The 55,388-nt window shown below is 69.9% G+C and carries 50 protein-coding genes, 2 tRNA genes and 1 pseudogene (2 of these 53 cut by a window edge); 21 read left to right on the top strand and 32 right to left on the bottom strand.

What is annotated here, in order from left to right:
* The 9 genes from ACYVJJ_RS10275 to cmk all read right to left on the bottom strand — a co-directional run.
* On the bottom strand, positions 1-234 hold the 5' portion of the coding sequence (locus tag ACYVJJ_RS10275; RefSeq protein ID WP_460833259.1) for a tRNA-binding protein. The gene continues 102 nt to the left of window position 1, outside the view; only the first 234 of its 336 coding nucleotides appear in the window; its start codon is at positions 232-234; its stop codon lies off the left edge, out of view.
* Positions 231-1,526, bottom strand: a complete 1,296-nt coding sequence (locus ACYVJJ_RS10270; RefSeq protein ID WP_460833257.1) for an NAD(P)/FAD-dependent oxidoreductase — start codon at positions 1,524-1,526, stop codon at positions 231-233. Before ACYVJJ_RS10270 ends, ACYVJJ_RS10275 begins: the two co-directional genes overlap by 4 nt.
* A 39-nt stretch (positions 1,527-1,565) precedes the next feature.
* Complete coding sequence (gene galU / locus ACYVJJ_RS10265; protein ID WP_460833256.1) at positions 1,566-2,477, bottom strand: UTP--glucose-1-phosphate uridylyltransferase GalU; 912 nt, start codon at positions 2,475-2,477, stop codon at positions 1,566-1,568.
* Between the two features lie 26 nt (positions 2,478-2,503).
* Complete coding sequence (locus tag ACYVJJ_RS10260; protein WP_460833254.1) at positions 2,504-4,408, bottom strand: polysaccharide biosynthesis protein; 1,905 nt, start codon at positions 4,406-4,408, stop codon at positions 2,504-2,506.
* Positions 4,405-5,379 (bottom strand): MraY family glycosyltransferase, encoded by a 975-nt coding sequence (locus ACYVJJ_RS10255; protein WP_460833253.1) that lies wholly within the window; start codon positions 5,377-5,379, stop codon positions 4,405-4,407. The genes ACYVJJ_RS10260 and ACYVJJ_RS10255 overlap by 4 nt, the downstream gene beginning before the upstream one ends.
* Positions 5,379-6,554 carry a lipopolysaccharide assembly protein LapB gene (lapB, locus tag ACYVJJ_RS10250; protein ID WP_460833251.1) on the bottom strand — a complete coding sequence of 392 codons (1,176 nt, stop codon included), beginning with the start codon at positions 6,552-6,554 and terminating at the stop codon, positions 5,379-5,381. The genes ACYVJJ_RS10255 and lapB overlap by 1 nt, the downstream gene beginning before the upstream one ends.
* Before the next feature lie 74 nt (positions 6,555-6,628).
* Positions 6,629-6,931, bottom strand: coding sequence for an integration host factor subunit beta (locus ACYVJJ_RS10245; protein ID WP_460833250.1), 303 nt, complete (start codon positions 6,929-6,931; stop codon positions 6,629-6,631).
* Positions 6,932-7,045: 114 nt separating this feature from the next.
* Entirely contained in the window at positions 7,046-8,734 is a 1,689-nt protein-coding gene (gene rpsA, locus ACYVJJ_RS10240) for a 30S ribosomal protein S1 (RefSeq protein ID WP_460833249.1), read from the bottom strand.
* A 204-nt stretch (positions 8,735-8,938) separates the two neighbouring features.
* Positions 8,939-9,610: a (d)CMP kinase gene (gene cmk, locus ACYVJJ_RS10235; RefSeq protein WP_460833370.1), complete on the bottom strand. Its 672-nt coding sequence runs from the start codon at positions 9,608-9,610 to the stop codon at positions 8,939-8,941.
* A gap of 347 nt (positions 9,611-9,957) precedes the next feature.
* On the opposite strand from cmk, the gene ykgO reads away from it, so the two are divergent.
* The 6 genes from ykgO to ACYVJJ_RS10205 all read left to right on the top strand — a co-directional run bounded on the left by ykgO (position 9,958) and on the right by ACYVJJ_RS10205 (position 14,286).
* Positions 9,958-10,083 carry a type B 50S ribosomal protein L36 gene (gene ykgO / locus ACYVJJ_RS10230; protein WP_010342887.1) on the top strand — a complete coding sequence of 42 codons (126 nt, stop codon included), beginning with the start codon at positions 9,958-9,960 and terminating at the stop codon, positions 10,081-10,083.
* A 130-nt stretch (positions 10,084-10,213) separates the two neighbouring features.
* The gene (locus ACYVJJ_RS10225) at positions 10,214-10,531 is read left to right on the top strand and encodes a hypothetical protein (protein WP_460833248.1); all 318 of its coding nucleotides are present in this window, start codon (positions 10,214-10,216) and stop codon (positions 10,529-10,531) included.
* An 11-nt stretch (positions 10,532-10,542) separates the two neighbouring features.
* Complete coding sequence (locus ACYVJJ_RS10220; protein ID WP_460833246.1) at positions 10,543-11,574, top strand: agmatine deiminase family protein; 1,032 nt, start codon at positions 10,543-10,545, stop codon at positions 11,572-11,574.
* The gene (locus ACYVJJ_RS10215; RefSeq protein WP_460833245.1) at positions 11,574-12,464 is read left to right on the top strand and encodes a carbon-nitrogen hydrolase; all 891 of its coding nucleotides are present in this window, start codon (positions 11,574-11,576) and stop codon (positions 12,462-12,464) included. Before ACYVJJ_RS10220 ends, ACYVJJ_RS10215 begins: the two co-directional genes overlap by 1 nt.
* A 7-nt stretch (positions 12,465-12,471) precedes the next feature.
* Positions 12,472-13,008, top strand: a complete 537-nt coding sequence (locus tag ACYVJJ_RS10210; protein ID WP_460833243.1) for a GNAT family N-acetyltransferase — start codon at positions 12,472-12,474, stop codon at positions 13,006-13,008.
* Between the two features lie 48 nt (positions 13,009-13,056).
* A complete protein-coding gene (locus ACYVJJ_RS10205; RefSeq protein WP_460833242.1) occupies positions 13,057-14,286 on the top strand; it encodes a TraB/GumN family protein in 1,230 nt (409 codons plus the stop codon).
* Positions 14,287-14,333: 47 nt separating this feature from the next.
* Here the strand turns inward: ACYVJJ_RS10205 and ACYVJJ_RS10200 are convergent, their stop codons facing one another.
* The 3 genes from ACYVJJ_RS10200 to ACYVJJ_RS10190 are packed head-to-tail and all read right to left on the bottom strand — an operon-like array spanning position 14,334 to position 22,092.
* Positions 14,334-17,432, bottom strand: a complete 3,099-nt coding sequence (locus ACYVJJ_RS10200) for an efflux RND transporter permease subunit (RefSeq protein ID WP_460833241.1) — start codon at positions 17,430-17,432, stop codon at positions 14,334-14,336.
* A complete protein-coding gene (locus ACYVJJ_RS10195; RefSeq protein WP_460833369.1) occupies positions 17,429-20,962 on the bottom strand; it encodes an efflux RND transporter permease subunit in 3,534 nt (1,177 codons plus the stop codon). Before ACYVJJ_RS10195 ends, ACYVJJ_RS10200 begins: the two co-directional genes overlap by 4 nt.
* The gene (locus ACYVJJ_RS10190; protein WP_460833239.1) at positions 20,959-22,092 is read right to left on the bottom strand and encodes an efflux RND transporter periplasmic adaptor subunit; all 1,134 of its coding nucleotides are present in this window, start codon (positions 22,090-22,092) and stop codon (positions 20,959-20,961) included. The genes ACYVJJ_RS10195 and ACYVJJ_RS10190 overlap by 4 nt, the downstream gene beginning before the upstream one ends.
* Before the next feature lie 234 nt (positions 22,093-22,326).
* On the opposite strand from ACYVJJ_RS10190, the gene ACYVJJ_RS10185 reads away from it, so the two are divergent.
* Positions 22,327-22,710, top strand: coding sequence for a c-type cytochrome (locus ACYVJJ_RS10185; protein ID WP_460833238.1), 384 nt, complete (start codon positions 22,327-22,329; stop codon positions 22,708-22,710).
* An 8-nt stretch (positions 22,711-22,718) separates the two neighbouring features.
* Positions 22,719-23,159, top strand: a complete 441-nt coding sequence (locus ACYVJJ_RS10180) for a c-type cytochrome (RefSeq protein WP_460833236.1) — start codon at positions 22,719-22,721, stop codon at positions 23,157-23,159.
* 256 nt (positions 23,160-23,415) lie between these two features.
* On the opposite strand, the gene ACYVJJ_RS10175 is transcribed toward ACYVJJ_RS10180, so the two are convergent.
* Together ACYVJJ_RS10175 and ACYVJJ_RS10170 are read right to left on the bottom strand one after the other, a co-directional pair.
* Positions 23,416-25,041: a hypothetical protein gene (locus tag ACYVJJ_RS10175; protein ID WP_460833235.1), complete on the bottom strand. Its 1,626-nt coding sequence runs from the start codon at positions 25,039-25,041 to the stop codon at positions 23,416-23,418.
* Positions 25,042-25,057: 16 nt separating this feature from the next.
* On the bottom strand, positions 25,058-25,654 hold the full coding sequence (locus ACYVJJ_RS10170) for an NfuA family Fe-S biogenesis protein (RefSeq protein ID WP_460833233.1): 597 nt from the start codon (positions 25,652-25,654) through the stop codon (positions 25,058-25,060).
* 100 nt (positions 25,655-25,754) lie between these two features.
* Between ACYVJJ_RS10170 and ACYVJJ_RS10165 the strand changes: the two genes are divergently transcribed.
* Positions 25,755-26,090, top strand: a complete 336-nt coding sequence (locus tag ACYVJJ_RS10165; RefSeq protein WP_460833232.1) for a 4a-hydroxytetrahydrobiopterin dehydratase — start codon at positions 25,755-25,757, stop codon at positions 26,088-26,090.
* Positions 26,074-26,490: an energy transducer TonB gene (locus ACYVJJ_RS10160; RefSeq protein WP_460833231.1), complete on the top strand. Its 417-nt coding sequence runs from the start codon at positions 26,074-26,076 to the stop codon at positions 26,488-26,490. Before ACYVJJ_RS10165 ends, ACYVJJ_RS10160 begins: the two co-directional genes overlap by 17 nt.
* A gap of 9 nt (positions 26,491-26,499) precedes the next feature.
* On the opposite strand, the gene pyrC is transcribed toward ACYVJJ_RS10160, so the two are convergent.
* The 3 genes from pyrC to ACYVJJ_RS10145 form a co-directional block, all read right to left on the bottom strand.
* Positions 26,500-27,543 (bottom strand): dihydroorotase, encoded by a 1,044-nt coding sequence (gene pyrC, locus ACYVJJ_RS10155; protein ID WP_460833229.1) that lies wholly within the window; start codon positions 27,541-27,543, stop codon positions 26,500-26,502.
* A 177-nt stretch (positions 27,544-27,720) separates the two neighbouring features.
* Positions 27,721-28,434: a dethiobiotin synthase gene (gene bioD / locus ACYVJJ_RS10150; protein ID WP_460833228.1), complete on the bottom strand. Its 714-nt coding sequence runs from the start codon at positions 28,432-28,434 to the stop codon at positions 27,721-27,723.
* Positions 28,435-28,511: 77 nt separating this feature from the next.
* Positions 28,512-29,459, bottom strand: a complete 948-nt coding sequence (locus ACYVJJ_RS10145) for an RluA family pseudouridine synthase (RefSeq protein ID WP_460833226.1) — start codon at positions 29,457-29,459, stop codon at positions 28,512-28,514.
* Between the two features lie 435 nt (positions 29,460-29,894).
* Here ACYVJJ_RS10145 and ACYVJJ_RS10140 point away from each other — a divergent pair.
* A pseudogene (locus ACYVJJ_RS10140) lies at positions 29,895-32,075 on the top strand (Rne/Rng family ribonuclease); the annotation flags it as partial.
* Positions 32,076-33,346: 1,271 nt separating this feature from the next.
* On the opposite strand, the gene ACYVJJ_RS10135 reads toward ACYVJJ_RS10140, so the two are convergent.
* From ACYVJJ_RS10135 to ACYVJJ_RS10110, 6 genes are all read right to left on the bottom strand, one after another.
* On the bottom strand, positions 33,347-34,003 hold the full coding sequence (locus tag ACYVJJ_RS10135) for a response regulator (protein ID WP_460833225.1): 657 nt from the start codon (positions 34,001-34,003) through the stop codon (positions 33,347-33,349).
* Positions 34,004-34,068: 65 nt separating this feature from the next.
* Positions 34,069-34,986 carry a DUF4097 family beta strand repeat-containing protein gene (locus ACYVJJ_RS10130; RefSeq protein ID WP_460833223.1) on the bottom strand — a complete coding sequence of 306 codons (918 nt, stop codon included), beginning with the start codon at positions 34,984-34,986 and terminating at the stop codon, positions 34,069-34,071.
* Between the two features lie 13 nt (positions 34,987-34,999).
* Positions 35,000-35,497: a hypothetical protein gene (locus tag ACYVJJ_RS10125; RefSeq protein ID WP_460833221.1), complete on the bottom strand. Its 498-nt coding sequence runs from the start codon at positions 35,495-35,497 to the stop codon at positions 35,000-35,002.
* Positions 35,494-36,075 carry an RNA polymerase sigma factor gene (locus ACYVJJ_RS10120; protein ID WP_460833219.1) on the bottom strand — a complete coding sequence of 194 codons (582 nt, stop codon included), beginning with the start codon at positions 36,073-36,075 and terminating at the stop codon, positions 35,494-35,496. The genes ACYVJJ_RS10125 and ACYVJJ_RS10120 overlap by 4 nt, the downstream gene beginning before the upstream one ends.
* 210 nt (positions 36,076-36,285) lie before the next feature.
* Positions 36,286-36,375, bottom strand: a tRNA-Ser gene (locus tag ACYVJJ_RS10115).
* An 85-nt stretch (positions 36,376-36,460) separates the two neighbouring features.
* Positions 36,461-37,453: a LysR family transcriptional regulator gene (locus tag ACYVJJ_RS10110; protein WP_460833218.1), complete on the bottom strand. Its 993-nt coding sequence runs from the start codon at positions 37,451-37,453 to the stop codon at positions 36,461-36,463.
* A 109-nt stretch (positions 37,454-37,562) separates the two neighbouring features.
* Here ACYVJJ_RS10110 and ACYVJJ_RS10105 point away from each other — a divergent pair, with 109 nt between their 5' ends.
* Positions 37,563-38,138, top strand: coding sequence for an FMN-dependent NADH-azoreductase (locus ACYVJJ_RS10105; protein WP_460833216.1), 576 nt, complete (start codon positions 37,563-37,565; stop codon positions 38,136-38,138).
* 60 nt (positions 38,139-38,198) lie between these two features.
* Here the strand turns inward: ACYVJJ_RS10105 and serS are convergent, their stop codons facing one another.
* Positions 38,199-39,479, bottom strand: a complete 1,281-nt coding sequence (gene serS / locus ACYVJJ_RS10100) for a serine--tRNA ligase (RefSeq protein WP_460833214.1) — start codon at positions 39,477-39,479, stop codon at positions 38,199-38,201.
* 120 nt (positions 39,480-39,599) lie between these two features.
* On the opposite strand from serS, the gene ACYVJJ_RS10095 reads away from it, so the two are divergent.
* Positions 39,600-40,244: an energy transducer TonB gene (locus ACYVJJ_RS10095; protein WP_460833212.1), complete on the top strand. Its 645-nt coding sequence runs from the start codon at positions 39,600-39,602 to the stop codon at positions 40,242-40,244.
* Positions 40,245-40,248: 4 nt separating this feature from the next.
* On the opposite strand, the gene aroA is transcribed toward ACYVJJ_RS10095, so the two are convergent.
* From aroA to serC, 4 genes are all read right to left on the bottom strand, one after another.
* Positions 40,249-41,556, bottom strand: coding sequence for a 3-phosphoshikimate 1-carboxyvinyltransferase (aroA, locus tag ACYVJJ_RS10090; RefSeq protein WP_460833210.1), 1,308 nt, complete (start codon positions 41,554-41,556; stop codon positions 40,249-40,251).
* Positions 41,553-42,680, bottom strand: coding sequence for a histidinol-phosphate transaminase (hisC, locus tag ACYVJJ_RS10085; RefSeq protein WP_460833209.1), 1,128 nt, complete (start codon positions 42,678-42,680; stop codon positions 41,553-41,555). The genes aroA and hisC overlap by 4 nt, the downstream gene beginning before the upstream one ends.
* Positions 42,677-43,777 carry a prephenate dehydratase gene (gene pheA, locus ACYVJJ_RS10080; RefSeq protein ID WP_460833207.1) on the bottom strand — a complete coding sequence of 367 codons (1,101 nt, stop codon included), beginning with the start codon at positions 43,775-43,777 and terminating at the stop codon, positions 42,677-42,679. The genes hisC and pheA overlap by 4 nt, the downstream gene beginning before the upstream one ends.
* 66 nt (positions 43,778-43,843) lie before the next feature.
* Positions 43,844-44,929, bottom strand: coding sequence for a 3-phosphoserine/phosphohydroxythreonine transaminase (gene serC / locus ACYVJJ_RS10075; RefSeq protein ID WP_460833367.1), 1,086 nt, complete (start codon positions 44,927-44,929; stop codon positions 43,844-43,846).
* A gap of 118 nt (positions 44,930-45,047) precedes the next feature.
* Between serC and msrP the strand changes: the two genes are divergently transcribed.
* On the top strand, positions 45,048-46,016 hold the full coding sequence (gene msrP, locus ACYVJJ_RS10070; protein ID WP_460833206.1) for a protein-methionine-sulfoxide reductase catalytic subunit MsrP: 969 nt from the start codon (positions 45,048-45,050) through the stop codon (positions 46,014-46,016).
* Positions 46,007-46,681, top strand: coding sequence for a protein-methionine-sulfoxide reductase heme-binding subunit MsrQ (locus ACYVJJ_RS10065; RefSeq protein WP_460833204.1), 675 nt, complete (start codon positions 46,007-46,009; stop codon positions 46,679-46,681). The genes msrP and ACYVJJ_RS10065 overlap by 10 nt, the downstream gene beginning before the upstream one ends.
* Here the strand turns inward: ACYVJJ_RS10065 and ACYVJJ_RS10060 are convergent.
* Entirely contained in the window at positions 46,650-47,432 is a 783-nt protein-coding gene (locus ACYVJJ_RS10060; RefSeq protein WP_460833202.1) for an FHA domain-containing protein, read from the bottom strand. The two genes, ACYVJJ_RS10065 and ACYVJJ_RS10060, sit on opposite strands and share 32 nt — an antisense overlap.
* A gap of 80 nt (positions 47,433-47,512) precedes the next feature.
* On the opposite strand from ACYVJJ_RS10060, the gene ACYVJJ_RS10055 reads away from it, so the two are divergent.
* A complete protein-coding gene (locus ACYVJJ_RS10055) occupies positions 47,513-47,788 on the top strand; it encodes a polyhydroxyalkanoic acid system family protein (protein ID WP_460833200.1) in 276 nt (91 codons plus the stop codon).
* A gap of 54 nt (positions 47,789-47,842) precedes the next feature.
* On the top strand, positions 47,843-48,787 hold the full coding sequence (locus ACYVJJ_RS10050; protein ID WP_460833198.1) for a restriction endonuclease: 945 nt from the start codon (positions 47,843-47,845) through the stop codon (positions 48,785-48,787).
* A gap of 80 nt (positions 48,788-48,867) precedes the next feature.
* Here the strand turns inward: ACYVJJ_RS10050 and fabB are convergent, their stop codons facing one another.
* Both fabB and fabA read right to left on the bottom strand, forming a co-directional pair.
* Entirely contained in the window at positions 48,868-50,082 is a 1,215-nt protein-coding gene (gene fabB / locus ACYVJJ_RS10045; protein ID WP_460833196.1) for a beta-ketoacyl-ACP synthase I, read from the bottom strand.
* 1 nt (position 50,083) lies between these two features.
* Positions 50,084-50,599 carry a 3-hydroxyacyl-[acyl-carrier-protein] dehydratase FabA gene (gene fabA, locus ACYVJJ_RS10040; RefSeq protein WP_460833194.1) on the bottom strand — a complete coding sequence of 172 codons (516 nt, stop codon included), beginning with the start codon at positions 50,597-50,599 and terminating at the stop codon, positions 50,084-50,086.
* A gap of 147 nt (positions 50,600-50,746) precedes the next feature.
* On the opposite strand from fabA, the gene ACYVJJ_RS10035 reads away from it, so the two are divergent.
* The 4 genes from ACYVJJ_RS10035 to ACYVJJ_RS10020 all read left to right on the top strand — a co-directional run bounded on the left by ACYVJJ_RS10035 (position 50,747) and on the right by ACYVJJ_RS10020 (position 53,830).
* Positions 50,747-50,821, top strand: a tRNA-Val gene (locus ACYVJJ_RS10035).
* A gap of 119 nt (positions 50,822-50,940) precedes the next feature.
* Complete coding sequence (locus ACYVJJ_RS10030) at positions 50,941-52,113, top strand: zinc-dependent alcohol dehydrogenase (RefSeq protein ID WP_460833193.1); 1,173 nt, start codon at positions 50,941-50,943, stop codon at positions 52,111-52,113.
* A gap of 132 nt (positions 52,114-52,245) precedes the next feature.
* Positions 52,246-53,586, top strand: coding sequence for a sigma-54-dependent transcriptional regulator (locus ACYVJJ_RS10025; RefSeq protein WP_460833191.1), 1,341 nt, complete (start codon positions 52,246-52,248; stop codon positions 53,584-53,586).
* Positions 53,579-53,830 carry a hypothetical protein gene (locus tag ACYVJJ_RS10020; RefSeq protein WP_460833190.1) on the top strand — a complete coding sequence of 84 codons (252 nt, stop codon included), beginning with the start codon at positions 53,579-53,581 and terminating at the stop codon, positions 53,828-53,830. The genes ACYVJJ_RS10025 and ACYVJJ_RS10020 overlap by 8 nt, the downstream gene beginning before the upstream one ends.
* Positions 53,831-53,908: 78 nt before the next feature.
* On the opposite strand, the gene ACYVJJ_RS10015 is transcribed toward ACYVJJ_RS10020, so the two are convergent.
* Positions 53,909-55,388 carry the 3' portion of a BON domain-containing protein gene (locus tag ACYVJJ_RS10015; protein ID WP_460833188.1) on the bottom strand. 293 nt of this gene lie beyond the right edge of the window, so 1,480 of the gene's 1,773 nt are visible here — the last part of the coding sequence; its start codon lies beyond the right edge, outside the window; its stop codon occupies positions 53,909-53,911.

Genomic DNA, 55,388 nt, shown 5'->3' with positions numbered 1-55,388 from the left:
GCCGATCCGCTTCGGCGGAAAGTTCAGGACGCCGACGATCTGCCGCCCCACTAGGTCCTCCGCCGTGTAGAGGTCGACGATCTGCGCGCTCGTCTGGCGCACGCCATGCTCGCCGAAGTCCACCCAGAGCTTCCATGCGGGCTTGCGCGCTTCGGGAAATGCTTCCACGCGCTGCACGGTGCCGGCACAGATCAGCACCTTCTGGAAATCGGCCCACTCGATCGTCTCTGTCATCGCCTGCGGTTCTCCAGGAAATCCTTGAACGCGTCCTTCGACTGCGCCCACCAGTAGCTCATCTGCGCGGCAACGAAGCCGACGGGCTTGAACGCCGGCTGCAGCCCGTAGCGCGACAGCATCCTCCAGCGATCGTCGCCATCGGCGATCGCCGAGGCGACGAGCTCGCCTGCGGCCGTGGTCGGCGCCACGCCGTGCCCGCCGAACGCCTGGGCGACCCATAGCCCCGGCTCGGCCTCGAGGACGTGGGGCATCTGGTGGGGCGCGTAGCTCATCAGCCCCGACCAGGCATAGTCCACCGATACGTCGCCGAGCTGCGGGAACACACGCAGCATGTCGGCGCGCAGCAGGGTTTCGACCTCCGCCGGTGATCGGTCCAGCACCGAAATCCGACCGCCCCACAGCAGCCGCGTGTCCGGCAGCGCGCGGTAGTAGTCGAAGGCGAACCGGGTGTCGTAGACCGCGGCCGACGTGCGCAGCACCATCGACATGCGCTCGCCGAGCGGCTCGGTGACCATCACGTACGTGGCGATCGGCAGCACGGCCTCGTCGACCCGGCGTCGCAGGCCGGCGAGGTAGCCTCCACAGCCCAGCACCACGCGGCGCGCGCGTACCTCGCCGTGCGCCGTACCGACACGCCAGCCTGCCCCGTCGGCGACGAGTGACGTGGCCGCCGACTGCTCGTGCACCGCACCGCCGAGGGTGACGATCGCCCCGGCGAGGCCCCGCGCATACGCCAGCGGGTTGAAATGGAAGGCACCGGCCTCGTAAAGGCCTTCCGCGTAGCGCTCGGACTCGATGAGCTCACGCATGCGCGCGCGATCGAGCCAGGCCCAGTCGGCGCCGTAGGACCGCGAGAGAAGCGCCTGTCGCGTGCGCAGCGGCGCGGAGTCGGCGAACCAGTTCGCCCAGATCACGCCGCCGTCCACGGGATCGCAGTCGATGCCGAAGTGGTCGATGCGACGCCGAATGCACCGGACCGCATCGGTCGTGAGACCGTAGAGGTGACGCGCACCCTCGGCACCCAGATCCCGCAGCAGGGCGCCCTCGCCCCGCGCGAAACCGCCGAAGACGAAGCCGCCGTTGCGGCCCGAGGCACCGAAGCCGACTTGGCGCGCCTCCAGCACGAGCACGCTGCCGACGCCGCGCTCGAGCAGCCCGAGCGCGGTGTTGAGGCCCGCGAAGCCCCCGCCGACGACGCAGACGTCGACATCCGCGACGCCTTCGAGAGGCGGCGCCGCGAAGCCGACCCGTGCGGAATCGGCGTAATAGTCACCCGTGATGCGTGGCATGCCGCGAGCCTGCGAGCTCGCGCGCGGAAAGTCCAGCCGTCAGGCGATCTCGACGACGCCGAGCTCGACGAGCGCGTTGCGCATCATCTCGGCGGCCGCGTCGCTGAGCTTCTCGTGGTCGAGCGCGTAACGGATGGTCGCTTCGATCAGGCCGATGTGCGTGCCGCAGTCGAAGCGCGTGCCGCGGAAGCGATACGCGTCGACGCACTCCGCGGTCAGCAGCCGATCGATCGCGTCGGTCAGCTGGATCTCGCCACCGGCGCCCGGCGTCGTGCTCTCGAGGAGCTCGAAGATCGTCGGCTGCAGGACGTAGCGGCCGACGACGGCGAGCGTGCTCGGCGCATCCTCCGGCCTCGGCTTCTCGACGATGCGCGTGATGCGGCCCTGGCGATTGGCGAAGTCCTGCGTCGCGACGATGCCGTAGCTCGCGGTCTTCTCGGCTGGCACGTCCTGCACCGCGATCACGCTGCAGCCGCTCTGCTCGGCCGCATCGGCCATTTGGCGCAGCGCGCCCGGGCCGCGGTTCCAGATGAGGTCGTCGGGCAGCAACACCGCGAAGGGCTCGTCCCCTACGACCTCCTTCGCGCACAGCACCGCATGGCCCAGCCCAAGGGCTTCGGCCTGCGTGATGAAGATCGTCTTGACGCCCGGTGGCAGCACGTGGCGCACGAGTTCCAGCTGCTCGGCCTTCCCTGCGCGCTCGAGCTTGTGCTCGAGTTCGTAGGCCTTGTCGAAGTAGTCCGCGACTGCGTGCTTGTAACGGTTGGTGATGAAGATCAGCGTGTCGCAGCCTGCTTCGATCGCCTCATCGACCGCGTACTGGATCAGCGGCTTGTCGATGACCGGAAGCATCTCCTTCGGGACGGTCTTGGTGGCCGGCAGGAAGCGGGTTCCGAGTCCGGCGACGGGAAAGACGGCCTTGCGGATGCGACGCGGGTTGGCGGAGGTCATCGAAGTCCAGGGAATTCAGGAGATGCTCAGATTTTCCGGGACTGCCGTGCAGGAAATGCGACGACGGTGGCTGTGCTCGACGACGCCGCCGCGCCTGCGGGATGGAACTCGGGCACTGCCGTGCGCAAGAGTGTCGACAGTGCCTCGAGATCGTAGCGTGCCGTCGCCTCGCGCATGCTCGAGAGCGCCTCTTCCACCTCGGCGGCGACCACCTTGCGGGCGTCGGCCTGCAGGATCTTCGGATGCTGGGTCGGCCGGTAGCGCTCGTCCGCGTGGAACAGCGTCTCGTGCAGCTTCTCGCCTGGGCGCAGGCCGGTGTAGACGATCGCGATGTCGCGTCCCGGCTGCTTGCCCGCGAGGCGGACCATCTGCTCGGCGAGCAGACGGATCGGCACGGGCTCGCCCATGTCGAGCGTGTAGAGCGCTTCGTGCGTCCCGATCGCCGACGCCTGCAGGATCAGCTGGCAGGCCTCCGGGATCGTCATGAAGAAGCGCGTGACGTCGGGATGGGTGACCGTTACCGGCCCGCCCGCGCGGATCTGCTCGCGGAACAGCGGCACCACGCTGCCTGCGGAGTCGAGCACGTTGCCGAAGCGGACCGTGACGAAGCGCGTCGCGCGATCGGCGAGGGCCTGGCACGTCATCTCGGCCATGCGCTTGGTCGCGCCGAGTACGTTCGCGGGATCGACCGCCTTGTCGGTGGAGATCAGCACGAAGGTGCCGACGCCGGCCTCGCGGCAGGCACGGCCCACGGCTTCCGTCGCGAGCACGTTGTTCCGCACGGCCTCGCGCAGCTGCGCCTCGAGCACCGGGACCTGCTTGTAGGCCGCTGCGTGGAATACGGCCTCGGGCTGTGCCCGCGTGAGCGCGTGGCGGATCACCGCGGCGTCGCCGCAGTCGCCGAGCACGGGAATCAATTCGATGTCCGGGAAATCGCGACGAAGCGCACTCTCCGTCGTCATCAGGGCGAGTTCGTCGATTTCGAGGAGCGCGATGCTCCGCGCGCCATGTCGCGCGCACTGGCGGCAGAGCTCCGCGCCGATCGAGCCGCCGGCGCCGGTCACGAGTACGGAGCGGCCGCCCAGCCACGAGCGGATCGCCTTCCAGTCCGGTAGCACCGGCTTGCGCCCGAGCAGGTCCTCGATCGCGACTTCCTTGAGCTCGCCCGGCATGGAACGCCCTTCGAGGACGTCCTGCAGCCTCGGCACCATCCGGAACGGCAGGCCGCTCTGCTCGCAGATCCCGACCACCCGCTGCAGCGACGTCGCGTCGGCGGACGGCATCGCGATGACCACGAGTTGCGCGGCGGTCTCGCGCGCGATCTCCGGCAGCGATTCGACGCGCCCCAGCACCGGAATGCCGTGCATCTTCGATCCGCGCAGGCGCGCGGCGTCGTCGAGGAAACCGACGGGCTGATAGGTGCCGAAGCGGCGCAGGTCGCGGACGAGCGCCTCGCCGGCCTGCCCCGCGCCGAGGATCAGCACGCGCGTGGACGACTTGCGCCGGTCGTCGGACTGCGCGTCCTTCCAGGCGCGATAGACGAGTCGCGGGGCCCCGAGCATCGCGGCCAGCACGATCGGATAGAGCACGAGCACCGCGCGGGGCACGGTCTCCATGCGGTTGTACAGGAACAGCCCCAGCATGATCCCGAGGACACCGCCGATGGCGGCTTTCAGGATGTTCCAGAGATCCGGCACGCTCGCGAACCGCCAAAGGCCGCGGTACAGGCCGACCTGCCAGAACACCAGTGCCTGCACGACGACGACCAGCGCGGACTCCGTCGACCAGAGCGGTATCGCGGGCGCATTGGACTCGATGGAATAGCGCGTGTAGTGCAGCCCGTACCAGACGAGCCACACCATCGCGAGGTCATGTGCGACCACGGCCATGCGCGGTACGCGCGCCTGCCAGCGGCCTGTCCAGCGAGTCATCGATCCTTCTCCGTTGGGGCGCCGCGTCCAGCGGCGACGTACTGCAGAACCGCCCATGCCAATGCGCAGGCCGTATACCACACGGCGAGCGACGCCATGGTAACCGGCATGCCTGCCGCTCGCAGTCGCCAGGCGATGAGGCCGCCCGCGGCCGCCACGCCGGTGTACGCGAGCGTCACCGGTGCATGGGCGAGCCGACGTGCGGCGACCTGGTAGAGATGCTGCGTATGCGGCGTCCACCAGCGCTCGCCACGCACCATGCGGCGCAGCAGCGTCAGTCCGGCGTCGACGGCGAACGGCGCCATCGGGAAGAACAGCAAGAGCGGAGTCGCGTCGTTTACGGCCCGTGGCGCCGCGACAAGAGCCATCAGGTAACCGAGTGCCCCGCTACCCACGTCGCCGAGGAAGATGCGGGCGCGGGGAAAGTTGAACGGAAGGAACGCCAGGCACGCGGCCACGATGAGGCCGGCGTAGGTGCCGGTCCCGCTACCGATTAGCACCAGTGCTGTCGCGCCCACGGCCGCGGCCTGCAAGGTCGCGATGCCGTTGATGCCATCCATGAAATTCCAGATGTTCACGAGCGCTGCCGTCCCCAACACGACCGCGACTGCCGCCACCGGGAGCTCCCGCCACAGGTCGAGGGCGACCGCGAGCAGCACGCCGGCGACGACATGGACGAGCAAGCGGAGCGACGCCGACAGCGGTCGGTGATCGTCCCACCAGCCGATGCTGGCGACCAGCACGAGGCCCAGCGCGGCCGGAATCGCAAACGAAAGCGGGAACTGCGCGCCAAGGAGCAATGCGAGCAGCAGCGCGACCACCGGGCCGATACCGCCGCCGCGTGGCGTGGCCTGCGCGTGGCTGCGCCGTTCGCCCGGCTCGTCGATGAGCGCACGGCGCAACGCATATTGGCGTGCGAGCCAAGTGCCGACCGCGGTGATCACGGCGACGGCCGCTGCATGTTCGAGCATCAGACGACCGCGTAGTTGAGCAGGGGCTTCACGGCGCCCCACTCCTTGCAGCTCGGGCACTGCCAATGATGGCTGCGCGCGCCGAAACCGCAGCGCGTGCACCGGTAGCTCGGATTGCGCACGAGCAGCTGATCGGTGATGTGCTTGAGGTCGAGCAGCGTGGACACCGGATCGGCCTCTTCCGCCAACGTGAGATCGATCAGCGCGGCCTCGCCCCGCACCGACGGGCGATTCTTCAGCTCCTTCGCGAGATAGGCGCGCGCAGCGGCGACGCCCTCCTCCTTTTCCAGGATTCGCGTCAGCGCCAGCACGGGCGCGATGCCGCGGTAGTGCTCGCACATCTCCGCCAGGAACGCGCGCGCGCCAGGAACATCGCCGACCGCCTCGTAGCATTCGAGCAGCGCCGGCAGAACTTCGGGGAGATAGTCGGGATCGCTGCGGGCGACGCGCTCGAACGAGCGGATCGCCGCGGAACGGTTCCCCGCATCGAGTTCGATGCGCCCTTCCAGCATGCCCGCGCGCACGGAATTGGCGTCCGCCTCGTACGCGCGCGCGACCGTGCCGCGCGCGGCCTCGACCTCGCCGGCGGCACGATGGCGCTCGCCGAGCTCGCATTCGAAGTGCGCGATCAGCCGGCCCATCGGCTCGCCCGTCGCCTTCTCGTAGGCGCGTGCATTCTCGATCGCCTTCGCCCAGTCGCGCTCGGCCTGGTAGATGGAGATCAGCTGGCGCAACGCGAGCGGCGAGAGATCCAGTGCGACGAGCTCGCTGAAGACGGTCTCGGCGCGGTCGAGCAGGCCGGACTTCATGTAGTCCTCGCCGAGCGCGAGCAGCGCCTGGACCTTCTGCTGGTCGCTCAGGCCCGCGCGCTGGACGAGCGCCTGATGCAGGCGGATCGCACGATCCACCTCGCCGCGCCGGCGGAACAGATGCCCGAGCGCCACCTGGGTCTCGAAGGTCTCCTTGTCGAGCTCGGCGATATGCAGGAACAGTTCAATCGCCTTGTCGGGCTGTTCGTTGAGCAGGTAGTTCAGGCCGCGGAAGTACGTCGTGGACAGGCGGCTGACCTGGGTCTCGCTATGCAGCTTGCCGCCACGGCGGCCGACGACCCAGCCAGCGACCAGCGCAAGCGGCACCAACAGGAAGAACCACAGCCATTCGCTGATGAACGCCATCGCGATGCTCCGTCGTGATCATGGCGAGGTTCACGCACCCCGCGGACGTACGCAAGGCCGGGCGGCCGCGCGGCTCAGGCGTCGTCGTCGAGAGGCTGCACGCCGCTCACGCGCTCGCGCAGCTCCTTGCCCGGCTTGAAGTGCGGGACGTGCTTGCCGCGTAGCGACACCGCCTCGCCCGTCTTGGGATTGCGGCCCACGCGCGGCGGACGGTAATGCAGGCAGAAACTGCCGAAGCCGCGGATCTCGATCCGCTCGCCGCCCGAGAGCGACCCGCTCATCATGTCGAGCAGCGATTTCACCGCCAGATCGACATCTTCGGCCTTCAGATGGGCCTGTCGCTGGACGAGGATCTCGATGAGCTCGGACTTGGTCATGGACGCGGGGTCGGACACCGGGTTCGGGGAATTCTTCCGGGGCGCGAATCGCGGTCCCCGCACAAAAGAGGACGGCCCGACAGGGCCGGGCCGTCCCGGTTTACCGCAGGGCGATTACTCGCCCTTCTTGCCCAGCTGCTCGCGGAGCAGCGCGCCGAGGCTCATGTTGCCGCTGGCCGCTTCCGACGACTGACGGTTGTAGTCCGCCACCGCCTCGCTCTCTTCCGCGTAGTCCTTCGCCTTGATCGACAGTTGCATCTGGCGCGACTTGCGGTCGTTGCCGATGATCTTGGCCTCGATCTGGTCGCCGACCTTGAGCTTGGTCGTCGCATCGTCGACGCGCTCGCGGGCGATGTCGCGGGCCTGGATGTAGCCCTCGACGCCATCGGACAGCTCGACGGTCGCACCCTTCGCGTCGACGTTCGTCACCGTGCCGCGCACGATCGAGCCGCGCGAGTTGGTGGCGACGAACGAACCCATCGGGTCCTGCTCCATCTGCTTGATGCCGAGCGAAATGCGCTCGCGCTCCGGGTCCACCGCGAGGACGACGGCTTCCACCGTGTCGCCCTTCTTGTAGTTGCGGACCACGTCCTCGCCCGTGGTGTTCCACGAGATGTCGGACAGGTGCACGAGGCCGTCGATGCCACCGTCCAGGCCGATGAAGATGCCGAAGTCGGTGATCGACTTGACCTGGCCCTCGACCTTGTCGCCCTTCTTGTGGATGGCCGCGAAGGTCTCCCACGGGTTCGACGTGACCTGCTTCATGCCGAGCGAGATGCGGCGACGGTCTTCATCGACGTCCAGCACCATCACTTCGCACTCGTCACCGACCTGCACGATCTTCGACGGGTTGACGTTCTTGTTGGTCCAGTCCATCTCGGAGACGTGCACCAGGCCCTCGACGCCCGGCTCGATCTCGACGAACGCGCCGTAATCGGTGACGTTCGAGACCTTGCCGAACACGCGGCTGTTGGCCGGGTAGCGACGGGCGATGTTGTCCCACGGATCCTCGCCGAGCTGCTTCAGGCCGAGCGAGACGCGGTTGCGCTCGCGGTCGTACTTGAGCACGCGGACGTCGAGCTCCTGGCCGACTTCCACCACTTCCGACGGATGGCGCACGCGCTTCCACGCCATGTCGGTGATGTGCAGCAGGCCGTCGATGCCGCCGAGGTCCACGAACGCGCCGTAATCGGTGAGGTTCTTGACGACACCCTTGAGCACCGCGCCCTCGACCAGCTTCTCGAGCAGCTGCTCGCGCTCTTCCGAGTGCTCGCTCTCGACGACCGCGCGACGCGAGACGACGATGTTGTTGCGCTTGCGGTCGAGCTTGATGAGCTTGAACTCGAGTTCCTTGCCCTCGAGGTAGCTCGAATCGCGCACCGGGCGCACGTCGACGAGCGAGCCGGGCAGGAAGCCGCGGACGTCCTTGATGTCGACGGTGAAGCCGCCCTTGACCTTGCCGCTGATGCGGCCGGTGATGGTCTCGTTCTTCTCGAGGGCTTCCTCGAGCTCGTCCCACACCATGGCGCGCTTGGCCTTCTCGCGCGACAGGACGGTTTCGCCGAAGCCGTTCTCGATCGAGTCGAGGGCGACCTTGACCTCGTCGCCCACGCCCACGTCGATCTCGCCGGCATCGTTCCGGAACTGTTCGATGGGCACGATGCCCTCGGACTTGAGGCCGGCGTTGATCACCACGACGTCGCCGCGCACTTCCACGACGACACCGGTGACGATCGAGCCCGGCTTCAGCTTGGCCAGTTTGGCTTCGCTCTGTTCAAACAGTTCGGCAAATGATTCGGTCATTGGAAAATTGCTCTATTGGACACACAGGCCGTGCACGCGCCGTCCCTCAGGATCGAACGCCGTCGAACGGCCCACCCGTTGAGTGGTGCGCGGAATGCGCACCGTGCTGTTGGAAATCCGTCGCGCGCGGCGACGGGCCGGTTCTGCCGGCCGGACGTTCACAGGCTCTGGTTCGGAAGCGATTCCGCGCGGAACCGCGCGCGGTTACCGCTGGACCAGGGACAGCACGCGTTCGACCACCGCCTCGATGCCGGTGCCGGTGGTGTCGATGCAGACGGCGTCGAGAGCCGGCTTCAAGGGCGCCACCGCGCGGGAGGCATCGCGGGCGTCGCGGGCGAGAATCTCCCGCAGCAGATCGCCCAAGTTAACGGAAACTCCCTTTTCCTTCAACTGCTTATACCGCCGCTCGGCCCGCTCCTCGGCGCTCGCTGTCAGGAAGACCTTGGTCGCGGCGTCGGGGAAGATCACCGTGCCCATGTCGCGTCCGTCGGCCACGAGGCCCGGCGCCTGCCGGAACGCGCGCTGCCTCTCCTTGAGCGCGGTGCGCACTTCCGGGATCGCCGCGATCGCGGAGGCGGCCGCACCGGCCGTCTCGGTGCGGATCTCGTCGGTGGCATCACGGCCGTTGACCAGGATCCTGAGCTCCTCGCCGGGGACCTCGACGAAGTCGATGCGGCTGTCGAAGCAGCAGCGCACCAGTGCCCCGGGATCGCTGAGGTCGAGGTCGGCCCAGCCGGCGGACACGCCCACGGCGCGGTACAGGGCGCCGGAATCGAGGTAGTGCCAGCCCAGTCGTTGGGCGACAAGGCGGCTGATGGTGCCCTTTCCGGAGCCGGAAGGGCCGTCGATCGTGAGGACGGGGGCGCTGGGATCCATCCGCGCATTCTCTACGGTCGGCAGCGAAATGCCCATGACCGGTCGACGCTCGAGCGGAAATGCCGCCGGGCGCCCGGCGCCGGGCGCGTCGTGGGCACGAAGTGCCCGAGTCGGGCAGGTGCCGGTCGCCCCTCCCCGGCTTTGCCTCAGACGATGGGACGCAAGGCCGGTCGGCGACCCGCAACGGTCGATGACCGCGGGCCGCGGAAACGATTCCCGGGGGGGCGGCATGAGCCTTGTCCGCCACCCGCGGCCGCCTGCGACTCAACGCATTGTTTTTCAAAAACTTAGTCCGCTATAATGCGCGGCTTCGTTCGCCCGTATTCTCTTTTGCTGAGGTCTCTCTCATGAAGGTCCTGTCCTCCCTGAAGTCGGCGAAGGCCCGTCACCGTGACTGCAAGGTCGTCCGCCGCCGTGGCAAGGTCTTCGTGATCTGCAAGTCGAACCCGCGCTTCAAGGCCCGCCAGCGCTGATCGCGCCCGGTCCGCCGGTTCGTCACGAAAGCCGCCGCGAGGCGGCTTTCGCGTTTCCGGGCCGCGCGTCGTGGCCGCGTCCCGTGGTCGCGTGCATACAATCGCCCCTTTCCCGTCGCTGGAGCCCGACATGTCGCGCAGCACATTGTTCGCCGCCGTCCTCGCCCTGCTGGTCGCCACCCCCGCCACGGCAGAGACGCTCCTGATCGAGCGCGTCGGCCAGGAGCCGGCACCGCTGCCCACGCGTGGCATGAGCATGGGCGACGTGCAGTCGCGCTTCGGCGCGCCGACCAGCCGGCTCGAGCCCGCCGGCGGCCAGAAGCGGCAGTGGCCGAGCATCCACCGGTGGGTCTACCCCGCCTTCACCGTCTATTTCGAGCGCAGCCGTGTGATCGACGCGGTCGCCAATGCCGCGCCGGACGAGGTCGGTCCGAAGCCGGTCCGCTGACAGGAAACCCGATGGCCGTATCGAATACCCGGCTCCCCGCCGAGTGGGAGCCGCAGTCCGCCGTCCTCATCGCCTGGCCGCACGACGGTACCGATTGGGCCGAGCGGCTCGCCGCAGTCGAAGGCACCTACGTCGCACTGGTCGCCGCGATCACGCGCTTCGAGCCGGCGATCGTCTGCGTCGCCGACGAGACCCTCGAGGCGCATGCGCGTGCGCTGCTGGCCGACGCGGGCATCGCACTCGAGCGCGTGCGCTTCGTGCGTGCACCCTACGACGACACCTGGCTCCGCGACTCGGGGCCGATCACGCTGCGTACCGGCACGGGCTTTCGCCTGCTCGATTTCCGCTTCACCGGCTGGGGCGGCAAGTTCGAGGCGAGCCTGGACGACGCACTCGTTGAGCGTCTCGAGGGTGAGGGGCTCTTCCGCGACGCTGAGCGCGCGCCCGTGCAGTTCGCACTGGAGGGCGGCGCGATCGACACCGACGGCGCGGGCACCCTGCTGACCACGTGGCAATGCCTCAACCAGCGCCATCCGCAGGCCTCGCGCGAGGAGCTGTCGGCGAAGCTCGCCGAGTGGCTCGCGCAGGACCGGGTGCTGTGGCTGGAACACGGTTATCTGGAGGGCGACGACACCGACGCGCACGTCGACACCCTCGCCCGCTTCGCCTCGCGCGATTCCATCGTCTATCAAGGCTGCGACGATCCCACGGATTCGCACTACCCGCACCTGCGCGCGATGGGCGACGAGCTCGCGGGTCTACGAACGGCCGACGGTGCGCCCTATCGGCTGTTCGAGCTGCCGTGGGCACGTCCGATCCTCGACGACGGGCGACGGCTCGCGGCGAGCTACGCGAACTTCCTGATCGTCAACGGCGCGGTGCTGATGCCGGGTTACGGCGACGAGGCCGACGAGCGAGCGCGCAGCGTCATGCAGTCGGCGTTTCCGGACCGCGAGATCGTGGTCGTCCCCTGCCGCCCGCTGATCTGGCAGAACGGCAGCCTGCACTGCATCACGATGCAGCTGCCAGAAGGAGTCGTCTGATGTCGAAGTCGAAAGTACTGCCCGTCGCGCTCGTGCAGGAGCGTAACCAGGGCTCCGTCGAAGGCAACCTCGCGCTTATCGAGCAGCGCATCGGCGAAGCCGCACGCAGCGGCGCGAAGCTCGTGCTGCTGCAGGAGCTGCATAACGGCGCTTATTTCTGTCAGCACCAGTGCGTGACGGAGTTCGAGGGCGCGGAGTCGATCCCGGGGCCGAGTACGGAGCGGCTGTCGGCGCTCGCGAAGCAGCACGGCGTCGTGATCGTGAGCTCGCTTTTCGAGCGGCGCGGCGCCGGGCTGTACCACAACACGGCCGTCGTCCTAGAGAAGGACGGCAGCATCGCGGGCAAATACCGCAAGATGCATATCCCCGACGACCCGGGCTTCAACGAGAAGTTCTACTTCACGCCGGGCGATACGGGATTCCACCCGATCGACACCTCGGTCGGCCGGCTCGGCGTGATGGTCTGCTGGGACCAGTGGTATCCGGAAGGCGCGCGGCTGATGGCGCTCGCCGGCGCCGACCTGCTGCTCTACCCCACGGCGATCGGCTGGGACCCGGACGACGCGCAGGACGAGAAGGATCGCCAGCGCGGCGCGTGGATCCTCAGCCATCGCGGTCACGCCGTGGCAAACGGGCTTCCGGTGCTGTCCTGCAACCGCGTCGGTCACGAGGCCTCGCCGATCGGCCGCTCCGGCATCGACTTCTGGGGCTCGAGCCACGTGCTCGGACCGCAGGGCGAGATCCTCGCCGAGGCGGGGACCGCGGAGCCGGAGCTGCTGCTCGCCGAGGTCGACCTGCGCCGCAGCGAGGACGTCCGCCGCATCTGGCCGTTCCTGCGGGATCGTCGGATCGATGCCTACGGCGACCTGCTCAAGCGCTATCGCGACTGAGTCGGTGTTGCCGAAGCTTCGCGACACGTGCGAGTACGACATCGCGGCGATCACCGCGATCTATGCCCACGAGGTGCGCGAAGGCACGGCGAGCTACGAATGGGCGCCACCGGACGTGACGGCGATGGCGGCGCGATGGCGAGGTGTCTGCGAGGCGGGACTTCCGCATCGCGTGGCCTGTGGCGACGGGCGCGTGGTGGGCTACGCGTATGCGAGCCGGTTCCGTGCCCGCGAAGGCTATCGATGGACGGTCGAGGACAGCGTCTATGTGGCGCCAGGCGCCCAGGCGCGCGGGGTCGGCGGGCGGCTGCTGGACGATCTGATCGAGCGATGCACGGTGCTCGGCTACCGGCAGATGATCGCCGTGATCGGCGATGCGTCGAACGCGGCGTCGATCGCGCTGCACGAGCGGCGCGGATTTCGCGTCGCCGCGCGGTTCCCGGGGATCGGCTGGAAGCACGGGCGCTGGCTCGAGAACGTGCAGATGCAGCGTGCGCTGGGTGACGGCGACACCACGCCGCCTCGATTGCCGCCGCCCGGATGACTGCCTAAGCTGGCCGTCCACGGCGCCCCGAGGCGCCTCATTTTTTGGATGTCCCCCGACATGTCCGAGCCGTCCGTGCCGATTCCGGCGATCGCCTCGCAACCGCATGCCGTCGTCGAGCGCGACGGCGTGCGCTACACGCTGCTCGGCACCGCGCACGTCTCGCGCGCGAGCGTCGATGCGGTGCGTGATGCGATCGCGGGCGGGCATTTCGACACGGTCGCCGTGGAACTCGATGCGGGGCGGCTGCAGGCGCTCACTGATCCGGAAGCGATGGCGCGCCTCGACCTCGTCGAGGTCATCCGCACCGGTCGTACGGCGATGTTCGCGGCGAACCTCGCGCTCGCGGCCTATCAGCGCCGTCTCGCGGAGCAGCTCGGCATCGAGCCCGGTGCCGAGCTCAAGCAGGCCGTGCTCGACGCGCGCGCGCGCGATCTGCCCGTCGAGCTGATCGACCGCGACGTGGGCCTGACCTTCCGTCGAGCCGCCGGCCGCCTCGGCTGGTGGAAGCGCGCCAAGCTGGGCGGTGGCCTCGTCGCCTCGCTCGTCGGCTCCGACGACGTGCCCGAGGACGAGATCGAGAAGCTGAAGGAAGGCGACATGCTCGAAGCCTCGTTCAGCGAATTCGCGAGCCACAGCCCGGAGCTGTACGAGACGGTGATCGCCGAACGCGACCGCTACATGGCGGCCAGCCTGCGCAAGGCCGCTGCCGACCACCCCGAGGCGCGCGAGATCCTCGCGGTGGTGGGCGCCGGCCATCTCGCTGGCCTGTCGCGCGAGCTGCAGGCGCAGGCGGACGCGCCGGAGACGCTGCGCGCCGAACTCGAGGCCGTCGCGGCGCGGCGCAAGGTGCCGTGGTTCGCGATGGCGATCGCGGCGCTCCTGATCGGCGGCGTAGTCTGGGGCTTCCGCCAGGGCGGCCTCGACATGGCGCGCGGCGTGATCGTGCAGTGGCTCGTGATCACGGCTGCGCTCACCGCCGTCGGGGCGATCCTCGCGGGCGCGCATCCGCTCAGCGTGATCGCGGGCGCGCTCGTGGGGCCGTTCAAGCCGTTCCGCCCGACCGTTCCGTCGGGTGTCTTCAGCGCACTGGTGGAAGCACGCCTGCGCAAGCCGACCTACGCGGACTTCATCGCACTGCGCGACGATGTCCGCACGTTCAAGGGCTGGTACCGCAATCGCGTGTCACGCACGCTCCTGGTGTTCCTGTTCACGTGCTTCGGCACCGTGGCCGGGGAATGGATCGCGATCGCCCGGATCGTCGGGCGCCTCTCCTAGTTCCATGACCCGACAGGGGCCGCCTTCGCGACCCCTGTCGTTCTGGCTCACGGCGCCGCGATCGCGGCCACGCTGGCCGTCGCCGGGCCCGCATCGAGCCCGCGAGCCCTCCGGACGGTCCTCGAAGTCGACGTGCGCAGGTCGTCCAGCATCGCGTAGATCGTCGGCAGGAACAGCAGGCTGACCAGCGTCGAGAACGCCAAGCCGCCGGCGATCGCGCGCGCCATCGGGAAGTAGGCGATCTCGCCGTCGCTCCCACCGGTCGAGAGCGCGATCGGGATCATCGCCAGGATCGCCGTGCCCATCGTCATCAGGATCGGGCGCAGGCGCTCCCGGCTGCCTTCGACCAGTGCGTCGGTCCGCGACATCCCACGCCGGCGCAGGTTGTTAATGTGCTCGATCATCACGATGCCGTTGTTCACCACCACGCCCATCAGCACAAGGATGCCGATGAAGGCCATGATGTTGAACTCGGTGCCGGTGAGCCAGAACAGCCAGAACACGCCGAAGACCGAGAAGATCACGCCCGACATGATGGCCGACGGGAACAGCAGCGACTCGAACACCGCCGCCATGATCACGTAGATCATGATCAGCGCGATCGCGAGGTTGAACAGCATCTGCTTGACCATCGCGCTGTCGTCGAAGAACTGGATCGACTCGAACGTGTAGCCGTAGCCCGCGGGGAACGCGACAGGTTCCAGCGCGTCCTCGATCGCCTTGCGCGCTTCGGGGATCGTCGTCTTGCCTTCCGGCGCGGCCTCGATGACGAGCGTGGTCTGGCGGTTGATGCGCTGGATCTCCGTCGACGCCGGGCGCACCGAAACGTCCACCATCGCGAGCAGCGGCACACTGCGGCCGTCCGGGGCACGTACCGTGAAGGAGGACAGGTCCTGGGTGCCGTACTGCTCGGCGCCCGCGAAACGCGCCCAGACCGGCACTTCGGTATCGCCGCGGCGGAAGTCCTTGAGCTTCGCCCCGCGCAGCGCGAGTCCCACGAACGACGCCACCTGATCCGAGCTGAAGCCGAACGCCGCCGCACGCTCGCGGTCGACACGCACCTGCAGCTCGCTGTCGCGATCGCCGGTGTTGACGCGGACGTCGCGCAGCTCCTTGCGGGCCGCCAGTACCGGCAGCACGTCGCGAGCGATGTCGTTGAGCGTCTGCGTGGAGTCGCCGACCAGCCGGAGCTGCACGTTCTTCGGCGGGCCGCCACCGCCGTCGCCCTGGGCACCGACCACAAGCTTGGCGCGGGCGGACTTCGGCAGGTCCTTGCTGATGGCGTCGGCGAGCGGCTTGGTGTCGCCCTCGTAGTCCTCGTCGAAGGTGACGCGCGTGCCCGCCCAGCCCTGCTCGCTGAAGTAGGAATAGATCTGCGTGATGTGGAAGCGCTTGCGGTTCGCGTCGAGGAACGCTTCCACGCGCTGCACCTCATCCGACATCTGCTCGACGGTGAAACTGCCGTTCCACTGGTAGCGGACCTCGGTCTCGCCGCCGTCCTCGCCGCCGAACATGTTGTACTTGGTGAGCACCGGCGGAACACAGCTCACGGCAATGATCAGCAGCATGCCGAGCAGGCTCTTGCCCCGGTGCTCGAGCGTCCAGCGCAGGAAACCTCCGTAGCGCACCTGCATCGCGTGGATGATGCCGGTCTGGCGGTTCACCGCGGGCGGGGTCTTCAGTCGCGCAGAGATCATCGGGATGAGGCTCACGGCCACGAGCCACGACGCCAGCAGCGAGACCGAGATCGTGATCGCGATCTGCGACAGGTAGATCGCCAGGATATTGCGCTCGCCGAACAGATTGGGCACGAAGACGATGCAATGGCAGAGCGTGCCCGCCGAGAGCGCGATCGCGACGTGGCGCGTGCCGAGGATCGACGCGAGGCGTGGGTTCCCGGGATTCTTCTCGCGCTCCTGGTAGATGCTCTCGACCACGACGACCGCGTTGTCGACGAGCATGCCGACGGCGAGCAGCAGGCCCATCATCGACAGGATGTTGAGCGTGACGCCGGCGAAGTACATGAAGCCGAGCGTCATGATGAAGCAGATTGGAATCGCCAGCGTGACCATCAGCGTCGATGGCCAGTGGCGCAGGAAGAAGAACAGCACGATCACCGAGAGCAGCACGCCGATCGCGCCGGCCTCGGCCAGCTCGGTCAGCGAGTTGGTGACGTTCTTGCCCTGGTCCTCGATGATCTTGACCTGGATGCCCCGCATGGACGGCTCGGCCTTGATGCGCTCGACCTCCGCGAGGGTCGAGCGCGAGACCTCGACGAGGTTCGCGCTGCGTTCCTTGAAGATGTCGAGGCCGACGGCGGGGTGGCCGTCCAGCCGGCGTCCCATGTCGATGCGTGCGGGCTTCAGGCGGATCTCGGCGATGTCGCCGAGGCGCAGGCCCTTCGTATCGATGACCAGCTCGCGAAGTTCGTCGAGCTCGCGCAGCTCGCCGACCGGCTGCACGCGCAGGCGCTGGCCGCCATCGGTGATCTGGCCTGCGGAGATCGAGAAGTTGACGCTCTGAAGCCGTCGCGTGAGCTCATTGAGGCTGATGTCGTGGGCGGTGAGGCGCTCCGGGGCGATGGCGATCTCCACCTCGTTCGGCGTGGCGCCCGACACGCGAACCTGCGCGACGCCCGGAATGCGCTCCAGGCGCCGCTTGAGTTCGCGGTCGATGAGCTCGTACGACCGTGCGAGGTTCACGCTCTCACTGGCGAGGCGGATCGCGAGGACCGGCTCGTCGTCGGTCCCCGCATTGCCGATGAAGATGCGCTGGAGCTCCTCGGGCAGCTCGTCGCGGATCGCGTCCATGCGCTCGCGCGCCTCGGACGCGGCGATCTCGACGTTCCGCTCCCAGTCGCTGAACATCACCATCAGCTGTGCGCCGTTCGCGCGCGCCGTGCCCTGCATGCTCTTGACGCCCGTGAGCGTCGACAGGGCCTCTTCCGCCGGGCGCAGCACCGTGCGCTCGACCTCTTCCGGTGTCGATCCCTCGTACGGCAGCTGCATGAAGATGACGGGAAACGAGACCGACGGGAACGCCTCCAGCGGGAGGCGCACCGCGGCGATCAGCCCGATCACCACCATCGTCACGAAGAACATGATCGTCGTGACGGGGCGGCGGATGCTCAGCTCGGCGACGCTCATGCCTTGCCCTCCCCCACCAGGCCATCGCCGTCGTGCGCGATCGCATCGCTCGCCTCGGCGCGCTCGCGACGGGCGCAGCGGCCGCGCTCGCGGTAGTAGGCATCCGAGCGGCGATCGAGCAGGTCGTAGACGACCGGGATGACGACGAGCGTGAGCAGCGTCGAGACCAGCAGGCCGCCGATCACCGTGATCGCCATCGGCGAGCGCACCTCCGCACCCGGGCTGCCGAACAGCGGCGCGGTCGCCAACGGGAGGAAGCCGAACAGCGTGCAGAGCGTGGTCATTACGATGGGTCGCAGGCGCGAGCGCGCACCCTCGACCAGGGCCTCGCGCTTCGCGACGCCGGACTCGCGCAGCTGGTTCACCTTGTCGATCAGGATGATCGCGTTCTTCACCACCAGGCCCACCAGCAGGATCAGGCCGATGAAGACGACCACCGAGACCGGCGAGCGCGTGAGCAGCAGCGCCAGCACCGCGCCGACGAGCGCCAGCGGGATGGTGAACAGGATGACGAACGGATGGAGAAGCGACTCGAACTGCGAGGCCATCACGAGATAGACGAGGAAGACCGCGAGCCCGAAGGCGAACAGCAGCGAGCGCACCGAGCTGTCGAGTACCTCGCCCTGCCCGCCGATGTGCATGCCGATGTCCGCGCCAAGCGGCTCGCGCTCGACCATGTCACGCACTTCCTGCATCGCGGTGCCGAGGTCGACGTCGCGCAGGTTCGCAGACACGATCGCCACGCGCACCTGGTCGGCGCGGTGGATCTCGCTCGGGCCCATCGTCGAGACGACGTCTGCGACCGCGCCGAGCTCGACCGGCCGGCTGCCGCCCGGGTTGACCACCATGCGGCGGATGCTCTCCACCGACGCCCGGTCGGACTCGTTCGCGCGCACCAGCACGTCGATCTTGCGGTCGCGGAAGCTGTAGCGCGTGGCGACTTCACCGCGCACCTTCTTCACCACGACATCGGCGATCTGCCGGGTGGTCAGCCCGAGCGCGCCGGCGCGCTCCTGGTCGAAGCGGATCTGGATCTCGGGAAAGCCCTGCTCCACCGTCGACTTCACGTCCGCGTAGTGCGGGCTCCGGCGCAGCATCGACGCCATCTGCTGGCCCGCGCGCTCGATCTCGGCCAGGTCCCGACCGCGCAGCTCGATCTCCAGCGGCGGCGAGAAGCTCAGGAGTTCGGGACGCGCGAAGTCGACCTGGGCGCCGGGGTGCGCGCGCATCGTCTCGCGGAGCCGCTCCGTCTGCGCCGCCTCGACTTCGCGGCTGCCGCCGCCTGCCATCACGACGGTGAGCTTGCCGATGTTCTCGCCGCTTTCGGTCGGATTGGCATCTAGGCGCGTGCCGCTGCCGCTGACGCCGTACAGCGACTGCACGCCGGCATCGCGATCGTGCTTCGTCTGCAGCTCGCGTACCAGCGCATCGGTGCGGGCGAGCGGCGTGCCTGGCGGCAGCTTGACCGTCATCTCGAAGCGATCCTGCGCGAGCTGCGGGATCAGGTCGGCGCCCAGCAGCGGGATCGCGGCGAGCGTGGCGACGAAGGCCGCAGCGGCGAAGCCGAGTACCAGCACCGGTCGCGCCATCGCGGCCGGCAGCAGGCTCAGGTAGCGACGCTCCGCCCAGCCGTACGGCGCCATGGCCACGTCGCTCGCGCGGCGCATCACGGGCCCCACCACGCGGGTCAGGCCACGCCAGGCGCGGACGACGCCCCACGCGATACCGAAGAACAATGTGCCGACGCCGCGGCCGCCGTAATGCAGCGCACCGGCGACCGGCTTCAGGCCGCGTGACGCCGGCGCCCAGCGCGGACGCGTCGGCTCGTCCGCAAAGCCGAGCGGCGCACGGCCCTTCAGCGCGCTGAGCATCGGAATGAGCGTCATCGAGACGACCAGCGAGATCGCGATCGCGATCGCGACCGTGAGCGCCTGGTCACGGAACAGCTGGCCGGCGATGCCCTCGACGAAGACCAGCGGCAGGAACACGGCGATGGTGGTGAGCGTGGAGGCGACGACCGCCATCGACACCTCGCGCGTGCCCTGGATGGCCGCATCCAGGATCCCGAGCCCTCGCTCGCGCGCCTTGGCGATGCTCTCGAGCACGACGATCGAGTCGTCGACAACGAGGCCGGTCGCGAGCGCGAGGCCGCCGAGCGACATCACGTTGAGGCTCAGCCCGAACTGGCCCATGAAGAAGAACGTGGTGATGATCGAGACCGGCAGCGAGAGCGAGATGACGAACGTGCTCCAGCCGTCGCGCAGGAACAGGAAGATGATCAGCACGGCCAGCATGCCGCCGATCACGGCATCCTTCTTGACGTCGGCGATCGCGTGGCGGATGAACTGCGACTGGTCATCGATCGTCGCGAGCTCGATGTCCTTCGGCAGCTGTTCGCGGATTTCCTTCAGGCGCGCCTCGATCGCATCGGCGGTGGCGACGGTGTTCGCATCGCCTTCCTTGTAGATCGCGAGTTCCACGGCTTCGCGGCCGCCGAGGCGGATGATCGCCTCGCGCTCCTTGTGGCCCTGGCGCACGTCGGCGACGTCGCGCAGGCGCACGGGCATGCCGCCCGCGGGGCTGCTCGAGCTGCCGGACGACGCGCTCTGCACCGAGGACGCCGCGGCCATTGCCGCCGCATTGCCGGTGGCGGCTGCAACGCGCGCCATCTGCTCGGCCGCGCTCTGCTGCGCGCCGCCGCCCGCCGCCTGCGTGGTGACGAGCATCTCGCGCATCTCCTCGACCGTGGCGAACTGGTTCACGGTGCGCACGAGATAACGCTGCGAGCCCTCCTCGAGGCGCCCGCCGGAGATGTTGACGTTCTCCGCCTTCAGCCGCGCGATGACGGTATCGATCGAGAGGCCGAGCTGCGCGGTCTTGCGAGGGTCGATGTCGACCTGCACCTCGTCCTCGAGGCCACCGCCGACCTTCACCGCGGCCACGCCGTCCACGGGCTCCAGGCGCTTCTTGAGGTCGTCGTCCGCGAAGCGCCGGAGCGTCGTGAGCGCGCCTGCGCCATCGGCATCGGCCTTGCTGGTGAGCGCGAGGCGGAGGATCGGCTCGGTCGACGGATTGAAGCGCAGCAGGACCGGCTTCTTCGCCTCGAGCGGGAGCTGCACGAGCTCCATCTTGTCGCGGACCTCCAGGCTCGCCTGGTCCATGTCGGTGCCCCAGGCGAACTCGAGGACGACATCCGACTGCCCGGTGCGCGAGACCGAGCGCAGCTTGCGCAGGCCCTTGACGACGCCGACCGCTTCCTCGACCGGCTCGGAGACCAGCGTCTCCATCTCGGCGGGGGCGGCACCGGTGTATTCGGTGCGGACGGTGAGCGTCGGATAGCTCAGGTCCGGCAGCAGGTTGACCTTGAGGTCGAAGAGCGCGATCAGGCCGAACAGCACGAGCGTGATCGTCATCATCGCGATCGTCACCCGGCGGCGGGTGGCGAACTCGACGAGGTTGAAGCCGCCCGGCGGGGCGGCGTCTGCGTGGGTATCGTGCGGAGCACCCATGTGCCGTCTCCCGTCCGTCAGCGCGCGGTGGCGGCCGCGGCGGTCGCCGCGGTCGTGGCGGCGGCGCGAACCGCGGGCTTGCCGATGACCTGGACCGTGCTGCCGTCGCGCAGCGCGGACTTGCCGGCCACGACGACCTGGTCGCCCGCCTTCAGGCCGCTGCGCACCTCGGCCCACTCGCCATCCATGTAGCCCAGCTTGACCGGCACGCGGCTGACCTTACCGCCACGCGCGGCGAACACCGCGGGCTCGGCCTCGTCGTCGAGGAGCGCGCTGCGGGGCACGACGAGCGCATCGGCGCGGTTGTCGTAGTCGATGCGGATGCGGCCGAACATGCCGGGCTGCAGCAGGCCGCCGCCGGTGAAGGTCGTAATGACGCGGAACGTGCCGCTCGCCGAGTCGACGACGGGCGCCACGCGGTCGACCGTGCCGTCGAAGGTGCGGCCCGGCAACGCGTCGACCGTCATGCGCACCGGCAGGCCCGGGCGCAGCGTCGCGATCTCGCGCTCCGGCACGTTGAGCACGGCTTCCAGACGCGAGGTGTCGACGATGCGGAAGATCGGCGTGTTGATCTGCACGAAGTTCCCGGTCTTGATCGAGCGCTGCGCGACCACACCCGAGATCGGCGCGACCACGTTCGCGTACGACAGCTCGAGGTTCGCGAGGCGGTTTGCCGCGCGTGCATTCTCGAGGTCGTAGCGCAGCTGGTCGTTGTCCTGGGCGCTGATCAGCTTCTCGGCGGCGAGCTTGCGGGCACGCGCGGAGCTTGCCTCGAGCTTGCGCATCTGCGCGGCGGTCTGCGCGGCCTGGAGTGCCGAGCGCGCCGCGTCGAGGCGGACGAGCGACTGCCCCGCGCGGACCACCTGCCCTTCCTCGGCGTATACGGCGAGGGCGACGCCCGACGTCTTCGCGACGACCTGGGCCTCGCTTCGCGGCTCGAGCGGCGCGGTACCGGTGTAGCTCGCGGCGATGGCGCGGTTGCCCGCGACCGCGACCTCGACCGGCACCGCTTCGGGGGCCTTCTTGCCATCGGCACCGGCCTCCGAATCGCCCTTCGGGCCGCCCTTGCAGGCGACGAGGAACAGGCACGGCAGGAGCAGCGCGGCATGGGCCACGGAGACGATGCGCGGGCGGTCGGAGCTGGAGGACATGGCGGAAACCCTGAGGGGAAAGTGGTCGATACGCGGCGGTACGCCGGTGTTGTACATAGGTATATCACCCACCTTCACAGGCTCCATGCGCCGAAGGTCACGGGTGCCAAAGTCACGGTCGCTTCGGCGGTTCCGGCTTCGTGGAAACCGGCCCGCGGGCTATACTCGGCCGCTTGTGCGTACGCGTTCCGCGTCGCCTTCCCTACCGCCAGCCCGAGACCCGCGGACTTGAACATGCGACCGCTGACGATCGCCGCCTTCTCCATCGCCCTGCTCGCCGTCGCGGCGACCCAGGCACAGCAACCCGCCCCGGCGCCCGCCGCGGCTCCGGCCGCCGCGCCCGCGGCCGCCGCTCCGGCCGCCTCGAAGGGCGATGCCAAGCGCGGCGAGCAGCTCGTCTACACGTGCAAGGGCTGCCACGGCGTCACCGGCTACCGCAATGCGTATCCGAACTACCACGTGCCGCGCGTCGCGGGCCAGAACGAGGCCTACCTCGTCGCCGCGCTGACCGGTTACCGCGACGGCACGCGCAAGCACCCGACCATGCAGGCCCAGGCGCAGAGCTTCACCGAGCAGGACATCGCCGACATCGCCGCCTACCTCGCGTCCCAGAAGTGAGCCCGACCATGACCCATACCCGTTGGCTGCTGGGCAGCCTTGCGATCGCCCTGCTCGTCGGTTGCGGCGGCAAGAGTGAAGACGCCGGCCACGAGGCCGCAGAAGCCGGTCATCCGGTGTCCGAGCATTCCTCCGCCGGGCTGCCGGAAGGCACCATCGCCGCAGGCGAGAAGCTCGCGACCTCGAAGCTGCCCGGCACCGGCCAGGCCTGCGTCGACTGCCACGGCCGCGAAGGCGCCGCGCCGATCGACCCGGCGTACCCGATCCTCGCCGGGCAGTACCAGGACTACATCGCCTACTCGCTGCAGATGTACCGCGACGGCCGTCGCCAGAACCCGCTCATGGCGGCGCAGGCGAAGGAGCTCACGGACAAGCAGATCGCCGACCTGTCCGCCTACTTCGGTTCGCGCGCGCAGCGCGTTCGCGATCTGGACGCATCGACGCACTGACCCGCGCAACGTGACGCCCCGGGACGGCCCGCTTCGGCGGGCCGTCCGCGTTTGTGGTGCACGTCCCGTGAGTTGCGCGCACGCCTCGGGAGAGCCGGCGCGCGACGGTCTGGCGCGTGAAGTGCCTAGCGCAGACGTGCGTCAGGTCCGCGGCCGGCGTGGACCCGCGCTTCAACGCCAGATCGGAACCGCCTCGACCCGCGACGAATGCGCTTGCACAGCGCCGACACCCGCGTCGCGGCGGCGACGCAGGGCATCAGCCGCCCGGAGGCGTCCCCGCGGGCGGGCCTGCGGGGACCGTGGCGCCGCTGCCTTCCTGCAGGTGCGGCTTGAACGGGATGTCCGGCGGCGGCCGCGCTGTCGCGGGCTGCTCGTTGAGGTTCGGGTCGACGATGCTGCATGCGCCGCCCAGCGCGAGCACCGAGACCTTGCAGACGATGCGCTTGCCGGTGCCGGGAACCGGAATGCCGATGTCGCGTACGCCGCGGCGCACCCATTCCTGCAGCAGCGTCTCGTTCGGGCGCCAGAAACGATCGAAGCGCGTCGGCTCGTAGCCGTTCGGGGTGCGCTTGAGCCAGGTGCCGGAGCGATCGAGGTCGCGGATTTCGTCGGTCACCATCCCGGGCGGCAAGCCGGCCGATGCCGAGCCCGGCGGATCGCCGACGCGCGGCCAGGCGTCTCCGTTCCCCGAAAGTCCACGGCCCGTGGTGCCCGGACGATTCCGCGTCGAGTCGCCCCAGTCGTCGGCGCGGCGCGCCGTGGGGAACGCGCCGGGCGTCGGCACCGGGCGCGGGCCGACGCCGACGCCCTGCGACGGCGCCGCATTGCGTGGCCCTGCCTGCGTCGCCGGGCTTGTCGCCGGCGTCGTCGAAGTCGGGGCACTCGTCTTCGACGGCTGCGATGCCGCTGCGACGGGCGCCGGGCTCCGATCCGGGATCGCGCGCTCGGCGACCGCGGCCGCGGGACGTGCGACGGCCGGCGCGTCGACGCGCGGCGAAGGAATCGCGACCGCGCGCGGCACGAGCACCGGCCGCTCGGGGATCTCGCGCGCCTCGACCGCAGTCGCAGCCGTCGCCCGCACGGGCTCGGCACGCGTCTCGACCTGCGCGACCGGACGTGCCGTGATCTCGCGGCGCTCGGGGATATCGATCGTCTCGACGGTCGGCGCGTCTGCGGTCCGCGGAGCGACGGCGACGTCGGGCATGCGCGTGGGCGGCAGCTCGAAGGTCGCCGGTTCTTCCGACACGGGCGGCGAGACCACGAGCGGCTGCGCAGCGTCGGACGCCGCAGGCACGGGGTCGATCGTGGCCTCCGATGTCTGCGCCGGTGCCGCCGCGGCTGCCGGCGCCGCGGACGCCTGCTGCGGTGCCGGCGCCGCGCGCGCCGCGGCCGCAGGCGACTCCTGCTGTGGCGTCGGCGCTGCCGTCGGTGCGGGACCGCCGCCCGGCTCGGCCGGCGTGCCGACGCCGATGAACTCGACCTGCACCGCATCGTCATCCGACGCACGCGGGCGCTCGATCAACTGGACCGCGGCGATCCACAGCAGCAGGATCACGAGCGCGACGTGCCAGCCGAACGAGACGCCGCCGGCGGTCCATCGCCACCGGCGCTCGTCGTGCGATGCCGGATGCCATTGCTGGCGCCAGAGCGTGGAGAAGGCCTGCCAGCGCGTCAGCGCATGCGCGCGCGGCGCTGGCGCGGCGAGCGGACGTGCGGCGATGTGATCCACGACCGCCTGCGCCGGTGCGCCGGTCACACGTCCCGGGCGCTCCGCGAGCAGCTCCAGCCAACGTCCCCAGCTCGCACGCGCGGCTTCGCGAAGGCGGGCCGGGGGGCTCGACCGTGCATTGATCGCTTCGATGATGGCGGCAGCGGAATTCACGGCCGTCCGGCGGCGGTCAGGCCGCGGTATCGCGCGGGATGTAGGGCGCGTCGCCCGTCGCGTGGTCGGTGGCGTCGCGCACCGCGGTCACGCCCGGCACTTTTTCGATGAGCGTGCGCTCGATGCCCTGCTTGAGCGTCATGTCCGCCATGCCGCAGCCGTGGCAGCCGCCGCCGAAGCGCAGGTAGACCACGCCCTCGGCGGTCACCTCTTCGAGCGTGACGTGCCCGCGATGCGACGCCAGCTGCGGATTGACCTCGTGGTCGATGACGTACCGCACGCGCTCCACGAGGCTCGCGCCCTCGCCCGGCACTTCGCCCTTGATGCGCGGCGCACGGATCTGCAGCTGTCCCGCGGTGCCGCGCACCTCGTAGTCGATCTGCGCACCGTCGAGATAGCTCACGCTGGCGGCCTCGAGCCACAGCGTGAACCCGTCGCAGTCGATCGCCCACTCGTCGCCGGCGAGATCCGCGGGCTCGGCGAACTCGAGCCGAACATCGGCGCGCGGCGTGCCCGGATGGATCGCGCTCAGTCGCACCCCGAGGCCCGGCAGGGCCTCGCGCTCGATGAGGCGGCGGAAGTGGCCCTGCGCCGATTCGGAGATCTGGATCATCGGGCTATTCTAGCGACCCGCCTTCGGAGGGCGCCCACAGTAACCGGCCATCGGTAAAGCGGCCGTTACGTGCCCTTCATGTCCCGTCCACGGAGCTGCCATGCCTAACGACCTCGCCCTCGCCCGCTGCACGCCGCGTCGCGGCGCCGAGCACCGACTCGCGCCCGAGCGCGCCGATGCACTGCTCGCGCAGCTGCAGGGCTGGTCGATCGTGGAGGACGGCCAGGCGATCACGCGCACGTTCCGCTTCCCCGACTATTACCGCACGATCGCGTTCGTCAACGCACTGGCCTGGATCGCCCATGAGCAGGATCACCATCCCGACCTCGGCGTGCACTACGACCGTTGCGTCGTGCGGTATTCGACGCACGACGTCGGCGGTCTCTCCGACAACGACTTCATCTGCGCCGCGAAAGCCGATGCACTGGCGGGCTGATCGGCTCGTCCTCCCGCTCGCTGCCGCGCTCGTGCTGACGGCCTGCGGCGGCGCGCCGAAGCCGCCTGCGGCACCCGTGGGCCGGCAGGAGCCGCCGCGAGCGGTGGAAACCCCGCCGCCCGACTACCCCGAGGCGCTCGCCTGCGAAGGCATCGGCGGCGAAGTCGACCTGCGCATCACGATCCGCCCGGACGGCAGCGTCGGCGACATCCGCGTGCAACGCGGCAGCGGTCGTCCGGAGCTGGACGACGCGGCGAAGCGCGCAGTGGCCACCTGGAAGTTCAAGCCGGCCACGCGCGGCGGCGCGCCGATCCCGATCATGATCGCCGTGCCCATGACCTTCCGGCCGCCCCTGGAGAAACCGCAGCGCTGCTTCGCGCTGCAGGAACAGGTGGGCTGAGGTCGTGCTTCAGGGCTCGACGATCGACCAGCCGACCTGCGCGCCGGCGCGGAAGGGTACGAGCTCGTGGCCACCCGCCTGCAGGGTGTCCGGCACCGTCATCGGCGTGGCGGCCAGCGTGAGGCGATCGGTATTGCGTGGCAGGCCGTAGAAGTCGGCGCCATGGTGGCTCGCGAATCCCTCGAGCCGGTCGATCGCCCCCGCCGCCGCAAAAGCTTCGGCATAGAGCTCGATCGCGGCATGCGCGGTGTAGATGCCCGCGCAGCCGCAGCCCGACTCCTTCGCATGCTTCGGATGCGGCGCGCTGTCGGTGCCCAGGAAGAACTTGGGCGACCCCGACGTCGCCGCGCGCACCAGCGCCTGGCGGTGGATCTCGCGCTTCAGGACGGGCAGGCAGTAGTGATGCGGTCGCAGCCCACCGGCGAAGATCGCATTACGATTGAGCAGCAGGTGGTGGACCGTAATCGTCGCCGCGACGTTCGCCGGCGCCGCCATCGCGAACTCGGCCGCTGCGGTCGTCGTGATGTGCTCGAGCACGATCCTCAGTGCCGGAAAATCACGCACCAGCGGCGCGAGCACGCGCTCGATGAAGACCGCTTCGCGATCGAAGACGTCGATATCCGGATCGGTGACCTCGCCATGCACGAGCAACGGCATGCCGACGCGCTGCATCGCGTCGAGTGCGGCCGTGCAGCGCCGCAGGTCGGTTACGCCGTGATGCGAGTTGGTCGTCGCATGTGCCGGATAGAGCTTCACGCCGTGGACAAAGCCGCTCTCTCGCGCGCGCGCGATCTCGTCGGCCGACGTGCCTTCCGTGAGGTACAGCGTCATCAACGGCTCGAAGCGCAGCCCGTCCGGCAGTGCATCGAGGATGCGGCCGCGATAGGCGGCGGCATCGGCCGTCGTTAACACGGGCGGCACGAGGTTCGGCATCACGATCGCGCGGCCCATCTGCCGCGCCGTGTCGGGCAGCACGTCGCGCAGCATCGCGCCGTCGCGCAGATGGACGTGCCAGTCGTCGGGACGGGTGATCGTGATCTGCTGGACGGACACGGCGGCTCGGGGTGATGGTGGTGCGGCTATTGTCGCGCTTCGCCGGGGCCAGATGGAGACGCGAGCCAGCGGGATAGCGCTCGCCGGCAGGGTGACGGCAGCCGTGTCGCTGTACCACGGGGGGCGCCCAAACCCCGCGCGATCGCGCTTGCCAGAGGGTCGCAGGGACGTCGTACGTCAGGCCGCGGTGGCGGACGCGGCGAACCGTGCGTCGATCCAGCTCCCGAACGCGTGCGACTCACTCGCCCAGGCGTCCGGCCCCGCGGCTCCGCCGTATGGAAGCGAGATCGCTTGGATGCCGGTCCAGCGCTCGAGCTCGCCACGGTTGTCCATGGCGGGGTCGGTGCCTGCCGAATGCGGCTCACTGAGGACGACGCCCGCGAGCTCGAGACCGCGTTGCCGGATCGCCTCGATCGTCAGCAGCACGTGATTGATGACGCCCAGCCGATCGGCTGCGACCAGCAGGACCGGCAGGCCGAGCCGCGTCGCGAGGTCCGCATTGAGCGCGCCGGGCCCGATCGGCGAATAGAAGCCGCCGGCGCCTTCCACCAGCAGCAGGCCCTGGTCGCCGACGCCGGCCGTGCACGCACCGGCGAGGCCCTCGATGTCGTAACGGACCCCCTCCAGTGCCGCGGCCCGCTCGGGCGACAGCGGCGCACGCAGGCGGATCGCATTGACGCGGGCAAGGGGTTCCTGGCCGCCTGCAGCCGCGCGAAGGGCCGCCGCGTCGGCCGGTACGAGGCCATCCGCGGACTCCGCACACCCCGACTCGACCGGCTTGCGCGCGTGCACCGGAAGCCCGCGGGACGCGAGTGCATGGGCGAGCGCGCAGGCCGCGCGGGTCTTGCCGACGCCGGTATCGGTGCCGGTGATGAAGAGTCCTCGATGCATGTCGTCAGTTTCCCATGTGGATCGCCTCGGCGAGTCCGTCGGCTAGACCGCGGTCTGCGGCGGCGGCCGGCGCGGGTTCAGCGCAACCGGTCCAGCACGTCGACGAGCTCGGGTGCCAGCGGCGCGTTGAGCAGGTACGGGGCACGGCCGCCGTCGAGCGCGAACTCGAGCGTCGAAGCGTGCAGGAACAGTCGCTTGAGGCCCACCTGCTCGCGAAGCCGCCGGTTCACCTCGGGGGCGCCGTACTTGTCGTCACCCGCGACGGCGTGGCCGATGTGCGACGAGTGGACGCGGATCTGATGGGTGCGACCGGTCTCGATCCGGACCTCACAGTACGAGTGCCCGCCGCGGCGCTCGAGCACGCGGATGTGGCTCAGCGAGGGCTTGCCTGCCGCATTCACCTGGACGTGTCGCTCGCCACCTTGGCGCAGGCCGACGTGCAGCGGCGCGTCGACGGACATCGTGCCATCGGGCATCCGCCCGACGAGCAGCGCGAGGTAGCGCTTGGCGATACCGCCCTCCTCCCGCATCAGCGCCTGGAGCTCGGTGAGCGCCGAGCGCTTCTTCGCGACGACGAGAAGCCCGGAGGTATCGCGGTCGAGCCGGTGGACCAGTTCGAGCGGCTGCCCCGGCCGAAGCGCGCGCAGCGCCTCGATCGCGCCGTAGCTGATCCCGCTTCCGCCATGGCTCGCGACGCCGGAGGGCTTGTTGAGCGCGAGCAGGCGCGCGTCCTCGAACACGATCGCGGCGTCGAGCGCCTCCAGCAGGCCCTTGGCCGGCGGCGCCTTGGCGCCCTCCTCCTGCAGCCGTACGGGGGGAATGCGCACCTCGTCGCCGGCCTCGAGCTTGCGCTCGGCCTTCGCGCGGCCGCCGTTGACACGCACCTGGCCGGACCGGACCAGCTTGTAGACCAGCGAGCGCGGGGCGCCCTTGAGCTGCCCCAGCAGGAAGTTGTCCAGGCGCTGGCCGTCCCGGTCGTCGGGGACACGGACGGTACGCGCGCCGGAAGCGGCTGGCTGGGTCATGGAGTCGTTATCTGTTAAACTCGCGCCGCGAGATAAGGTTTTGATTTCGCTGGAAGATCGCCGCTTATCCCCAGCCGGGTGGCTGGTGCGGCGCGGGCCGAAAGCCCCCTTCCGCGATTCCGGTGCGCGCCTGACCACGACCCGCGGGGTCGGCCATGTTAGCAGCGCGCTCAGGCAGGACCGGACCTCGCCCGACGGGTGACGCCGTCGTGCGATGACATCCGACCCGCGCGGCGCCGACGACATCCGAGGCCGCCGCCGGCCCCAAGGTTCCACAACAAGTTTCACGAACAAGCGCTCCCGCGGCCCGCCGTGGTGTGCAGCGCTGGAAGTGGGGCCCTCGACCGCGCGGTGCGCGACAGAGGCCCGTGCCCAGAGGCGGACGCCACGGCGCCGTCGCGCGGTTGCGCGCGAGGACGCCCAACAATGAAGCGAATGCTCATCAACGCGACGCAGGCGGAAGAACTGCGCGTCGCGATCGTCGATGGACAGGCCCTGTACGACATCGACATCGAACAGCCGGCGAAGGAACAGAAGAAGTCGAACATCTACAAGGGCCGCATCACCCGCCTCGAGCCGTCGCTCGAGGCCGCCTTCGTGGAGTACGGCGGCGAGCGCCACGGCTTCCTGCCGCTCAAGGAGATCTCGCGGGATTACTTCCAGGCCGGCGTCGACCCGAACAAGGCCGGGCTCAAGGAGCTGCTGAAGGAAGGCCAGGAAGTCGTCGTCCAGGTCGACAAGGAGGAACGCGGCAACAAGGGCGCGGCCCTGACGACCTTCATCTCGCTCGCGGGCCGCTATATGGTCCTGATGCCGAACTCGCCGACCGCGGGCGGCGTCTCGCGCCGCATCGAGGGCGACGACCGGGCCGAGCTCAAGAAGGCGATGGACTCGCTCAACATCCCCGACGACATGGGGGTGATCATCCGCACCGCCGGCGTCGGCCGTGACGCCGAAGAGCTGCAGTGGGACCTCGACTACCTGCTGCAGATCTGGCGCGCCATCTGCGAGGCCGCGCTCGCCAAGCCCGCGCCCTTCCTGATCTACCAGGAATCGCGCCTGATCATCCGCGCCCTGCGTGACTACATGCGCCCGGACATCGGCGAGGTCCTCGTCGACACGCCGGAGATGTATCAGGAGGCGCGCGACTTCGTGCAGCAGGTCATGCCGCACAACCTGCGCAAGCTCAAGCACTACACCGACGACGTCCCCCTCTTCAATCGCTACCAGATCGAGTCGCAGATCGAGAACGCCTACGAGCGGACGGTGAAGCTGCCGTCCGGCGGCGCGCTGGTGATCGACCAGACCGAGGCGCTCACCGCGATCGACGTCAACTCGGCCCGCGCCACGAAGGGCGGCGATATCGAAGAAACGGCGTTCAACACGAACCTCGAGGCGGCCGAGGAAGTCGCGCGCCAGATGCGCCTGCGCGATCTCGGCGGGCTCGTGGTCATCGACTTCATCGACATGTCGTCGACCAAGCACCAGCGCGAGGTCGAGAACCGGCTGTCGAACGCCCTGCGCCATGACCGCGCGCGCGTGCAGATCGGGCGCATCTCGCGCTTCGGCCTGCTCGAGCTCTCGCGGCAGCGACTGCGCCCGTCGCTGGGCGAGTCGAGCCAGATCGTGTGCCCACGCTGCGAGGGCCACGGCCGCATGCGCAGCGTGGAGTCGCTGTCGCTGTCCGTGCTGCGCCTCGCCGAAGAACATGCGATGAAGGACAACACGGGCCAGGTGCTCGTGCAGGCGCCGACCGAAATCGCGAACTACCTCCTCAACGAGAAGCGCCGCGCGCTCGCGGAGATCGAGCAGCGCCACGACGCGCCGATCGTGATCGTCGCCGACGACCAGCTCGAAACGCCGCACTTCGAGGTCACGCGGATCCGCGAGAACGAGCTCGGCGAGGAGACCAGCAAGCCGAGCTACCAGCGCCATACGCCGCGCAAGCTCGCGACGCATGCGCTGACCAAGGCCCATCTCAACATCCCGCCGCCGGCGGCCGTCACGAACGTCAAGCCGGCCCAGCCTGCGCCACTGCGCGAACCGCGCGAGGAGGCCCCTGCCCCGGTGGCTGCCGCCCCCGCCCCGGCGCCGATCGCCACGCCGACGCATTCGGTCGGCGTGGTCGAGCGGATCCTGCGCTTCTTCCGCGGCCAGACGCCGGTGGCTGCGCCGAGCGCACCGGCTGCACCGACGTCAGCGGGCAAGTCGCAGGGCGAGCGCCGCGACGGCCGTGACCGCAGCGAGCGTCGCGGGAATCGTGATGCGCGCGATGCCCGCCGTGATCGTGGCGCGGCGCCCTCCCCCGAGGCCCGGAACACTCCGCAGCCACCGAAGGGTACGCAGCCGCAGGGTCGCAACGGCGGCAAGTCGCGCCAGGGCCCGCAGCCCGCGAACGGCGGTGCCCCGTCGGCCGTCGCGCAGCCATTACCGGCGCAACCGCGTCCCTCCCGCCAGGAACGACGCGACGCCGCCGCGGCAGCCGCGGCGCGCGAGCCGAAGCCCGCGGTGACCGAGTCGGCGAAGCCGGCACAGGCGTCCCCGCCGCGCCCGGAGCCGACGCAGGCGGTCGAGAGCGCTGCCCTCACCGCGCCGGTCGCGATCGACGCCCTCGAGCCGCGGATCGACGCGGTCGAGCCCATCGGCACGCCCGTCGTCGCCACCGACGCCGCCGAGACCGCGCTTGCGCAGCTCGACAGCGCCGATGCCGGCAAGGGCGAGAACGGCGCGCGCCGTCGGCGTGGGCGTCGCGGCGGGCGTCGCCGCCGCCGCGGTGGTGCCGAAGGCGCCGAGGCGATCGATGGCCTGGACGGCCTCGAGGGCTTCGATGGCCCCGAAAGCGACGATGGCGAAGACAGCGAGGATAGCGGTGCGCAGGCATCGGGTCGTACACAGCCGGAATTCGAATTCGACGACATTCCGGCGGCCGCAGCGCCGGTCGCGCCCGTCGCCAAGCCGTCGCCGACGGCTGTGCATTCGAGCGAGCCTGCACCGGTCGCATCGGTGCAGACGGGAGCCCCGACGAGTTCGACCGCCGCCAACTCCGTAACGGTCGAAACGGCGCACCCTGCAGCGGATGCGGCCGAGTCGCTCGTCCGGACGGCCTCCCCTGCGGACACCGCCGAAGCGCATGAAGGCGCGGCCGCGTCGCCCGCCACCCGCGTGGCGGAATCCGTGCAGGAAGCCGACGCCGCCGTCGCGGCTGCGTCGCCCGCGAGCGACGCGACATCGGCGGTGCCGACGGGATCGGCCGTAACGGCTCCCACCGCGGTGCCCGTGCACGCCGCCGCGATCGCGGTCGATCCGGCGCCGACGGACGATGCCGCGCAAGCACCGGAGGTACCGACCAGCGTGGCAGCGGCGCAGGCCATGCCGGCAGAAAGCGTGGTTTCGGATAGCGCCCCGTCTGTAGCGCCGGCGGCTGTCGACGCCTCGACGGCGAACAGCGATGTGGAACGCCCATCGGCGGTCCCGCCGGATCGTCCGACGGCGGTCACCACGCCGGTCGAAGAGCCGCGCTACACGACGCAGGAGCTGCTGGACCTCCCGCCGCGCGCGGCCGAGCCGGACGCGAGCGCAAGCGAGCCCGTCGTCGGCGCTTCTGGTGAGGAAGCACCTCGAAACCCGTAATCAGTGCGACCGCTACGAGGAAAAGGCCGGCATCCCGCCGGCCTTTTCTTTGGCAGATGCTTCGAGTCGGTCCACGCGGGCAATTAGCCGAGGCGACAACCGCGCAAAGCATCGGAGCGCTAGCCCGTACTTACGGTTGCGGACGTCGGCCGCACTGGTACCGGGCGCGCCGCGGAGCCGCACGTGGACGCGCTCTTGATCGTGCGGATGACTTCGTGTGGCGATGACCGTCGGGTCGACCACCGCACCGGCGATCCCTACGGAATCGCCGACGCCTGGTCGACCAGCCCGTACTGCGCGGCCAGCCGCGCCAGCCCGACCGTGTCGCTGATCGCCAGCCCGAGCTTCTCGAACATGCGGCTCTTGTGCGTGTTCACGGTCTTCGGGCTCAGGTTGAGCCGCTTCGCGATCTGTTCCTGGCGCAGGCCCTGCACCAGCAGCAGCGCGATCTCGAGCTCGCGCGGCGAGCATTCGTCGAACGGCGAGCCGCTGCCGCCGATGCCGGACAATGCGAGGTTCTGCGCAACGGAAGAAGCGAGGTAGCGCTTGCCGCGTGCGACGTCGCGCACCGCGCGCAGCAGCTCGTTCGCGTCACCGCCCTTGCCGACATAGCCGGCCGCGCCGGCCTCGATGAGGCGTTTCGGAAGCGGGCCGTCCTCCATCACGGAGACGATGATGACGCGGCTGCCGAAGTCGCCGCGCACGATGCGCTCGGTGACCTCGAGCCCGCTCACGCCGGGCAGGTGCAGGTCACACAGCACCACGTCGGGCTTGAGCGTGCGGACCTGCGGCAGTGCTGCCTCGCCGCTGTCGCTGTCGCCGACCACTTCGATATCGGTCTGCGACGACAGGATCATGCGCATGCCGGTGCGCACCAGCGCATGGTCGTCGATGATGAATACGCGGATGGACATCCATTTCCCCCGGAGTTTTCCCGGAGGAAACGTTACTGGCGGCCGGCGGGCCGCGCAACCGCGCCTCAGTCGAAGCGCAGCTCCGCATCGCCGGAGAAGGTCTCGATCGAGATGTCCGCATCGCCGCTGCCGTAGCGCTTGCGCAGGTTGGCGCCCGGACCGTGGGGCGGGCGCTCGACGGTCGCGTTCGGCGCGCGCAGGCTGCCGCTGAAGCTTTCCGCGCGCACATCGGCGGAGACGTTCGACGGCAGCCGCAGGTCGATGTCGCCGCTGACCGATTCGAGCGTCATGCGCGCGCGCGCCGCGACGGCCGTGCGCAGTCGCATGTCGCCCGACACGCTCGTGCCCTGGAGCTGTTCGACCGGCGTGCCGATCACGTTGAGGTCGAGGTCGCCGGAGACGGTCTCCACCTCGATCTCGCCACCGAGCCGCCCGCTCAGCCGGATGTCGCCGCTGACGCTTTCCACGTTGACGTTGGCGCGGTTGAGCGTGAGGTCGAGGTCACCGCTCACGCTGCTGATCTCAGCGGAGTCCGGCGCAGCCGCAACCGTCGTGTTGCCGCTCACGTTCTCGATCTGCAGACGCGCGGGCGCCACGCCCCAGGCGAGGACATCCGCGGAGACGGCGGCGATGTCGAGGTCGGCGCGCACCGGCACCATCAGTCGCAGCACCGTGGGCTCGCTCTGCGAGTCGCCGAGCGCGAAACCCATCACGCCGTTGCGCGAGGGATACTTCACCTTGATCCGCAGCACGCCGCGGTCGCCCTGGATCTCGAGGCGTTCGACGCCCTTGCCGAGCGAGCCTTCGATCCTGACTTCGGCACGGTCCCAGGCGCGCACTTCGATACGGCCCTTGACGTTCTCGACCTCGACGCGGCCGCGCGCATCGAGCGGGCGCGACTCGTTGATCGGCGTGGCCGCCGACGCGGCATTGCCGGCGAGCAATAGCGCTGTCGCGAGCAGGGTGATGGTGGGGGTGTTCATGGCGGTCTCCTGGTCAACCCGCGAGTGCGCGCTGCGACAGCGCGAGGCGGAGGGCATAGGTGCGGCGCAACTGCTCGAGCAGCAGTCGCGAATCGGGATCGCGATCGAGCGCGCGACGGATCTGCCGCGCGCTGCGGTCGAGCTCGCTGACGGCGGGCGCGATCGGATCGGTGGACGGTGCGCTGCCGAGGCTGCGGAAGGCGTCGCGGTACTCGGCCTCGAGCGTCTGCGCCGCGCGCAGTGCAGTCGTATCCGGCGGCTCGGGGCGGTAGCGCGAAGAAAGCAGCGCGACCGACGCAACCGCGAGCACCACCGTAGCGGCCACCGCGAATGCGGGACGCCAGTGGGCCGTCGGCGCGGCCGCGCGTGCCTGCGGCTCCGCAAGGCGCGCCGCGATGCCCGGCCAGAGGTCGTTCGCCGGCTGCACGTCCTGCCGCATCGTGCGGAGCTGCCAGCGCAATGCCTCGGGGAGCGGTGCATCACTGCCCGGCGGCGTCGTTTCGTGCGTCATGCGTTCTCTCCCAGTCGTGCACGCAGCAGCTGGCGCGCACGGTGCAGCTGTGCCTTGGAACTGCCGACGGCCATGTCGAGCTCGGCCGCGATCTCCTCGTGCTTCCAGCCCTCGATGTCGTAAAGGACCAGGACGGCCCGCGCGCGGGGCGGCAGGCTCGCGACCGCGCGCTCCAGGTCGAGGCGCAGCGCCGTCGAGCCGCCGGCCGAGTCGGCCGCGCCGACCATGTCGAGCTCGTCGCCCTCGCCCTCGTCATGGCGGCGCACGCGGCGGCTGCGCAGGTCCATCAGCGCCGTATTCACCGCGAGCCGATGCAGCCACGTGCCGAAGGCGGCGTCCTGCCGGAAGCCGGCGAGCGACTGCCAAGCACGGACGAAGGTCTCCTGCGTGAGGTCCTCGGCCCGCGCGCCGTGCGCGCCGACCAAGCGCGTGATCACGCCATGGACCCGTCCCGCGTGCCGGCGGTAGAGCGCCCCGAAGGCACCCACGGAGCCTCGAGACGCCGACGCCACCAGGTCGCGGTCGTCGTCGAGCGCGGCGGTGGAGACGAGCGAGGCATCGAGCACGGCGGTGAGCATACCCCTCTGATGCAGCGGGGCGTCCGGAGGTTTAAAAGCGCCGCACGCTTCCCACGTGACTCGCACGACCGGGGTGCGGCAGCGGCGGACGTCTCGCGCCCACGCGGGGCGCCGGACTCAACTCTGGGCTCGGCGAGCGCGTCGTCGCGGCCCTGGACGGCCTCGCGCACCCCGAAACGAGGACGGGCCCCGAAAGGCCCGTCTGGAGCTTGGCGGAGAGAGTGGGATTCGAACCCACGGAAGGTTTGACCCTTCGGCGGTTTTCAAGACCGCTGCCTTAAACCACTCGGCCATCTCTCCGGGGTACATCGCGCGCGTCCGGGCCCCTGCCCGACGCCATCGACCGGTCGTCGCAGCGGCGCGCGCGGCCGCATTCTCGCACGCGTCAGGCCGGAACCGCCTCCGCGCGACGGGGTGCCGTCTCGGCATCGCCCGGGCAAGGCCGGCCGTGGATCTCCGAGCACTGCAGCCGCGCCGACTCGACCAGCGCCGGCGCGCGCTCGGCGAGGAAATCGATGAAGACGCGCACGGCGGGCAGCATGCCGCGGCGCGAGGCGAAGACCGCGTGGAAGATGCCCTGCGGAAGGCGCCAGTCCGGCAGCACGACCTCGAGCTCGCCATTGCGCACGGCTTCGGCGCAGATCGTCTCGGGCAGCAGCGTGATGCCGATGCCCTGCTTGGACAGCTGCATCAGCATCGGGAAATCAAAGCCCATGATCCGCGGCTTGAGTTCCATGCGGCGTACCTCGCCGTTCGGGCCGTGCAGCTCCCACCGCTGGCGCGCCTCGTCCTCGCTCATCGACATGGTGACGTGCTCGGCGAGTTCGTCCGGCGTCTTCGGGCGGCCCATGCGCTTGAGGTACTGCGGGCTCGCGACGAGCAGCTCCTGGATCTGGCCGAAGCTGCGCATCACCAGGCTGCCGTCGTCGTCGAGCCGCGTGCGCACGCGCAGCGCGACGTCGAAGCCTTCGTTGATCACGTCCACCCGCCGGTTGCTGATGTGCATCTGCACGCGGACCTGCGGATACAGCGCGAGGAATTCCGGCAAGAGGCGCGGCATGTGCTGCTGGGCGATGCCCACCGGGACGCTCACGCGGATCACGCCGCGCGGCTCGGCGCTGAGCCGGTCGACGACCTCGCGCGCCGCCTTCGCCTCCTCGAGCATCGACTGCGCGTGGCGGTAGACACTCTGCCCGACGTCCGTGACGGCGAAGCGTCGCGTGGATCGCTGCAGCAGCCGCACGCCGAGATCGGTCTCGAGTTGCGAGATCCGACGGCTCAGCCGCGACTTGGGAATCCCCAGCGCGCGCTCGGCGGCGGCGAAGCCGGAATGCTCGACGACGGCGGCGAAGTAATAGAGGTCATTGAGGTCATGCATGGCGACAGTTCCATGGACGCAACGTACAGTGGCATTGGACCACGTTAATTCCACGGATGCAACGCCCTAGCTTCTGTCGTGCCCGGTATCCCACCGACAGGACGATCCCATGAACCTCCTTCACATCGACTCCAGCGCCCTGGGCGCGAACTCCGCCACCCGCGAAATCACCGCCGCACTCGTTGCCGGCCTGCAGGCCGATGCGCCCGGCGCCACGGTCGAACGTCTCGACCTGGACGCGAATCCCCTCCCCCATCTCGACGGCCGGATCCTCGGCGGTGCGGACGCCGAGGCGGCCGCGCGCTCGGCGGTGACCCTGGACCAGTTCCTCGCGGCCGACACCGTCGTTATCGGTGCGCCGATGTACAACTTTTCGATCCCGTCCAGCCTGAAGGCGTGGATCGACCGCATCAGCGTGGCCGGGCGCACGTTCCGCTACACCGCCGACGGCCCCGAGGGCCTGGTGCACGGCAAGACGATCATCGTGGCCGTCGCGGCCGGCGGCCTGCATGCGGGCGAGCCGACCGATTTCGTGGAGCCGTACCTGCGGCAGGTATTCGGCTTCCTCGGGGTCACCGATCTCCATTTCGTCCGCGCCGACGGTGTCGCACTGTCGCCCGCACATCGCCGTGAAGCGATCGATCGCGCGATCTCGGGCTGCGAGAACCAACGCCTCGCGGCCTGATGCCGGAATGCAAAGGCTCGCCGATGTCGACGGGCCTTCCAATTGCGCGGATGCAGCTGCTCAGCGCAGGACGTCGAGCCCGCCCATGTAAGGGCGCAGGACTTCCGGCACGACGATGCTGCCATCGGCCTGCTGGTAGTTCTCCATGACGGCGATCATGGCGCGGCCCACGGCCACGCCCGAGCCGTTGAGCGTATGCACCGGCTCGGGCTTGCCCGTCTGCGGATTGCGCCAGCGCGCCTGCATGCGGCGCGCCTGGAAGGCGTCGCAGTTGGAGCACGACGAGATCTCACGGTAGGTGCCCTGCGAGGGCAGCCAGACCTCGAGGTCGAACGTCTTCGACGCGGAAAAGCCCATGTCGCCCGTGCACAGCAGCATGCGGCGATACGGAAGGCCGAGTCGCTCGAGCACGACCTCGGCGCAGCGCGTCATGCGCTCGTGCTCGGCGTCGCTCTCCTCCGGCTTCGCGATGCTCACCAGCTCGACCTTCTCGAACTGGTGCTGGCGGATCATGCCGCGCGTGTCGCGGCCGTGGCTGCCGGCCTCGGCGCGGAAGCACATCGAGTGCGCCGTCATGCGCAGCGGCAGCGCCGGGTCCTCCACGATCTCGTCGCGCACGATGTTCGTCAGCGGCACCTCGGACGTCGGGATCAGGTAGCGCTTCGACTCGCCGACGGCCGTGGCGAACAGGTCGTCCTCGAACTTCGGCAGTTGGCCGGTGCCCCGCATGCTGTCGGCATTCACGAGCAGCGGCACGTTCACCTCGGTGTAGCCGTGCTCCCCCGTGTGGAGGTCGAGCATGAACTGCGCCAGCGCACGATGCAGCCGCGCGAGCGGGCCTCGCAGCACGGTGAAGCGCGCACCCGAAAGCTTCGCGGCGGTGTCGCCGTCGAGCCAGCCGTTGCGTGCGCCGAGCTCGACGTGGTCCTTCGGCTCGAAATCGAGCGTGCGCGGCGTGCCCCAGCGATGCTGCTCGACGTTCCCCGACTCGTCGTTCCCCTGCGGCACCGACTCGTGTGGCACGTTCGGAATGCCCAGTGCGATTGCCTCGAGCTCGCTGCGGATCGCGTCCAGCCGCGCCTCGCCCAACTTCAGCTCGTCGCCGATCCCCGCGACCTCGGCCATCAGCGCGGCCGTGTCCTCGCCCTTCGCCTTCGCCTGCCCGATGGCCTTGCTGCGCGTGTTCCGCAGGTTCTGCAGCTCCTGCGTGCGCGTCTGGATCTGCTTGCGCTCGGCCTCGAGCGACTCCAGCGCTGCCACGTCGAGCACGTAGCCCCGCGTCGCGCGCAGGCGTTCGGCGACTTCGGCGGGGCGTTGGCGCAGTTGGGCGTTGTCGAGCATCGTGGCGATCGCGAAGGATGGGAGCGACGGGCATTATGGCGGCTGCGCGGCGCCCCGCACCCTTCCCGACGGCTTAACGGCGCGTCGGTAGCATCGCCGCACGCCCCACGACGGACCCCCATGGCCACGCCGACACCCCAGCCCACTCCGCGACGTCGCTTTCCCGACCTCTCCGCTTGGTCGCCGGGACGACGCGGCTGGCTCTGGTTCGTTCCCGCCTTCGCGATCGGGCTGGTGCTGTTCTTCGTGGTGATCCGGCAGTCGCGCGACGACGGCTTCTTCCGCGCCGGTACGGTGCCACCCACGGCATCCGACGAGACCTACGCGCCGCTGCCGGCGCCGCTGCCGGCCGGCGAAGGCTCGGGCATCGAGCCGCTGCCACCGCCGCCGGTCGACGAGGCGCCGGTTGCCCAGGCACCGCCGCCACCGCCGCCGGCGCCCGTCGAGCGACGCCCCGAGCCCGAGCGTCCGGAACCCGTTGCCGTGGCTCGCGATCGCGATCCGAAGCCGGTCCCCGGCCGCACGCCGCCGCCGGATTACCCGGCGCGTTCGCTCGTCCGCGGCGAAGGGGGCACGACGCTCGTGGTCGCGCACATCGGGCCCGATGGCGTGCCCACGTCGGTGCAGGTCGCGCAGAGCAGCGGCTCGCGCGACCTCGACCGCGCGGCGACGGCGGCGGTGCGGCGTTGGCGCTTCGAGCCGGCGGTGAAGGATGGAAACCCGACGGTCGGCACCGTCATGGTGCCGATCGATTTCAGGCCCTGAGGCCTCAGCGCGCCTCGTCGATCCCGAAGCCCGCGCCGCGCGCGAGGTCGACGAAGCCCGGGAACGACGTCGCGACGTTCGCCGTATCGTCGATCCGCACCCCGCCGCGCTCGACCCGCTGCGCCGCGACCGCGAGCGCCATCGCGATGCGATGGTCACCGTGGCTGCCCGCGGCGCCGGCATGCAGGGCGCCGCCGCGGATGCGCGCGCCATCGGCGAACTCCTCGACGTCCGCACCGAGTGCACGCAGCCCCGCGGCCATCGTCGCGATCCGGTCGGATTCCTTGACCCGCAGCTCCGCGGCGTCTCGCACGCGGGTTTCGCCGTCCGCGCAGGCTGCGGCGGCGAACAGCGCCGGGAACTCGTCGATCATGTCCGGCACCAGGTGCGTCGGGACCTCGATGCCGCGAAGCGGCGCATACCGCACGCGCAGGTCGGCGACCGGCTCGCCGCCCTGCTCGCGCGGCGCGATCGCGTCGATGTCGGCGCCCATCAGGCGCAGCGCGTCGAGCAGGCCCGTCCGCCGCGGATTCATGCCGACCGCTTCGACGACGAGGTCCGACCCCGGCACGATGCTGGCGGCGACGAGGAAGAACGCGGCCGACGAGAAGTCGGCCGGCACGTCGACATCCGTCGCATGCAGCCGCCCGCCGCCCCCGAGGCTCGCGGTCCCGGGTGAAAACTCGATGTCGTAACCGAACGCGCGCAGCATCCGCTCGGTGTAGTCGCGCGTCGGCGTGGGCTCGACGACCGTGGTGCGGCCCGCCGCATACAGCCCCGCGAGCAGCAGCGCCGACTTCACCTGCGCGCTCGCCACTTCGGTCTCGATACGAGCACCGCGCAGCGCGGGCACCGGTGCTATTCGCAGCGGTGGCAGTCCGCCGTCCTCGGTCTCGATGCACGCGCCGAGCCGCGAGAGCGGCTCCGTGACGCGGCGCATGGGCCGGCGGGACAGCGACTCGTCGCCGACCAGCACGCTCGGAAAACCCTGCGCGGACAGGAGCCCCGCGAGCAGGCGCATCCCGGTGCCCGCGTTGCCGCAGTCGAGGGGACGGTCCGGTGCCCGCAGTCCGTCCATGCCGACGCCATGGACGATGCGTTCGCTCGCCGCGGGCGACTCGATCCGGACACCGAGGCGCGAAAAGACCCGCGCGGTCGCGCGCGTGTCCTCGCCTTCGAGAAAGCCGGTGATCCGGCTCGTGCCATCGGCGATCGACGCGAGCATCACCGCGCGATGCGAGATCGACTTGTCGCCAGGGACGCGGATGCGCCCGCGCAGGGGCGACCCGGCACTCGCCGTCCATGTGCTCATCGCAGGACCTCGTCGAGCGCCTGGAGCAGGCGTCGGTTCTCGTCGGCGGTGCCCACCGTGACGCGGCTGTACTCACCCAGCCCGTAGCCTGCCATCGGCCGCAGGATCACGCCCTGTCGGAGGAGCCGGGTCTCGATGTCCCGCGTCGCCGCACCGAACCGCACCAGCAGGAAATTCGTCTGGGAGGGCGAAACGGCGAGCCCGCGTGCAGCCAGCGCGGCCGCGAGCGACGCGCGCTGCTCGGCGTTGCGCTGGACGGTCCACCCAAGGTGCTCGCGGTCGCCCAGCGCAGCCTCGCAGGCGGCAAGTGCGATCGAATTGACGTTGAAGCTCTCGCGGACCCGCTCCATCACCGCGACCAGCCCGGGCGGCGCGACGAGATAGCCGCAACGCAGGCCCGCGAGCGCATACGCCTTGCTGAAGGTGCGGGTCACGACCAGGTTCGTGCGGGCGGCGACCTGCGGCAGCACGCTCGCGTAATCGGGCGCCAGCGCCATTTCGGCATAGGCCTCGTCGACTACGACGAGTACGTGGTCGGGCACGGCGTCGAGGAACGCGGCGAGTGCCTTGGCACCCAGCCACGTGCCCGTCGGGTTGTTCGGATTGGCGAGGTAGACCAGCCGCGTGTCGGCGCCGATGGCTGCGGCGAGCGTTGCGAGGTCGTGGCCGTGCGGCATCGAGTCGTCCGCGGGCCGTGCCGCGGCGACGCGAATCGTCGCCCCGGCGGCCTGTGCGGCGAGGGCGAATACCGCGAAGCCGTATTGGGGAAACGCGACCTCGGTGCCGGACCCCGCGAAAATCTGCGCGAGCTGCATCAGCAATTCGTGCGATCCATTACCGAGGAGGATCGCGGCGGGGTCGATCCCGTGCGCATGCGCGAGTGCGGTCTTCAACGCCGCGCCGCGCGGGTCGGGATAGCGATGAATGCCGTGGAGCGCGTCGAGCACCGCGGCACGGGCCTGCGGGGACGGCCCGTAAGGACTCTCGTTCGAGCCGAGCTCGACGAGCCAGGGATGTGCGGCGCGCAGTGCCACCACGTCGTGCCCCGGGTCATAGGCATGCAGCCGCTGGATCCCCGGCGTGGCGCGTGCGGCGTAAGCGGCTTCGTCGCGCGGCCCGCTCATCCGATCGCCACCGGATACGAGCCGAGCACGCGGACCTCCTGCGCGAACTCGCCCAGCTCGCCGAGCGCGCGCTCCATGCCGGCATCGTGCGCATGCCCGTCGATGTCGATGAAGAAGGCGTACTGCCAGGGCGCAGCGTGGCCGGGGCGGGACTCGATGCGCGTCATGCTGAGGCCGTTGCGCGCGAAGGGCTCGAGTACGCGGTACAGCGCGCCGGGCTGGTCGCGGATGTAGACGAGCAGCGAGGTGCGATCGTGCCCCGACGGCGTGAACAGCTCGCGCCCCAGCACGAGAAAGCGCGTGGTGTTGTCCTGCCGATCCTCGATCGGGCCGGCGACGGTGCGCAGGCCGTAGATGCTGGCCGCGCTCGCGCCGGCGATGGCGGCGGCATCGTCGGCATTGCGCGCGCGGCGGGCCGCGTCGGCATTGCTCGCCACGGGGATCATCTCGGCGTTCGGCAGGTTCACGCGCAGCCAGGCGCGGCACTGCGCGAAGGATTGCGGATGCGAGTAGACCCGCTCGATCTCGTCCATCCGTCCGCTGCGCGAAAGCAGGTGCTGGTGGACGCGCAGCTCGACCTCACCGCAGATGCGCACTTCCGACGACAGGAACATGTCCAGCGTCGACTGGATCGTGCCCTGCGTGGAGTTCTCCACCGGCACGACACCGAAGTCGGCATTGCCTGCCTGCACCTCCTGGAACACTTCCTCGATGCTCGCCAGCGGCAGTGCGCGCACGGAGTGCCCGAAGTGCTTGAGGGCCGCCTGTTGCGAATGCGTGCCCTCGGGCCCGAGGTAGCCGACCTTCAGCGGCTCCTGCTGGGCGAGGCAGGCCGACATGATCTCGCGGAACACCCGCACCAGCACTGCATTTTCCAGCGGCCCCTCGTTGCGGTCCACGACCCGCCGCAGCACCTGGGCCTCGCGCTCCGGGCGGTAGTAGTCGACGGCACGTGCGAGATCGCCCTTCGCACGGCCGACCTGCGCCGCATATCGGGCGCGCTCGCTGATGAGCGACTGGATCTCGCGATCGATGCCGTCGATGCGCTCGCGGAGCGCGCCGAGGCTGGGAAGGATGCCGTCGTCCTGCGTTGCCATGTCCCGTCCTGCTACGGTGGCGGCCTGCCGTGGTCGCCTCGCCGCGTCGTGTCGTCGAGTCCCTGGTCAGCCGTGGCGCGCGCGGAAGTCGTCCATGAAGGCGACGAGCGCACGCACGCCCGCCTCGGGCAATGCGTTGTAGATGGAGGCCCGCATGCCGCCGAGCGCGCGATGGCCCTTCAGCCCGATCAGGCCCGCCTGCTCGGACTCGGCGAGGAAGGCCTTGTCGAGCGCGGGATCGTGCAGGAAGAAGGGCACGTTCATGCGCGAACGCACGTCCGGGGCAACCTCGTTGCGGTAGAAGCCGCCGGAGCCGTCGATCGCCGCATAAAGCATCGCCGCCTTGCGTGCGTTCCGCTCGGCGAAGGCCTCGACGCCGCCTTCGGCGAGCATCCACTTGAAGACGAGGCCCGCGAGATACCAGTTCCACGTCGGCGGCGTATTGAGCATCGACTCGCCCTTGAGATGCGAGCGGTAGTCAAAGATGTCGGCGCGCGGCTGGCCGCTGCGCTCGAGCAGGTCACGCCGCACGATCACCACGGTCACGCCGACCGGCCCGAGATTCTTCTGTGCGCCCGCGTAGATCACGCCGAAACGCGAGACGTCGAGCGGCTCGGACGCGATGCTCGAGCTGAAGTCGGCGAACAGCGGGACGTCGCCCGTGTCCGGCACGTCACGGAACTCCACGCCGTGGATCGTCTCGTTCGCAGTGATGTGCACGTAGGCCGCGTCGGGCGAAAGCGACCACGACGCGCGTTCCGGGATGTCTCGGAACCCGCCCGCCTCGCTCGTCGCCGCGATGCGCGCATCGACGTAGACCTTCGCCTGCTTGACCGCGGTCTTCCCCCAGTGGCCCGAGATCACGTAGTCCGCCGCCTGCTCGGGCGCGGCGAAGTTCAGCGGCAGCAGTGCCTGCGCGGTCGTCGCGCCACCGGCGAGGAACAGCACCGCGTAGCCGTCGGGGATCGACATCAGGCGACGCAGGTCGGCCTCGGCCTCGGCCGCGACGCCCATGAACTCCGCGCCGCGATGGCTCAGCTCGACGATCGACGCGCCGACGCCGCGCCAGTCCAGCAGCTCGTCGCGCGCCTGCTCGAGGACGGTTTCCGGGAGGGTGGCGGGGCCGGCACTGAAGTTGAAGACGCGGGGCATCGTCGGGCTCGCGGGCGGAGGAAGCCCGAGTATGCCGCAGCGCAGCACGACCGCCGCGCGCGGCTGCATCTTTTTCATCATGAGCACCGTCTAATCCGTTATCGACCCGGAGCCGGCCATGTCCCTGCGCGACGTCCTGAGGATCCCCAGCCGCGAGATCACCGACGAGGCCGTCTACCGCGACCGGCGGCGGGTGCTCGCGGCCCTGTCGGCCCTGCCCGGTCTGGGCCTGAGCGGCTGCGCCGAAGCCGAGCCGCCACCGGCGCCCGCGACGCGTCTCGACCCCGCGCGGATCCGCGCGGGCTTCGCGACCCGCGAGGAGCGCACGACCTGGCTCGACGCGACGACGTACAACAACTTCTACGAGTTCGGGACCGGCAAGGCCGACCCCTCGCGCGCCGCGCGAACGCTCCGTACCCGGCCTTGGTCCGTCCGGATCGGAGGCGAGTGCACCAAGCCCGGCGTCGTCGCGCTGGACGACCTGCTCAAGGGCGTGCAGCCGGAGGAGCGCGTCTACCGCCTGCGCTGCGTCGAAGGCTGGTCGATGGTGATCCCATGGCTCGGCGTACCGCTCGCCTCGGTCCTCAAGCGCTTCGGGCCGACATCGAAGGCGAAGTACGTCGCCTTCACCACCCTCGCCGACCGCGCGCAGATGCCCGGCCTGTCCTATCCCGCGCTCGACTGGCCCTACCGCGAGGGCCTGCGCATCGACGAGGCGATGCACCCGCTCACGCTGCTCGCCACCGGCCTGTATGGCAAGCCGCTGCCGCAGCAGAACGGCGCGCCGCTGCGGCTGGTCGTGCCGTGGAAATACGGCTTCAAGAGCATCAAGTCGATCGTGCGGATCGACTTCACGGAAGAGCGCCCACGCACCAGCTGGAACGTGGCGGACGCGCGCGAGTACGGCTTCTTCTCCAACGTGAATCCCGCGGTCGACCATCCGCGCTGGAGCCAGAAGACCGAGCGCCGGATCGCCGGCACCGGCAGCAAGCTGTTCGCCGACCGGATTCCCACGCGCCTGTTCAATGGCTACGCCGACCAGGTGGGGTCGATGTACGCGGGGTTGGACCTGCGCAGATGGTTCTGAGCACGGGCTCGTCCGCGGGCGCGCGTCGCGCAGCGCCTGCCGCGGGGATCATCGTCGCGAAGTTCGTCGTCCACCTGGCGGCCCTCGCGCCGGCGATCTGGCTGGCGCTGCAGGTCTGGCGCGAGCTGCGGACGGGCAGTGGTGCACTGGGCGCCGACCCCGTCGCGGCGATCGAGCACTTCCTGGGCCTGTGGGCGCTGCGGCTGCTGCTGGTCACCCTCGCGATCAGCCCGCTGCGCCAGCTCACGGGCCAGGCGGTGTTGCTGCGCTTCCGACGGATGCTCGGGCTCTACGCCTTCTTCTACGCCACGCTGCATTTCGCGGCCTACCTCGCCCTCGACCTTCGCGGCTACTGGACGGACATCTTCGCGGAGATCGCAAAGCGCCCCTACATCACCGTCGGCTTCGTCGCCTGGCTGCTCCTCGTCCCGCTCGCACTGACGTCGACACGCCGCGCCATGCAGGCGCTGGGTCGGCGTTGGGGCCAGCTCCATCGGCTCGTGTACCTGATCGCCGTGCTGGCCGTGCTGCACTTCTGGTGGCTGGTGAAATCCGACATCCGCGAGCCCGCCTTGTATGCGGCGCTTCTGGCGCTTCTGCTGGGCTGGCGCGCCTGGCGGCGGTGGATGCCCGTTAGCGGGCGCCGTAGACCAGCAGCAGGCTGAGCGCGCCCGCAAGCAGCACGGCGGCGAAAAGCAGCCAGGGCACTCGGCGCGCGGCGCGACGCAGCTCCGGCTGCACGCTCGGCGCCGGCGGGCGGGCGGGGACTTCGGGCGACGCCTTGCGTGCACCAGCCGGCCGGGCCGCCTCCACCACGAAGCGATGCTGGCCGCCGACGACGAGCTGGTCGCCCGGCTCCAGCAGCGCCCGCGTGATCGCATAGCCGTTCGCGGCGACCACCCCGGCGCGACCGGACACATCGGCGAGCACGCCGTCCGCGACGAGCTGCAGGTCGACCTCCCGCTCGGCGACGGCATCGTCGTCGAGCAGGATCGCGTTGTCACGCGCCCGGCCCAGCGTCACGCCGTTCTCGAGCGGAAAGCAGCGCCCATGATGGCGTCCCGCCACGCAACGCAGGACGACACGCGCATCGCCGCCGCGCACGGGACTGGATGCCGCCGGCGGGGCCTCGGGTCGTCGTCCCTGAAGCACGCATTCGACCCCGTCGAGGAACAGCGAGTCGCCGGCACGCAGCATCGCCATGTGCCGCAGCGCCCGCCCGTTGACGTAGGCGCCGCGCACCCCTTCCGCGAGCTGCAGCCACACGCCTCGCGAATCGACGTAGACGTGCGCCAGCGGCGTGTCCGTGGCCCCGGGCCGCCCATGCAGGAGCGCCGACGCGAGCGCATGCACGCCCGGGTCGAGGACCAGGACGTCGCGCTCGCTGTCGAGGGGGCGCAGTCGGAGGGAAGTCACGCGGCCGGAATCTAGCATGCCCACGCGGCCTTGCCCGGCGGTGGGTGACAATGGTCGCCCGCGCCTACGACGAGACCGCCATGTCCACCATCGACATCCGCCACGCGCATTCGCTGCCGCCCGCACAGGCCCGGGACTCGGTGCAGCGCCTGTCCGACACGCTTTGCGAGCGCTTCGGCGCCACATCCGCCTGGGTCGGCGACAGCCTGCGCTTCGAGCGCAGCGGGGTCGACGGCGAGATCCGGCTCGAGCCCGGCCTCATCCACGTGACCGCGAAGCTGGGCTTCCTGCTCGGCGCGATGAAGGGGCCGATCGAACAGGAGATCCGCCGCGTGCTCGCCGAGCGGTTCTCCTGACGTCGGGCGCGACGCGCCCGGTATAGTCATGCGCCCCGACGCCCTCCCCGCCCCATGACGCCCGTCGCCGCGCTCATCATCGGACTGCTCCTCGCCGCCATCGCCGCCGCCGTATGGGCGGGCTACCTCTGGCGTATCCGTCGTCCACATGAAGTCACGCGCGAGGGCCTGAAGATCCTCTCGGCGATGCGCTGGCGCGAATTGTCGAACCTGATCGTCGACGCACTCGGCGCGTCCGGCTTCGAGCGGGAGAGTGCGGAATCGCGTGCCGCGCGTGGCGCGCAGGGCGACGTCGTGCTGCATCGGGAAGGCCGCCCCTGGCTGCTGCAGTTCCGCCAGGGCCTCGCGAACACGATCGGCCGCGACGCGGTCGAGGACTTCGTGCGCCAGATCCGCGTCCACCAGGCCGGCGGCGGCCTGCTCATCACGCTCGGCCGCGTGGAGCCTTCCGCGCGCGAGGTGGTGGCGAACATCGAGCTGGTCGACGGCGACGGCCTGTGGAAGCTGGTCGAGCCGCGGTTGCCGGCGAGCGTCCTGTCCGAAGTCGAGGCACGCGCGCAGGCACGCACGTTGCGCGGGAGCGCGGTCGCACTCGCGGTGTCGACGATCGCGGGCCTCGCGCTCGCCTGGCTGCTCGTCCACTTCGTTGCCGAGCCCGAGGTGGGGGCAGTGCCGGACGCGGCGCTGTCGTCGCCCCGCCCGCGCACGGCGGCCGCGCCTGCCGATACGGCGGAAAAGCCCATCGTCGTGCCGCGCAGCGAGGAAGAGCAGCGCGTCGACCTGGCGCACCAGATCGCGACGCTCCCGGGCGTCGACCGCGCGGTCTGGTCCACACGCTCGACGCTGCAGATCTTCATCACCGATCCGGAGCTGGCGACCGACGAGCGTCTGTGCGCGGTGATGATGCCGAACGAGCTGCTGCGCGCATCGCGCCTGCAGCTGCAGAACCCGCCGGAGAGCGGCGTGCCCGTGCGGTTCAAGCAGTGCGCGAGCTATTGAGCGCAACGCCGGCGCCCGGCGTCGGCGCGTCGGTCCCAGTGGTCGGAAACGGTCGAGCGGCCTAGGCCGCTCGACGCATGTCAGCCGTCGAAGCGCGAGAACACCAGGCACGCATTGGTGCCGCCGAAGCCGAAGCTGTTGGACATCACGGTCCGCAGCGCGGCCGGCGTGGTCTCGCGCAGCACCGGGTAACCTTCGGCGCGCTCGTCGAGGCGCTCGATGTTGTAGGAGGCGGCCATGAAGCCGTCGCGCATCATCAGCAGGCTGTAGATCGCCTCGTGCACGCTCGCCGCGCCGAGCGAATGGCCGCTGAGCGCCTTGGTCGACGACAGTGGCGGAATGGCATCGCCGAAGACTTCCCGCACCGCCTGCAGCTCCGTGATGTCGCCCACGGGCGTCGAGGTGCCGTGCGTATTGAGGTAATCGATCGGCCCCTGCACGCCTTCCAGTGCCATGCGCATGCAGCGCACCGCACCTTCGCCGGACGGCGCGACCATGTCCACGCCGTCGGACGTCACGCCGTAGCCGACCAGCTCCGCATGGATGCGCGCGCCGCGCGCCTGCGCATGCTCGAGCGATTCGAGCACCAGCATGCCGCCGCCGCCCGCGATGACGAACCCGTCGCGATCCGCGTCGTACGGGCGCGATGCGCGTTCGGGCGTGTCGTTTGAAGCGGTCGCCAGCGCGCCCATGGCGTCGAACTGGCAGGTCATGCCCCAGTGCAGTTCCTCGCCGCCGCCGGCGAGGATGACGTCCTGCACGCCGTGGCGGATCAGGTCCGCGGCCGCCCCGATGCAATGCGCCGACGTGGCGCAGGCGGCGGAGATCGAATAGCTCACGCCGCGGATGCCGAACGCGGTCGCGAGCGCCGCGGACACCGTCGAGCACATCGTGCGCGGGACCATGTACGGCCCGACACGCCGCACGCCCTTGGTCTTCAGCAACTCGCCGGTTTCGATCTGCCACTCCGGCGAGCCACCGCCGGAGCCGGCGATCGCGCCGGCACGCGGCTGGCGGAGCGTTTCGGGATCGAGGCCCGCATCCTCGACGGCGCGCACGGCCGCGACGTAAGCGTGCCCGGCGGCGTCGCCCATGAAGCGGCGCAGCTTGCGGTCGATGTGCGCATCCAGATCGATGTCGGGCACGCCGGCCACGCGGCTGCGCAGGCCGAGCGTTTCGTATTCGGGCACGTAGCGCAGGCCCGACCGGCCCTCGCGCAATGCACCGGAAACGGTGTCGAGATCATGGCCGAGGCAGGACGTGAGGCCCATGCCGGTGACGACGACGCGCTGCATGTCAGAAGCCCTCCGTCGAGCCGAACAGGCCGACGCGCAATCCGCTGGCCACGTAGATCTCGCGGCCGTCGACGTACGTGCGGCCATCGGCGATGACGAGCGCCAGCTTGCCGCGCATCACGCGACGGATGTCGATCTCGTAGCCGACGACCTTCGCCTCGGGCAGTACCTGCCCGGTGAACTTGACCTCGCCGACGCCCAGCGCGCGGCCCCGGCCGGGCTCGCCGAGCCAAGGCAGGTAAAAGCCGGCGAGCTGCCACATCGCATCGAGGCCCAGGCAGCCCGGCATCACGGGATCGCCGAGGAAGTGGCAGCCGAAGAACCAGAGGTCCGGCGTGATGTCGAGCTCGGCGCGCATGACGCCCTTGCCGTATCGGCCGCCCTCCTCGGAGATGTGCGTGATGCGGTCGAACATCAGCATCGGCGGCGCCGGCAGGCGCGCGTTGCCGGGGCCGAACATTTCGCCGCGGGCGCAGGCCAGCAGCTGTTCGCGGTCGAGGGAGGAAGGTCGCGTCATCGCTCGGGATACGGGGGAAAGCCCGCAAGTCTAGCCGTTGAACCGCGAGGCTCTCAGTTCGCAGGCGAATGGTGTGCGAATGACGCGGCCGGCGGAAGCGACCGCTTGGCGGCCGCCGCGGCGTCCTCTATACTGCGCGGCCTTCACGGGCGGTTAGCTCAGCGGTAGAGCATTGCCTTCACACGGCAAGGGTCGCAGGTTCGAACCCTGCACCGCCCACCAGGTTCCAGCGCGCTCGCCGCGCCACGAAAGGCCGCCTCCGGGCGGCTTTTTCGCGTCCGGCCCTCGGCCGATGGCATGGAACCTGCGACACCCCGCGGTATCACCCGACGGGAGCGACGATGCGAGCGCTGACCTATCACGGCGGTTTCGATGTCCGTATCGAGAACGTGCCGGACCCGCGGATCGAGGCCGCAGACGACCTCATCCTGCGCGTTACCGCCACGGCGATCTGCGGCTCGGACCTTCACCTCTACCGCGGCAAGGTGCCCGGCCTGGCGCCCGGTGACATCCTTGGCCACGAGTTCATGGGGATCGTCGAGGAGGTCGGCCCCGCCGTGACGCGACTGCGCCGCGGGGATCGCGTCGTCGTGCCCTTCACGATCGCCTGCGGCGGCTGCTTCTTCTGCGAGCGCGAACTCTTCGCCGCCTGCGAGACGACCAACCCCGGCCCGGGTGCACTGCTCAACGGCAAGGGGCTGCGCCCCGGTGCGGGCATGTTCGGCTACACGCATCTCTACGGCGGCTACGCGGGCGGCCAGGCGGAGTTGGTGCGCGTGCCGAAGGCGGACGTCGGCCCGCTGAAACTGCCGCCGGGCGTGGCCGACGAGCAGGTGCTGTTCCTCTCCGACATCCTCCCGACGGGCTACCAGGCCGTCCTCAATGCAGACGTCGGCCCCGGCGCCACCCTTGCCATCTTCGGTGCGGGCCCGGTCGGGCTGATGAGCGCGGCATGTGCACGGATGCTCGGCGTCGAGCGGATCTGGATGGTCGACCACCATGCGTATCGGCTGCAGTACGCGGTTGCCGCATACGGGGTGACGCCGATCAACTTCGACGACGTGCCCGACCCCGCGGCGGCGATCATTGAGCAGACGCGCGGGCGCGGCGTCGACGCCTCGATCGAAGCCGTTGGCTTCGAGGCCAAGGGCAATCCGGTCGACACCGCGCTCGCAAACTTCAAGCTCGAAGGCTCGAGCGGAACCGCCCTGCGGCAGGCGATCGCAGCGACGCGACGCGGCGGCACGGTGAGCGTGCCCGGCGTATACGCCGGCTTCATCCACGGCTTCATGTTCGGCGACGCATTCGAGAAAGGGTTGAGCTTCCGCATGGGACAGACCCACGCGCAGCGCTATATGCCGGAGCTGCTTGAGCACATCCTCGAAGGCCGGCTCAATCCCGAAGCCATCATCACGCATCGACTGCCGCTCGAGCAGGCGGCGCTCGGGTACCGGCTGTTCGATCGGAAGGAGGAGGACTGCAGGAAAGTGGTACTCACGCCCACCGCCCACTGAGCTGGGCGCGAAAGGCGTCGACGGCGGCAGCAGCCGTGCACGAAATTCACGGCTGCGAAAACCTTGCCCGGCCATACGTCGCCTTAACCGCGGTAGACCTAGTGTCGCGGGTCTCTGGAAACGAGATCCGTCATGGCCGACGCGCACCCTTCCGTCCTGATCGTCGACGACGACACCGGCTTCGCGAAAGCGGCCGCCGACTTCGCCCGCTCACGCGGCTTCGACGCATCCGTGGCGCACTCGCTCGAGGAATCGCGACGGGCCATGGACCGGAAGACGAACGACCTGATGATGCTGGACGTATCGCTGCCGGACGGCACGGCTTTCGACCTGCTCGAGGAACTCGGTCCCAGCCGCCAGAGCCGCGTTGCCCTGATGACGGGCGAGCGTTCGGCCGAGATCGCGGCGCGCGCGGTGGGACTGCCGGTGCTCGACTACCTGCTCAAGCCGCTTTGCCCGCAGGAGTTCGATGCGCTGCTCACGGATACGTCCGCCTGGGCGCTCGCACGCAGCGGTGCCAAGCGGCTCGGCGGCCTCGTCGGCGAATGCGAGGCCATGCATCGGCTGGCCGACGACCTCGAGCGCATCGGTCCGGCGCGCGTTTCGGTGCTCGTCACCGGCGAGAGCGGCACCGGCAAGGAGCTCGTTGCGCGGGCCCTGCACGAGCGCAGCCGCCGCCGCGGGCCTTTCGTCGCGGTCAACTGCGGCGCGATCGCGCCCGAGCTCCTCGCGAGCCACCTCTTTGGCCACGAGCGCGGCAGCTTCACCGGTGCGGCGCAGCGCCATGTCGGCTACTTCGAGCAGGCCAACCGCGGCACGCTGTTCCTCGACGAGATCACCGAAATGCCGGCTCCGCTGCAGGTGTACCTGCTGCGTGTTCTCGAAACGGCGGAGGTGACCCGCGTCGGTGGCACCGACTCGATTCCGGTCGACGTGCGGATCGTCGCGGCGACCAATCGCGATCCGATGACCGCCGTGGAGCAGGGCCTGCTCCGCGAGGACCTCTACTACCGCCTCGCCGACTTCATCGTCGCGCTGCCGCCGCTGCGCGCGCGGGGCGACGACGTCGTGGTACTCGCCCACCTCTTCATCGACCGCCTCAACACGGAGTACGGGCAGGACAAGCGCCTGGCGCCGGACTGCACGCGCATGCTGCGGCGCCATGCCTGGCCCGGAAACGTGCGGGAGCTGCGCAGCCTGTGTCAGCGCGCCTACCTGATGAGCGATGGCCCACTGGTGCATATCGCCCCGGATACACGCCGTCCGCAGCCGATGCACCAGGACGAGGCGAGCATCGTGTTCCACGTGGGGATGAGCTATGGCGAGGTGGAGCGCGAGATGCTTCTGAAGACGCTCGCGCGCGTCGACAACGACAAGACCGAGGCGGCGCGGATCCTCGGGGTGAGCGTCCGCACGATCCACAACCAGCTCGCGCGCCTCGCGGTGGGTGACGGCCCCGCGCTGCATGCCTGACATCTACGATCCGCTCGGCCCGTTCGAGATCCCGGGCCCGCCCTTCGCCCCGCCTCCGCATTACACCGGCCGCTGGCGCCATGACCTGTCGAACGAGGTCAATGCCCTCACGATGGCGACGGCCGCGGCGCGTCGCATGCTCGACCGGGGTGACGTGCAGGCGGCGGCGATGAACCTGGCGCGCGCCGAGGAGGCCGGCATGCGCTGCGTGCACCTGCTGCGCCACCTGCCGCCGACCGCCTAGCGGCACGCTGCCACAGAACGTCGCACGCAAAAAGAAAGGCCCGCTCGCGCGGGCCTTTCCGTCATCCGTCGGAGCGTATCAGTGCGAGGAGCTCGTACCGGACGAGGCATCACGGCCGGACGAGCTGCCGTCCTTGCCACGCGATGCGCTGCTGCGTCCGGCACCGGATTCCTCGTTCTTCGAACCCGAGGACTGGCCCGCCGAGAGCGAACCGGACTCGCCGGAGAGCGACGAGGACGACTGCGCGCCGGACGCGCCCTGCGACAACGAAGCGCCCGACTGGCCCTGCGAGCTGCTGCCGGCGGACTGCGAGGCGCCGGACTGCGCGCCCTGGCCCTCACGCTGCGACTGCGAACCCGAATTGCCGAGCGACGCCGTTCCGAACGACGACTGGCCCTGCGACGATGACTGCGACGACTGGGACTGATGCGACGACTGCACCTTGATGCGGTTGTCGATGTTCCGCACGCCCGAGCACGACTCGGCGATGTCCTCGATGCGGTGCTTCATCCAGCGCTGCTCGACGTTGCCCTCGAGCACCACCGTGCCGCCCTCGCAGCGAACCTCGACGTCCGAGGCGTCGATGTCGTGCGCACTGCTCAGCCGCTCGTTGAGATCGTCGATGATGCGCTCGTCGGAACGGACATAGTTCTTCGGGCCGCGACCGCGACGCGACTGCTGCTGGCCACCGGTCGACGACTGCCCGTACTGGCCGTAGCCGTGCATCCCGCCCTGCGCGCCCTGTGCGTACTGCGACTGGCCGCCCTGCCCGTACATCGACGACTGGCCACCGCCCTGGTGCATCGAATGCGAGCGCTGGGAAAGGCTGTCACCAGTGCCGAACTGGGACTGGCCGGCACCCAGCTGCGAGTTACCGAAGCCGTTGCCCTGCTGTCCGTATTGCTGCGACCCCTGACCGCCGTGCTGGCTGCCCTGGCTCATCTGCGTGGAGCCGTAGTCGCCCTGGCCCTGCCAGCTGCTGAAGCTGCCACCGTGCTGGCCGTACGGGCTCGAATAGCCGCCATGCACGCCGTGCTGCGACGCACCGAAGCCGCCCTGCAGGTATTCGCGATCACGGGAGAACTCGGCGCCGGCGAAGCTGCCCTGCGAGCCGTACTGCTGCCCGTAGCCACCACCCTGCTGGCCGTAGCCGGAGCTGCTGCCGTAGCCCTGACCCTGCGAGCGTCCGCCGGATGCCTGGCTCTCGCCGCCGTAGCTGCCGTATCCCGACGTGCGGCCGTAGTTCTCGCCGAAGCCCTGCGACTGGTTCTGCTGCGAGCTACCGTGCAGCTGCGAGCCGTAGCCCTGCGACGAGCCGAACGCCTGCTGGTAGCCGCCCTGCCCCGAACCGAACTGCTGCGGCTGCTGCGAGCCCTGCGAGCCGTACTGCCCGGAGCCGTACTGCTGCTGGCTACCCTGGCCGAAGTGCTGCGAGCCTGAGCCCTGCGACTGGCCGTACTGCGAGCCACCATAGCCCTGCGACGGGCCGTACTGCTGCGAGCCACCGCCCTGCCCGTACTGCTGCGAACCGGCGCTCTGGCCGTACTGCTGCGAGCCG

The organism is Lysobacter humi (ex Lee et al. 2017) (assembly GCF_054781815.1).
The sequence above is the reverse complement of the archived record's forward strand: the minus strand, read 5'-3'. Positions and strand labels throughout refer to the sequence as shown.

What these genes read in the sequence shown, in the direction of transcription:
- ACYVJJ_RS10270 (WP_460833257.1), bottom strand. Translation starts at nt 1,526, where the DNA reads ATGCCACGCATCACGGGTGACTATTACGCCGATTCCGCACGGGTCGGC.
- galU (WP_460833256.1), bottom strand. Translation starts at nt 2,477, where the DNA reads ATGACCTCCGCCAACCCGCGTCGCATCCGCAAGGCCGTCTTTCCCGTC.
- ACYVJJ_RS10260 (WP_460833254.1), bottom strand. Translation starts at nt 4,408, where the DNA reads ATGACTCGCTGGACAGGCCGCTGGCAGGCGCGCGTACCGCGCATGGCC.
- ACYVJJ_RS10255 (WP_460833253.1), bottom strand. Translation starts at nt 5,379, where the DNA reads ATGCTCGAACATGCAGCGGCCGTCGCCGTGATCACCGCGGTCGGCACT.
- lapB (WP_460833251.1), bottom strand. Translation starts at nt 6,554, where the DNA reads ATGGCGTTCATCAGCGAATGGCTGTGGTTCTTCCTGTTGGTGCCGCTT.
- ACYVJJ_RS10245 (WP_460833250.1), bottom strand. Translation starts at nt 6,931, where the DNA reads ATGACCAAGTCCGAGCTCATCGAGATCCTCGTCCAGCGACAGGCCCAT.
- rpsA (WP_460833249.1), bottom strand. Translation starts at nt 8,734, where the DNA reads ATGACCGAATCATTTGCCGAACTGTTTGAACAGAGCGAAGCCAAACTG.
- cmk (WP_460833370.1), bottom strand. Translation starts at nt 9,610, where the DNA reads ATGGATCCCAGCGCCCCCGTCCTCACGATCGACGGCCCTTCCGGCTCC.
- ykgO (WP_010342887.1), top strand. Translation starts at nt 9,958, where the DNA reads ATGAAGGTCCTGTCCTCCCTGAAGTCGGCGAAGGCCCGTCACCGTGAC.
- ACYVJJ_RS10225 (WP_460833248.1), top strand. Translation starts at nt 10,214, where the DNA reads ATGTCGCGCAGCACATTGTTCGCCGCCGTCCTCGCCCTGCTGGTCGCC.
- ACYVJJ_RS10220 (WP_460833246.1), top strand. Translation starts at nt 10,543, where the DNA reads ATGGCCGTATCGAATACCCGGCTCCCCGCCGAGTGGGAGCCGCAGTCC.
- ACYVJJ_RS10215 (WP_460833245.1), top strand. Translation starts at nt 11,574, where the DNA reads ATGTCGAAGTCGAAAGTACTGCCCGTCGCGCTCGTGCAGGAGCGTAAC.
- ACYVJJ_RS10205 (WP_460833242.1), top strand. Translation starts at nt 13,057, where the DNA reads ATGTCCCCCGACATGTCCGAGCCGTCCGTGCCGATTCCGGCGATCGCC.
- ACYVJJ_RS10200 (WP_460833241.1), bottom strand. Translation starts at nt 17,432, where the DNA reads ATGAGCGTCGCCGAGCTGAGCATCCGCCGCCCCGTCACGACGATCATG.
- ACYVJJ_RS10190 (WP_460833239.1), bottom strand. Translation starts at nt 22,092, where the DNA reads ATGTCCTCCAGCTCCGACCGCCCGCGCATCGTCTCCGTGGCCCATGCC.
- ACYVJJ_RS10185 (WP_460833238.1), top strand. Translation starts at nt 22,327, where the DNA reads ATGCGACCGCTGACGATCGCCGCCTTCTCCATCGCCCTGCTCGCCGTC.
- ACYVJJ_RS10180 (WP_460833236.1), top strand. Translation starts at nt 22,719, where the DNA reads ATGACCCATACCCGTTGGCTGCTGGGCAGCCTTGCGATCGCCCTGCTC.
- ACYVJJ_RS10170 (WP_460833233.1), bottom strand. Translation starts at nt 25,654, where the DNA reads ATGATCCAGATCTCCGAATCGGCGCAGGGCCACTTCCGCCGCCTCATC.
- ACYVJJ_RS10165 (WP_460833232.1), top strand. Translation starts at nt 25,755, where the DNA reads ATGCCTAACGACCTCGCCCTCGCCCGCTGCACGCCGCGTCGCGGCGCC.
- ACYVJJ_RS10160 (WP_460833231.1), top strand. Translation starts at nt 26,074, where the DNA reads ATGCACTGGCGGGCTGATCGGCTCGTCCTCCCGCTCGCTGCCGCGCTC.
- bioD (WP_460833228.1), bottom strand. Translation starts at nt 28,434, where the DNA reads ATGCATCGAGGACTCTTCATCACCGGCACCGATACCGGCGTCGGCAAG.
- ACYVJJ_RS10145 (WP_460833226.1), bottom strand. Translation starts at nt 29,459, where the DNA reads ATGACCCAGCCAGCCGCTTCCGGCGCGCGTACCGTCCGTGTCCCCGAC.
- ACYVJJ_RS10135 (WP_460833225.1), bottom strand. Translation starts at nt 34,003, where the DNA reads ATGTCCATCCGCGTATTCATCATCGACGACCATGCGCTGGTGCGCACC.
- ACYVJJ_RS10130 (WP_460833223.1), bottom strand. Translation starts at nt 34,986, where the DNA reads ATGAACACCCCCACCATCACCCTGCTCGCGACAGCGCTATTGCTCGCC.
- ACYVJJ_RS10125 (WP_460833221.1), bottom strand. Translation starts at nt 35,497, where the DNA reads ATGACGCACGAAACGACGCCGCCGGGCAGTGATGCACCGCTCCCCGAG.
- ACYVJJ_RS10120 (WP_460833219.1), bottom strand. Translation starts at nt 36,075, where the DNA reads ATGCTCACCGCCGTGCTCGATGCCTCGCTCGTCTCCACCGCCGCGCTC.
- ACYVJJ_RS10110 (WP_460833218.1), bottom strand. Translation starts at nt 37,453, where the DNA reads ATGCATGACCTCAATGACCTCTATTACTTCGCCGCCGTCGTCGAGCAT.
- ACYVJJ_RS10105 (WP_460833216.1), top strand. Translation starts at nt 37,563, where the DNA reads ATGAACCTCCTTCACATCGACTCCAGCGCCCTGGGCGCGAACTCCGCC.
- serS (WP_460833214.1), bottom strand. Translation starts at nt 39,479, where the DNA reads ATGCTCGACAACGCCCAACTGCGCCAACGCCCCGCCGAAGTCGCCGAA.
- ACYVJJ_RS10095 (WP_460833212.1), top strand. Translation starts at nt 39,600, where the DNA reads ATGGCCACGCCGACACCCCAGCCCACTCCGCGACGTCGCTTTCCCGAC.
- aroA (WP_460833210.1), bottom strand. Translation starts at nt 41,556, where the DNA reads ATGAGCACATGGACGGCGAGTGCCGGGTCGCCCCTGCGCGGGCGCATC.
- hisC (WP_460833209.1), bottom strand. Translation starts at nt 42,680, where the DNA reads ATGAGCGGGCCGCGCGACGAAGCCGCTTACGCCGCACGCGCCACGCCG.
- pheA (WP_460833207.1), bottom strand. Translation starts at nt 43,777, where the DNA reads ATGGCAACGCAGGACGACGGCATCCTTCCCAGCCTCGGCGCGCTCCGC.
- serC (WP_460833367.1), bottom strand. Translation starts at nt 44,929, where the DNA reads ATGCCCCGCGTCTTCAACTTCAGTGCCGGCCCCGCCACCCTCCCGGAA.
- msrP (WP_460833206.1), top strand. Translation starts at nt 45,048, where the DNA reads ATGTCCCTGCGCGACGTCCTGAGGATCCCCAGCCGCGAGATCACCGAC.
- ACYVJJ_RS10065 (WP_460833204.1), top strand. Translation starts at nt 46,007, where the DNA reads ATGGTTCTGAGCACGGGCTCGTCCGCGGGCGCGCGTCGCGCAGCGCCT.
- ACYVJJ_RS10055 (WP_460833200.1), top strand. Translation starts at nt 47,513, where the DNA reads ATGTCCACCATCGACATCCGCCACGCGCATTCGCTGCCGCCCGCACAG.
- ACYVJJ_RS10050 (WP_460833198.1), top strand. Translation starts at nt 47,843, where the DNA reads ATGACGCCCGTCGCCGCGCTCATCATCGGACTGCTCCTCGCCGCCATC.
- fabB (WP_460833196.1), bottom strand. Translation starts at nt 50,082, where the DNA reads ATGCAGCGCGTCGTCGTCACCGGCATGGGCCTCACGTCCTGCCTCGGC.
- fabA (WP_460833194.1), bottom strand. Translation starts at nt 50,599, where the DNA reads ATGACGCGACCTTCCTCCCTCGACCGCGAACAGCTGCTGGCCTGCGCC.
- ACYVJJ_RS10030 (WP_460833193.1), top strand. Translation starts at nt 50,941, where the DNA reads ATGCGAGCGCTGACCTATCACGGCGGTTTCGATGTCCGTATCGAGAAC.
- ACYVJJ_RS10025 (WP_460833191.1), top strand. Translation starts at nt 52,246, where the DNA reads ATGGCCGACGCGCACCCTTCCGTCCTGATCGTCGACGACGACACCGGC.
- ACYVJJ_RS10020 (WP_460833190.1), top strand. Translation starts at nt 53,579, where the DNA reads ATGCCTGACATCTACGATCCGCTCGGCCCGTTCGAGATCCCGGGCCCG.